General features: G+C 58.6%; 53 protein-coding genes (2 of these 53 only partly in view). 24 read left to right on the top strand and 29 right to left on the bottom strand.

All coding sequences use genetic code 11. The features are described 5' to 3' along the window. The 4 genes in view from yidC to rpmH are tightly spaced (at most 16 nt apart) and all read right to left on the bottom strand, a layout consistent with a single transcriptional unit that may run on beyond the window. Positions 1-1,262, bottom strand: partial view of a membrane protein insertase YidC gene (yidC, locus tag L9059_RS07160; protein ID WP_247289622.1) — the 5' portion only. It extends 424 nt beyond the left edge of the window; the window shows 1,262 of its 1,686 coding nt (coding positions 1-1,262); its start codon is at positions 1,260-1,262; its stop codon lies beyond the left edge, outside the window. A gap of 2 nt (positions 1,263-1,264) precedes the next feature. Beyond that, positions 1,265-1,510: a membrane protein insertion efficiency factor YidD gene (yidD, locus tag L9059_RS07155; RefSeq protein ID WP_052966011.1), complete on the bottom strand. Its 246-nt coding sequence runs from the start codon at positions 1,508-1,510 to the stop codon at positions 1,265-1,267. Continuing rightward, positions 1,503-1,904 carry a ribonuclease P protein component gene (gene rnpA / locus L9059_RS07150; protein ID WP_045061255.1) on the bottom strand — a complete coding sequence of 134 codons (402 nt, stop codon included), beginning with the start codon at positions 1,902-1,904 and terminating at the stop codon, positions 1,503-1,505. Before rnpA ends, yidD begins: the two co-directional genes overlap by 8 nt. Positions 1,905-1,920: 16 nt before the next feature. Continuing rightward, a complete protein-coding gene (rpmH, locus tag L9059_RS07145; RefSeq protein ID WP_003213577.1) occupies positions 1,921-2,055 on the bottom strand; it encodes a 50S ribosomal protein L34 in 135 nt (44 codons plus the stop codon). Between the two features lie 566 nt (positions 2,056-2,621). Here rpmH and dnaA point away from each other — a divergent pair. The 4 genes from dnaA to gyrB are packed head-to-tail and all read left to right on the top strand — an operon-like array spanning position 2,622 to position 8,834. Continuing rightward, a complete protein-coding gene (dnaA, locus tag L9059_RS07140; RefSeq protein ID WP_247289621.1) occupies positions 2,622-4,145 on the top strand; it encodes a chromosomal replication initiator protein DnaA in 1,524 nt (507 codons plus the stop codon). Between the two features lie 38 nt (positions 4,146-4,183). Next, a complete protein-coding gene (gene dnaN, locus L9059_RS07135) occupies positions 4,184-5,287 on the top strand; it encodes a DNA polymerase III subunit beta (RefSeq protein ID WP_247289620.1) in 1,104 nt (367 codons plus the stop codon). 20 nt (positions 5,288-5,307) lie between these two features. Further along, positions 5,308-6,411, top strand: coding sequence for a DNA replication/repair protein RecF (gene recF / locus L9059_RS07130; protein WP_247289619.1), 1,104 nt, complete (start codon positions 5,308-5,310; stop codon positions 6,409-6,411). A 5-nt stretch (positions 6,412-6,416) separates the two neighbouring features. Then, positions 6,417-8,834, top strand: a complete 2,418-nt coding sequence (gyrB, locus tag L9059_RS07125) for a DNA topoisomerase (ATP-hydrolyzing) subunit B (protein WP_247289617.1) — start codon at positions 6,417-6,419, stop codon at positions 8,832-8,834. A 287-nt stretch (positions 8,835-9,121) separates the two neighbouring features. On the opposite strand, the gene L9059_RS07120 is transcribed toward gyrB, so the two are convergent. The 4 genes from L9059_RS07120 to glyQ all read right to left on the bottom strand — a co-directional run bounded on the left by L9059_RS07120 (position 9,122) and on the right by glyQ (position 13,532). Next, positions 9,122-9,901, bottom strand: coding sequence for a lysophospholipid acyltransferase family protein (locus tag L9059_RS07120; RefSeq protein ID WP_247289615.1), 780 nt, complete (start codon positions 9,899-9,901; stop codon positions 9,122-9,124). 82 nt (positions 9,902-9,983) lie between these two features. Beyond that, positions 9,984-10,523 (bottom strand): D-glycero-beta-D-manno-heptose 1,7-bisphosphate 7-phosphatase, encoded by a 540-nt coding sequence (gene gmhB, locus L9059_RS07115; RefSeq protein ID WP_247289613.1) that lies wholly within the window; start codon positions 10,521-10,523, stop codon positions 9,984-9,986. Between the two features lie 4 nt (positions 10,524-10,527). After that, positions 10,528-12,582 carry a glycine--tRNA ligase subunit beta gene (glyS, locus tag L9059_RS07110; RefSeq protein WP_247289610.1) on the bottom strand — a complete coding sequence of 685 codons (2,055 nt, stop codon included), beginning with the start codon at positions 12,580-12,582 and terminating at the stop codon, positions 10,528-10,530. After that, positions 12,579-13,532, bottom strand: coding sequence for a glycine--tRNA ligase subunit alpha (gene glyQ, locus L9059_RS07105; protein ID WP_008155694.1), 954 nt, complete (start codon positions 13,530-13,532; stop codon positions 12,579-12,581). The genes glyS and glyQ overlap by 4 nt, the downstream gene beginning before the upstream one ends. A gap of 81 nt (positions 13,533-13,613) precedes the next feature. Here glyQ and tag point away from each other — a divergent pair, with 81 nt between their 5' ends. Together tag and L9059_RS07095 are read left to right on the top strand one after the other, a co-directional pair. Further along, positions 13,614-14,171, top strand: a complete 558-nt coding sequence (tag, locus tag L9059_RS07100) for a DNA-3-methyladenine glycosylase I (RefSeq protein WP_247289609.1) — start codon at positions 13,614-13,616, stop codon at positions 14,169-14,171. 40 nt (positions 14,172-14,211) lie between these two features. Next, positions 14,212-15,099 carry a lysophospholipid acyltransferase gene (locus L9059_RS07095; protein ID WP_247289607.1) on the top strand — a complete coding sequence of 296 codons (888 nt, stop codon included), beginning with the start codon at positions 14,212-14,214 and terminating at the stop codon, positions 15,097-15,099. Between the two features lie 81 nt (positions 15,100-15,180). Here L9059_RS07095 and L9059_RS07090 read toward each other — a convergent pair whose 3' ends face one another. Genes L9059_RS07090 through def form a run of 5 tightly spaced genes read right to left on the bottom strand, consistent with a single transcriptional unit; the run spans position 15,181 to position 19,742 of the window. After that, a complete protein-coding gene (locus L9059_RS07090) occupies positions 15,181-15,492 on the bottom strand; it encodes a tetratricopeptide repeat protein (protein ID WP_247289605.1) in 312 nt (103 codons plus the stop codon). 21 nt (positions 15,493-15,513) lie between these two features. Further along, entirely contained in the window at positions 15,514-16,887 is a 1,374-nt protein-coding gene (gene trkA / locus L9059_RS07085; RefSeq protein WP_247289603.1) for a Trk system potassium transporter TrkA, read from the bottom strand. A gap of 23 nt (positions 16,888-16,910) precedes the next feature. After that, on the bottom strand, positions 16,911-18,221 hold the full coding sequence (gene rsmB / locus L9059_RS07080) for a 16S rRNA (cytosine(967)-C(5))-methyltransferase RsmB (protein WP_247289601.1): 1,311 nt from the start codon (positions 18,219-18,221) through the stop codon (positions 16,911-16,913). Further along, on the bottom strand, positions 18,218-19,177 hold the full coding sequence (gene fmt, locus L9059_RS07075) for a methionyl-tRNA formyltransferase (protein ID WP_247289599.1): 960 nt from the start codon (positions 19,175-19,177) through the stop codon (positions 18,218-18,220). Before fmt ends, rsmB begins: the two co-directional genes overlap by 4 nt. Positions 19,178-19,235: 58 nt before the next feature. Beyond that, on the bottom strand, positions 19,236-19,742 hold the full coding sequence (gene def, locus L9059_RS07070) for a peptide deformylase (RefSeq protein WP_017341723.1): 507 nt from the start codon (positions 19,740-19,742) through the stop codon (positions 19,236-19,238). Between the two features lie 169 nt (positions 19,743-19,911). Between def and L9059_RS07065 the strand changes: the two genes are divergently transcribed. From L9059_RS07065 to tsaC, 3 genes are all read left to right on the top strand, one after another. After that, positions 19,912-20,937, top strand: a complete 1,026-nt coding sequence (locus tag L9059_RS07065; RefSeq protein ID WP_247289598.1) for a LysM peptidoglycan-binding domain-containing protein — start codon at positions 19,912-19,914, stop codon at positions 20,935-20,937. Between the two features lie 80 nt (positions 20,938-21,017). Further along, entirely contained in the window at positions 21,018-22,118 is a 1,101-nt protein-coding gene (dprA, locus tag L9059_RS07060; RefSeq protein ID WP_247289596.1) for a DNA-processing protein DprA, read from the top strand. Positions 22,119-22,172: 54 nt separating this feature from the next. After that, on the top strand, positions 22,173-22,730 hold the full coding sequence (gene tsaC, locus L9059_RS07055) for an L-threonylcarbamoyladenylate synthase type 1 TsaC (RefSeq protein WP_247289594.1): 558 nt from the start codon (positions 22,173-22,175) through the stop codon (positions 22,728-22,730). Between the two features lie 114 nt (positions 22,731-22,844). Here tsaC and L9059_RS07050 read toward each other — a convergent pair whose 3' ends face one another. Continuing rightward, a complete protein-coding gene (locus L9059_RS07050; protein WP_247289592.1) occupies positions 22,845-23,822 on the bottom strand; it encodes an NADPH:quinone reductase in 978 nt (325 codons plus the stop codon). Positions 23,823-23,980: 158 nt separating this feature from the next. Between L9059_RS07050 and hemF the strand changes: the two genes are divergently transcribed. Both hemF and aroE read left to right on the top strand, forming a co-directional pair. Further along, a complete protein-coding gene (gene hemF, locus L9059_RS07045) occupies positions 23,981-24,895 on the top strand; it encodes an oxygen-dependent coproporphyrinogen oxidase (RefSeq protein ID WP_247289590.1) in 915 nt (304 codons plus the stop codon). A gap of 13 nt (positions 24,896-24,908) precedes the next feature. Beyond that, positions 24,909-25,730: a shikimate dehydrogenase gene (aroE, locus tag L9059_RS07040; protein WP_247289589.1), complete on the top strand. Its 822-nt coding sequence runs from the start codon at positions 24,909-24,911 to the stop codon at positions 25,728-25,730. A 126-nt stretch (positions 25,731-25,856) separates the two neighbouring features. Here the strand turns inward: aroE and L9059_RS07035 are convergent, their stop codons facing one another. The 3 genes from L9059_RS07035 to betC all read right to left on the bottom strand — a co-directional run bounded on the left by L9059_RS07035 (position 25,857) and on the right by betC (position 29,966). After that, positions 25,857-27,425, bottom strand: coding sequence for a SulP family inorganic anion transporter (locus L9059_RS07035; RefSeq protein WP_247289587.1), 1,569 nt, complete (start codon positions 27,423-27,425; stop codon positions 25,857-25,859). A gap of 89 nt (positions 27,426-27,514) precedes the next feature. Next, positions 27,515-28,435, bottom strand: coding sequence for a choline ABC transporter substrate-binding protein (choX, locus tag L9059_RS07030; RefSeq protein WP_247289586.1), 921 nt, complete (start codon positions 28,433-28,435; stop codon positions 27,515-27,517). 16 nt (positions 28,436-28,451) lie between these two features. Next, positions 28,452-29,966, bottom strand: coding sequence for a choline-sulfatase (gene betC, locus L9059_RS07025; protein WP_247289585.1), 1,515 nt, complete (start codon positions 29,964-29,966; stop codon positions 28,452-28,454). 114 nt (positions 29,967-30,080) lie between these two features. Here betC and L9059_RS07020 point away from each other — a divergent pair, with 114 nt between their 5' ends. After that, entirely contained in the window at positions 30,081-31,031 is a 951-nt protein-coding gene (locus L9059_RS07020; protein WP_247289584.1) for a choline sulfate utilization transcriptional regulator, read from the top strand. A 7-nt stretch (positions 31,032-31,038) separates the two neighbouring features. Here L9059_RS07020 and L9059_RS07015 read toward each other — a convergent pair whose 3' ends face one another. After that, positions 31,039-31,704: an NAD(P)-dependent oxidoreductase gene (locus L9059_RS07015; protein ID WP_247289583.1), complete on the bottom strand. Its 666-nt coding sequence runs from the start codon at positions 31,702-31,704 to the stop codon at positions 31,039-31,041. 83 nt (positions 31,705-31,787) lie between these two features. Here L9059_RS07015 and L9059_RS07010 point away from each other — a divergent pair, with 83 nt between their 5' ends. The 10 genes from L9059_RS07010 (at position 31,788) to L9059_RS06965 (ending at position 42,678) form a co-directional block, all read left to right on the top strand. Further along, on the top strand, positions 31,788-32,114 hold the full coding sequence (locus L9059_RS07010; RefSeq protein ID WP_247289582.1) for a DOPA 4,5-dioxygenase family protein: 327 nt from the start codon (positions 31,788-31,790) through the stop codon (positions 32,112-32,114). 326 nt (positions 32,115-32,440) lie between these two features. Then, entirely contained in the window at positions 32,441-33,748 is a 1,308-nt protein-coding gene (locus L9059_RS07005) for a CitMHS family transporter (protein ID WP_247289581.1), read from the top strand. Between the two features lie 84 nt (positions 33,749-33,832). Then, positions 33,833-34,600, top strand: coding sequence for a TerC family protein (locus tag L9059_RS07000; protein ID WP_247289580.1), 768 nt, complete (start codon positions 33,833-33,835; stop codon positions 34,598-34,600). 214 nt (positions 34,601-34,814) lie between these two features. Next, positions 34,815-36,473 (top strand): Na/Pi cotransporter family protein, encoded by a 1,659-nt coding sequence (locus tag L9059_RS06995; RefSeq protein ID WP_247289579.1) that lies wholly within the window; start codon positions 34,815-34,817, stop codon positions 36,471-36,473. Between the two features lie 104 nt (positions 36,474-36,577). After that, entirely contained in the window at positions 36,578-37,957 is a 1,380-nt protein-coding gene (locus L9059_RS06990; RefSeq protein ID WP_247289576.1) for a M16 family metallopeptidase, read from the top strand. A 126-nt stretch (positions 37,958-38,083) separates the two neighbouring features. After that, the gene (locus tag L9059_RS06985; protein WP_247289574.1) at positions 38,084-39,112 is read left to right on the top strand and encodes a DUF5924 family protein; all 1,029 of its coding nucleotides are present in this window, start codon (positions 38,084-38,086) and stop codon (positions 39,110-39,112) included. Positions 39,113-39,166: 54 nt separating this feature from the next. Then, positions 39,167-40,315, top strand: coding sequence for an ABC transporter permease (locus L9059_RS06980; RefSeq protein ID WP_247289573.1), 1,149 nt, complete (start codon positions 39,167-39,169; stop codon positions 40,313-40,315). After that, positions 40,312-41,115 (top strand): ABC transporter ATP-binding protein, encoded by an 804-nt coding sequence (locus L9059_RS06975; protein ID WP_247289572.1) that lies wholly within the window; start codon positions 40,312-40,314, stop codon positions 41,113-41,115. The genes L9059_RS06980 and L9059_RS06975 overlap by 4 nt, the downstream gene beginning before the upstream one ends. Position 41,116: 1 nt before the next feature. Beyond that, positions 41,117-42,055, top strand: a complete 939-nt coding sequence (locus L9059_RS06970) for an MlaD family protein (RefSeq protein ID WP_247289571.1) — start codon at positions 41,117-41,119, stop codon at positions 42,053-42,055. Then, a complete protein-coding gene (locus L9059_RS06965) occupies positions 42,052-42,678 on the top strand; it encodes an ABC-type transport auxiliary lipoprotein family protein (protein WP_247289570.1) in 627 nt (208 codons plus the stop codon). Before L9059_RS06970 ends, L9059_RS06965 begins: the two co-directional genes overlap by 4 nt. A 128-nt stretch (positions 42,679-42,806) precedes the next feature. Here L9059_RS06965 and L9059_RS06955 read toward each other — a convergent pair whose 3' ends face one another. From L9059_RS06955 to L9059_RS06935, 5 genes are all read right to left on the bottom strand, one after another. After that, positions 42,807-44,036: a nucleoside recognition domain-containing protein gene (locus L9059_RS06955; RefSeq protein WP_247289569.1), complete on the bottom strand. Its 1,230-nt coding sequence runs from the start codon at positions 44,034-44,036 to the stop codon at positions 42,807-42,809. Between the two features lie 162 nt (positions 44,037-44,198). Then, positions 44,199-45,530 (bottom strand): glutamate/aspartate:proton symporter GltP, encoded by a 1,332-nt coding sequence (gene gltP / locus L9059_RS06950; protein WP_247289568.1) that lies wholly within the window; start codon positions 45,528-45,530, stop codon positions 44,199-44,201. A gap of 710 nt (positions 45,531-46,240) precedes the next feature. Continuing rightward, complete coding sequence (locus tag L9059_RS06945; protein ID WP_247289567.1) at positions 46,241-46,705, bottom strand: inhibitor of vertebrate lysozyme family protein; 465 nt, start codon at positions 46,703-46,705, stop codon at positions 46,241-46,243. A 2-nt stretch (positions 46,706-46,707) separates the two neighbouring features. Next, positions 46,708-46,872, bottom strand: coding sequence for a DUF1328 domain-containing protein (locus tag L9059_RS06940; RefSeq protein ID WP_003177151.1), 165 nt, complete (start codon positions 46,870-46,872; stop codon positions 46,708-46,710). 96 nt (positions 46,873-46,968) lie between these two features. Continuing rightward, positions 46,969-47,259 carry a hypothetical protein gene (locus L9059_RS06935; RefSeq protein ID WP_247289566.1) on the bottom strand — a complete coding sequence of 97 codons (291 nt, stop codon included), beginning with the start codon at positions 47,257-47,259 and terminating at the stop codon, positions 46,969-46,971. A gap of 433 nt (positions 47,260-47,692) precedes the next feature. Here L9059_RS06935 and algB point away from each other — a divergent pair, with 433 nt between their 5' ends. Together algB and L9059_RS06925 are read left to right on the top strand one after the other, a co-directional pair. After that, entirely contained in the window at positions 47,693-49,039 is a 1,347-nt protein-coding gene (gene algB / locus L9059_RS06930; RefSeq protein WP_247289565.1) for a sigma-54-dependent response regulator transcription factor AlgB, read from the top strand. A gap of 10 nt (positions 49,040-49,049) precedes the next feature. After that, a complete protein-coding gene (locus L9059_RS06925) occupies positions 49,050-50,840 on the top strand; it encodes a KinB sensor domain-containing domain (RefSeq protein ID WP_247289563.1) in 1,791 nt (596 codons plus the stop codon). Between the two features lie 7 nt (positions 50,841-50,847). On the opposite strand, the gene L9059_RS06920 is transcribed toward L9059_RS06925, so the two are convergent. The 6 genes from L9059_RS06920 to L9059_RS06895 all read right to left on the bottom strand — a co-directional run. Continuing rightward, positions 50,848-52,461, bottom strand: a complete 1,614-nt coding sequence (locus L9059_RS06920) for an EAL domain-containing protein (protein WP_247289562.1) — start codon at positions 52,459-52,461, stop codon at positions 50,848-50,850. A 76-nt stretch (positions 52,462-52,537) separates the two neighbouring features. Beyond that, positions 52,538-53,317, bottom strand: a complete 780-nt coding sequence (locus L9059_RS06915) for an N-acetylmuramoyl-L-alanine amidase (RefSeq protein WP_247289561.1) — start codon at positions 53,315-53,317, stop codon at positions 52,538-52,540. A 102-nt stretch (positions 53,318-53,419) separates the two neighbouring features. Further along, positions 53,420-55,372: a GGDEF domain-containing protein gene (locus L9059_RS06910; RefSeq protein ID WP_247289560.1), complete on the bottom strand. Its 1,953-nt coding sequence runs from the start codon at positions 55,370-55,372 to the stop codon at positions 53,420-53,422. 12 nt (positions 55,373-55,384) lie between these two features. After that, entirely contained in the window at positions 55,385-56,248 is an 864-nt protein-coding gene (locus tag L9059_RS06905; protein WP_247289559.1) for an endonuclease/exonuclease/phosphatase family protein, read from the bottom strand. A 14-nt stretch (positions 56,249-56,262) separates the two neighbouring features. After that, a complete protein-coding gene (locus L9059_RS06900) occupies positions 56,263-56,904 on the bottom strand; it encodes a thiol:disulfide interchange protein DsbA/DsbL (protein WP_247289558.1) in 642 nt (213 codons plus the stop codon). 203 nt (positions 56,905-57,107) lie between these two features. Beyond that, positions 57,108-57,671, bottom strand: the 3' portion of a protein-coding gene (locus tag L9059_RS06895) for a c-type cytochrome (RefSeq protein ID WP_247289557.1). Its footprint extends 48 nt past the window's final position; 564 of the gene's 612 nt are visible here — the last part of the coding sequence; its start codon lies off the right edge, out of view; the stop codon is at positions 57,108-57,110.

Here is a 57,671-nt window from a genome sequence, read left to right as displayed (position 1 = left end):
TGCCGGTCGTCGCCATGTTGCTCTTTCAGTGCGGCCAGTTTCGGTGCCACTGCACGCATACGAGCCATGGACTTGTAGCTGGCGGCCGACAGTGGGAAGAAGATCCCCTTGATCAGCATGGTCAGGAAGATAATCGACCAACCCCAGTTACCGACCAACGCGTGGATGTGTTGCAACAGCCAGAAAATCGGCTGGGCAATGAACCACAGAATGCCGTAGTCGACGGTCAGTTCCAGGCCTGGGGACAACTCTTTCAGCACAGCCTGGCTTTTCGGACCCGCGTAGAGAACCGCACTGGTTTCAGCTTTGGCACCTGGCGCGACAGTGATTGCCGGGCCGGTGTAGCCGATGATGTAGTTGCCTTTGCTGTCTTTACGGGTCTGGACGATGTTGTTTTCGCCCTTCGCCGGAATCCAGGCCGTTACGAAGTAATGCTGCAACCAGGCAACCCAACCACCGCTGACGGTTTCCTTCAGCTGGGCCTTGTCCATGTCCTTCATGGACACTTTCTTGTACGGCTCGTTACTTGTCCACAGGGCAGCGCCCAGATAGGTGGCAGTACCGGTCGCCGTAGTCGAGGATGGATCACCACTGGCGTCGCGCTTGAGTTGCGCGAACATCGCGCCAGACCAAGGCTGAGCGCTCTCGTTGTCGATCAGATAGGAAACGGTAACGTCGTACAGGCCACGTTTCACAGTGAAACGCTTGATGTAATTGACGCCGTCCTTGCTGAACTTCAGGTCCACAACCATTTGGTCCTGGCCATCAGCCAACTGATAAACCTTCTTCTCCGAGGAGTAAACCGGACGACCGGTCGGGCTTGCATCCGGACCGTTGGTGCCGATCAAACCGCTTTGAGCCAGATAAGTGCGCTCATTACCGTTGTCGAACAACTGGAACGGAATTTCCGGATGATCCTGGCGACGTGGATACAGTGGCAGTGTCAGTTGAGCAACGTCACCACCCTGTGGATCGACTGCCAAGTCGAGCACATCCGTTTTGATGCGGATGAGATCTTTGCTTGCCGCTACCGAAGTTTCGGCAGGAGCGGTAGCACTGGTATCGCTTGCGGCGCGCGGAATGTCGTCACTGACAGAAGCATTATTGCCAGTCGCCGTATCCGGTAGGCCCGGTGCGGTAGTACTGGAAGCAACATTCTGAGTCGGCAGGGCAGTTTGACCGTAGTCCTGGTTCCATTTAAGGACCATAACGTAGGCCACGATTGCCAGGGCGACGATCAGGATCGTGCGTTTGATATCCATGATTACTCGGCCATCGAAGAAGAACGGGAGGTAGGGATAGATGGAACCGGGTCATAACCACCGGGATTCCACGGATGACAGCGACCTAAACGACGAAAGGTCAGCCAGCCACCGCGCAGAAGGCCATGATTTTCTATGGCTTCATACGCGTAGCAGGAACAACTGGGGTAGAAGCGACAGTGACTGGCCATCAGAGGACTAATGGCATAGCGATAAAACTGGATCGGAACGAGTGCCAGTTTACGCATCGGGACTGTCTACCCCTACAGTTTCGGTTTTGACTGCTGGTACCGGCGTGCTGCGTGCCAGACGCTTCCAGAGTTTGCCGAAATGCTGAATCAATTCGGGGTTTTCTACGTCACCCAAACCTTTGCGCGCGACGATAACGATGTCCCAACCGACCAGTGATTCCTGGTGCAGACGGAACGATTCGCGCATCAGACGTTTGAGGCGATTGCGCTCGACGGAGAGCTTTACGCTCTTTTTCCCGATAACCAGCCCGAGACGGGGGTGATCAAGATCGTTGTTGCGCGCAAGGAGCAGGAGATTTTTCCCCGGAACCTTGCCGGTAGGGGAGTCAAAGACTGCCTTGAAATGCCGGGGGGTCAGCAAACGCTTTTCCCGACTGAAGTCCTGACTCACCTCCAGTGCCGGATTATCAAACTGCCAGACGCGCACGACCTTTGGCGCGACGACGCGACAGGACGGCACGACCGTTTTTGGTAGCCATGCGAGCACGGAAACCGTGGGTACGAGCGCGTTTGATAGTGCTTGGTTGGAAAGTACGTTTCATTGTCGTGTTACCTGGTTCGTCCACAACGGGCCGGAATGGCCCCCGTTTTAAGAGACCGGGGATTCTAGAGAAAGCAAGCCTCTAGGTCAATTTCCAACCAGCGTTTCCTGATAAATAGATCTCCTGGCAATTTCCGGCACCTGGCCAGCCTGTAGATATAGAAATAAAGAAGGAGAGTATTTAAAGCTTTTTTGTAAAGCTTATAAAAGCTATGCAGGCCCTTTGCTGTGGATAACTGCCTTGAGACCATGAAAAACGTGATGTACAGAGAATGACAACTACCGTGGTAAGCGGTGGTCAGCCTGTGCTGCGCTGTCGGATAAGCTGTGGGTGAAAGGTGTCTTTATCCACAGGCAGGTTATCCACCGAGTTTCCCCCCTACTTGTGCAACGACCTTAGGCCTGGTTATCCACAGAGCTTATGCACAGACCATTGGTCGCCTTTTTCCGCGATAAGGCGTTGATTCTTCTTGGTGGATGAACAACCTTCGTGTGGATAAGTCGGCGGCTGATCGTTACAATGGCCGCTTGTTTTTGCCTCACCGGCTTTCAACTTAGGGGATATCCGTGTCAGTGGAACTTTGGCAGCAGTGCGTGGAGCTTTTGCGCGATGAGCTGCCTGCCCAACAATTCAACACTTGGATCCGTCCACTACAGGTCGAAGCCGAAGGCGACGAGCTGCGTGTCTACGCACCGAATCGTTTTGTTCTCGACTGGGTTAACGAAAAGTATCTAAGTCGTGTTCTCGAGCTGCTGGATGAGCATGGCAATGGCTCGATGCCGGCGCTGTCCTTATTAATAGGCAGCAAACGCAGTTCGGCGCCGCGGGCGGCACCCAATGCTCCGCTGGCCGCCGCCGCTTCCCAGGCTCAGGCTGCACAGGCGCCGGTCAGTGCACCAGCGCCCGCGCCCGCTGCCCCGCAGCAGACCAAAAGGTCGACGCAAAAACTTGCCGAAGTCAGCGAAGAACCGTCCCGGGACAGTTTCGACCCGATGGCCGGTGCCAGTTCGCAACAGGCCCCGATTCGCGCCGAACAACGCACGGTGCAGGTCGAAGGTGCGCTCAAGCACACCAGCTACCTGAACCGCACCTTTACCTTCGAGAACTTCGTCGAAGGCAAGTCCAACCAACTGGCCCGTGCTGCAGCCTGGCAGGTTGCGGACAACCCCAAGCACGGCTACAACCCGCTCTTCCTTTATGGCGGTGTTGGCTTAGGTAAAACCCACTTGATGCACGCTGTGGGTAACCACCTATTAAAGAAGAATCCGAATGCCAAGGTCGTGTACCTGCATTCCGAGCGTTTCGTGGCCGATATGGTCAAGGCGTTGCAACTGAACGCGATCAACGAATTCAAGCGTTTCTACCGTTCGGTGGACGCGCTGTTGATCGATGACATTCAGTTCTTCGCCCGCAAGGAACGTTCCCAGGAAGAATTTTTCCACACCTTCAACGCTTTGCTCGAAGGTGGCCAGCAGGTCATTCTCACCAGTGACCGCTACCCGAAAGAAATCGAAGGCCTTGAAGAACGCCTGAAGTCCCGCTTCGGCTGGGGCCTGACGGTTGCAGTCGAACCGCCGGAACTGGAAACCCGTGTCGCGATCCTGATGAAAAAGGCCGACCAGGCCAAGGTTGATCTGCCACACGACGCTGCGTTCTTTATTGCCCAGCGCATTCGTTCCAACGTGCGAGAGCTGGAAGGCGCGCTTAAGCGCGTGATCGCTCACTCGCACTTCATGGGTCGCGACATCACCATCGAGTTGATCCGCGAATCCCTGAAGGACCTGTTGGCGCTACAAGATAAACTGGTCTCTGTGGATAACATTCAGCGCACTGTCGCCGAGTACTACAAGATCAAGATCTCCGATCTGCTGTCCAAGCGTCGTTCGCGCTCGGTGGCACGTCCTCGTCAGGTGGCCATGGCCTTGTCCAAGGAGCTGACCAACCACAGCCTGCCGGAAATCGGCGATGTGTTTGGCGGGCGTGACCATACGACGGTTTTGCACGCCTGCCGCAAGATCAACGAACTTAAGGAATCCGACGCGGACATCCGCGAGGACTACAAGAACCTGCTGCGTACACTGACCACTTGATGACACCAGCGCAGCTTATTAAGGCAAGGGACTAGACCATGCATTTCACCATTCAACGCGAAGCCCTGTTGAAACCCCTGCAACTGGTCGCAGGCGTCGTCGAACGCCGACAGACCTTGCCGGTGCTTTCCAACGTGCTGCTGGTTGTCGAAGGCCAGCAACTGTCGCTGACCGGTACCGACCTGGAAGTCGAGCTGGTTGGTCGTGTACAGCTTGAGGAGCCGGCAGACCCGGGGTCCATCACGGTGCCTGCGCGCAAGTTGATGGACATTTGCAAGAGCCTGCCGAATGACGCGCTGATTGATATCAAGCTCGACGAGCAAAAGCTCGTGGTGAAAGCCGGTCGCAGCCGCTTTACCCTGTCGACACTGCCGGCCAACGATTTCCCGACTGTAGAGGAAGGTCCAGGTTCGCTAACTTGTAACCTGGAACAAAGCAAGCTGCGTCGCCTTATCGAGCGCACCAGCTTCGCCATGGCCCAGCAAGACGTGCGCTATTACCTGAACGGTATGCTGCTGGAAGTGTCGGCCGGAATCATTCGCGCTGTGGCCACCGACGGCCACCGTTTGGCGATGTGCTCGATGCAGGCTGAGATTGGTCAGCCGGATCGTCACCAGGTGATCGTGCCACGCAAGGGCATCCTTGAACTGGCGCGTCTGCTGACTGAGCCGGACGGCATTGTCAGCATCGTTCTAGGCCAGCATCACATCCGCGCGACGACTGGCGAATTCACCTTCACCTCCAAACTGGTCGACGGCAAATTCCCTGACTACGAGCGTGTTCTGCCTAAAGGTGGTGACAAGCTGGTGCTCGGCGATCGTCAGGCGCTGCGTGAAGCTTTCAGCCGGACCGCGATTCTGTCCAACGAAAAGTACCGCGGCATCCGCCTGCAATTGGCCAATGGTCAGCTGAAAATCCAGGCCAACAACCCTGAACAGGAAGAGGCGGAGGAAGAAGTTGGCGTTGAGTACAACGGCGGCTCTCTGGAAATCGGCTTCAACGTCAGCTACTTGCTCGACGTGCTGGGCGTGATGACCACTGAGCAGGTTCGCCTCATTCTGTCCGACTCCAATAGCAGTGCGCTAGTCCAAGAGTCCGATAACGACGATTCGGCCTACGTTGTCATGCCGATGCGTCTGTAATCATGCTCAGCAGAAGCTAGATGTCATTAAGTCGCGTCTCGGTCACCGCGGTGCGCAATTTGCACCCGGTGACCCTCTCCCCCTCCCCTCGAATCAACATTCTTTACGGCGCCAACGGCAGCGGTAAAACCAGCGTGCTTGAAGCCATCCACCTGCTGGGGCTTGCCCGTTCGTTTCGTAGCACCCGGCTGCTGCCCGTTATTCAGCACGAGCAACTGGCCTGTACTGTGTTTGGTCAAGTCGAGCTTGCCGAGGGAGGCCATAGCGCCTTGGGGGTGTCTCGCGACCGCCAGGGTGAGTTCCAGATCCGCATTGATGGGCAGAACGCGCGCAGTGCTGCCCAGTTGGCCGAGATCCTGCCGTTGCAGCTGATCAACCCTGACAGCTTCCGCCTGCTTGAGGGGGCGCCGAAGATTCGTCGCCAGTTTCTCGATTGGGGTGTGTTCCACGTGGAACCACGATTCATGTCCACTTGGCAGCGGTTGCAGAAGGCCCTGCGCCAGAGAAACTCTTGGCTGCGGCATGGTACACTTGACTCCGTTTCGCAAGCGGTTTGGGACAGGGAACTGTGCCAGGCCAGCGCTGAAATAGATGAATACCGTCGCGCCTATATCAAAGCCTTGAAACCAGTCTTTGAACAAACCTTGAGCGAATTGGTTGAGCTTGAAGGTTTGACGCTCAGCTATTACCGAGGTTGGGACAAGGACCGTGAACTGAGCGCAGTGCTCGCGGGTTCCGTGCAAAGGGATCAGCAAATGGGTCATACCCAGGCTGGACCACAACGCGCTGATTTGCGCCTCAGATTGGGCGCACATAACGCCGCAGACATCTTGTCCCGTGGTCAGCAGAAGTTGGTGGTTTGTGCCTTGCGGATTGCTCAGGGGCACTTGGTCAGCCAAGCCCGTCGCGGTCAGTGTATTTATCTGGTGGATGACCTGCCGTCCGAATTGGATGAGCACCACCGTCGCGCGCTTTGCCGCTTGTTGGAAGACTTACGCTGCCAGGTATTTATCACCTGTGTAGATCACGAATTATTGAGGGAAGGCTGGCAGACGGAAACGCCAGTCGCTTTGTTCCACGTGGAACAGGGCCGTATCACCCAGACCCACGACCATCGGGAGTGAAGGCATTGAGCGAAGAAAATACGTACGACTCAACGAGCATTAAAGTGCTGAAAGGCCTGGATGCCGTACGCAAACGTCCCGGTATGTACATTGGTGACACCGACGATGGCAGCGGTCTGCACCACATGGTGTTCGAGGTGGTCGATAACTCGATCGACGAAGCTCTGGCCGGCCACTGCGACGACATCAGCATTATCATCCACCCGGATGAGTCCATCACCGTTCGCGATAACGGTCGTGGAATCCCGGTAGACGTACACAAAGAAGAAGGCGTTTCCGCAGCCGAGGTCATCATGACCGTCCTGCACGCCGGCGGTAAGTTCGACGACAACTCCTACAAAGTATCCGGCGGTCTGCACGGTGTAGGTGTATCGGTTGTAAACGCCCTGTCCGAAGAGTTGATCCTTACGGTACGTCGCAGTGGCAAGATCTGGGAACAGACCTATGTCCACGGTGTTCCGCAAGAGCCGATGAAAATTGTGGGCGAGAGTGAAACCACTGGTACCCAGATTCACTTCAAGCCTTCCGATCTGACCTTTAAGAATATCCACTTCAGCTGGGACATCCTGGCCAAGCGGATCCGTGAACTGTCCTTCCTGAACTCCGGTGTTGGCATCGTCCTCAAGGATGAGCGCAGCGGCAAGGAAGAGCTGTTCAAATACGAAGGCGGCCTGCGTGCGTTCGTTGAATACCTGAACACCAACAAGACGGCAGTCAACCAGGTGTTCCACTTCAACATTCAGCGTGACGATGGCATCGGCGTGGAGATCGCCCTGCAGTGGAACGACAGCTTCAACGAGAACCTGTTGTGCTTCACCAACAACATTCCACAGCGCGATGGCGGTACTCACCTGGTGGGTTTCCGTTCGGCGTTGACGCGTAACCTCAACACCTACATTGAAGCTGAAGGTCTGGCGAAGAAGCACAAGGTCGCGACCACCGGTGACGATGCGCGCGAAGGCCTGACCGCGATCATTTCGGTGAAAGTCCCGGATCCGAAGTTCAGCTCCCAGACCAAGGACAAGCTGGTTTCTTCCGAAGTGAAGACCGCTGTCGAACAGGAAATGGGCAAGTACTTCTCCGACTTCCTGCTGGAAAACCCGAACGAAGCCAAGCTGGTCGTGGGCAAGATGATCGACGCTGCGCGTGCTCGTGAAGCGGCCCGTAAGGCCCGTGAAATGACCCGTCGCAAGGGCGCGCTGGATATCGCCGGCCTGCCGGGCAAACTGGCTGATTGCCAGGAAAAAGACCCTGCCCTCTCCGAACTGTATCTCGTGGAAGGTGACTCTGCTGGCGGCTCCGCCAAGCAGGGACGTAATCGCCGGACCCAGGCCATCCTGCCGTTGAAGGGCAAGATCCTCAACGTGGAGAAAGCACGCTTCGACAAGATGATCTCTTCGCAGGAAGTAGGCACCTTGATCACGGCGCTCGGCTGCGGCATCGGTCGTGACGAGTACAACATCGAGAAGCTGCGCTACCACAACATCATCATCATGACCGATGCTGACGTCGACGGTTCGCACATCCGTACCCTGCTGCTGACCTTCTTCTTCCGTCAGTTGCCCGAGCTGATCGAGCGTGGCTACATCTACATCGCCCAGCCACCGCTGTACAAGGTCAAGAAAGGCAAGCAAGAGCAATACATCAAAGACGATGACGCCATGGAAGAATACATGACGCAGTCGGCCCTGGAAGACGCCAGCCTGCACCTGAACGAAGAAGCGCCAGGTATCTCTGGCGCAGCCCTTGAGCGCCTGGTGAACGATTTCCGCCTGGTGATGAAGACCCTCAAGCGTCTGTCGCGCCTGTACCCTCAGGAACTGACCGAGCACTTCATCTACCTGCCTGCGGTGAGCATGGAGCAACTGTCCGATCACGCAGCCATGCAGGAATGGTTGGCCAAGTACGAAGTTCGCCTGCGTACCGTCGAGAAGTCGGGTCTGGTCTACAAGGCTTGCCTGCGTGAAGACCGTGAACGTAACGTCTGGCTGCCAGAGGTCGAGTTGATCTCCCACGGCCTGTCGAACTACGTCACGTTCAACCGCGACTTCTTCGGCAGCAACGACTACAAGACTGTCGTCTCCCTGGGCGCTCAGTTGAGCACCTTGCTGGACGAAGGCGCGTACATCCAGCGTGGCGAACGCAAGAAGCCTGTCACCGAGTTCAAGGAAGCGCTTGAATGGCTGATGGCTGAAAGCACCAAGCGGCACACCATTCAGCGCTACAAAGGTCTGGGTGAAATGAACCCGGATCAGCTGTGGGAAACCACCATGGACCCCGCACAGCGCCGTATGCTGAAGGTGACCATCGAAGACGCCATTGGCGCGGACCAGATCTTCAACACCCTGATGGGTGACGCGGTCGAGCCTCGTCGTGACTTCATCGAGAGCAACGCTTTGGCGGTTTCCAACCTGGACTTCTGATCCAGGGCAGGTACCCCAGCCAAATAAAAAGGCCAACGCTAGCGTTGGCCTTTTTCATTCTGGACGTGCTGAAAAGCGCTCGGGCAGTGGACTCGGAGTGCTTCTCAAACGGACTCATTTCGCCCATAAAAAAACCGGCTATATCAGCCGGTTTTTTTACATCCAAAAAAAACTTATGCACTTTTTCCTGAATATTTAGTATTTAATAAATATTCATATAAATCAGATGATTACGATTAGATTTAGAGCGTTTTAAAGAAAACGATACACAGCTTATCCACAAAATTTCAGACAACCCGTTGATCGCTTGCCGCAGGTGCCTGTGGCGCCGGTGGCAGTGAACCCATTTCCCGCTGCATGCGCTCGTTCCAGGCCTGGACCCGGTCGTTCAATTCGGCAATAGCTCGAGGCCCGCTGCCTTCGACATACATTGGTTCGCCGATGATCACAGTGATGACGCCCTGCTTCTTGGCCCAGCCGGATTTCGGCCAGAATTTTCCGGCATTGTGTGCAATCGGCAGTACCGGCAGCGCGGCATTTACCGCCAAGGCGGTACCGCCCCGGGAAAATTTGCCGATGGTGCCGTAGGGCACGCGTGTACCTTCCGGGAAGATCAGCACCCAGACCCCATCCTTGAGTAATTCGTGGCCTTTCTTGGCCACATGCTTGAGGGCCGCTTTCGGGTTGTCACGATCAATTGCAATGGGCCGCAGCATGGCCATGGCCCAGCCGAAAAACGGCACGAACAGCAATGAGCGTTTGAGTACTTGGCTCAAGGGTTCGAAATACGCCGAGAGAAAAAACGTTTCCCAGGTGCTCTGGTGGTTCGACTGAATCACGCAGGGCTGGTCAGGCACGTTCTGCGCGCCTTTGACTTCATAGCTGATACCGAGGAACACTTTGCTCAGCCACAGCGCGCAGCGACACCAGTACACGTTAATGAAACGATAGCGCGCCTTGAACGGTAGAAAAGGCGCGATAAAAAAGCTCAGGCTGCACCAGAGCAAAGAGCTGGTGCCGAGCAACAGATAGAAAAGAAAGGTTCTGATGGCCTGCAATATCGACATGGCGACGTTTACCGTGCGGGCTGTGCCCGTCTATATAAAGCGCACTCCCGATCAATCCTTGTTCAGGAATATCGAAAACGCTCTAATTGTGGATAAGTTCTGCGGCAATCGCCGCCAGATCGTCAAAAATCAAGGTGCCCACCGGGAGGGTCTTGCCCAGCGTTTTTTCGCCCTTCCCGGTCTTTACCAACACGGGCTGAGAATCGACGGCTTTGGCGGCTTCCAGGTCACCAAGACTATCGCCGACGAACCATAGGTTTGTCAGCGATACGTTGTAATGAGCGGCGATGCTTTGCAACATCCCGGGTTTTGGCTTGCGGCAATCGCAGCCTTCGTCGGGCCCGTGCGGGCAATAGACGATCAGCCCGACCTCGCCGCCCTGCTCCGCCACGAGCGAGCGCAAACGCTCGTGCATGGCGTCCAGGGTGGCGAGGTCGTAATAGCCGCGAGCGATGCCCGACTGGTTGGTAGCGACTGCCACCGTCCAGCCGGCCTTGCTCAACTGCGCGATGGCCTCAATCGAACCGGGGAGCGGTATCCACTCCTCCACCGACTTGATGTAAGCGTCGGAGTCGTAGTTGATCACCCCGTCTCGATCAAGAATCAGCAGTTTCAACAGCAATCCCTCAGCCCAGCAATGAAATATCGGCAACGCCGAGGAACAATCCGCGCAGACGCGCCAGCAACGCATAACGGTTGGCGCGCACGTTGGCGTCATCCGCGTTGACCATCACGGCTTCGAAGAAAGCATCCACCGGCTCGCGCAAGGCGGCCAGACGAGCCAGGGATTCGCTGTACTGACGTGCGGCAGCCATCGGCTGGACAGCCTGGTCAGCCTGCTGGATCGCCGAATACAGGGAGAACTCGTTGGCGTTATCGAAGTACTTGGCTTCGACAACGGTCGGTACCGAGCCTTCGACCTTGCTCAGCAGGTTCGACACGCGCTTGTTCACCGCGGCCAGTGCGGCGGCTTCCGGCAATTGACGGAAAGCCTGGACGGCTTGCACGCGCTGATCGAAGTCCAGTGCGGAGCCTGGTTTCAGTGCGCGCACCGACAGGTAGGTCGCGACATCCACGCCTTCGTCTTCGTAGCGGGCACGCAGACGATCGAAGATGAATTCCAGCACCGAGTCATTCAGGCCGGCAGTCTTGATCTTGGAGCCGAACGCATTCACGGCGAAGGCCACGGCGTCGTTCAGGTCGAGGTCGAGCTTCTTGTCGATCAGGATGCGCAACACGCCGAGTGCAGCACGGCGCAGGGCGTACGGGTCTTTGCTGCCGGTTGGCAGCATGCCGATGCCGAAGATGCCGACCAGGGTGTCGAGCTTGTCAGCGATGGCCACGGCCGCACCGGTCAAGGTGGTCGGCAGTTCAGCGCCGGCACCGCGCGGCATGTACTGCTCGTTCAGGGCCAGGGCGACTTCTTCCGGCTCGCCGTCGTTGAGGGCGTAGTAGTAACCGGCGACACCTTGCATCTCCGGGAACTCACCGACCATCTCGGTCGACAGGTCGCACTTGGACAGCAGGCCTGCGCGGGCCGCCCATGCAGCGTTGCCGCCGATGCGTTGAGCGATGAAGGCAGCAAGCTTGGAAACGCGTTCGGCCTTGTCGTAGACGCTGCCGAGTTTTTCCTGGAACACCACATTCTGCAGGCGCAGGTTGAAGTCTTCGAGCTTCTGCTTCTTGTCTTGCTTGAAGAAGAACTCGGCGTCGGTCAGGCGTGGACGAACCACTTTCTCGTTACCGGCGATGATCTGCTGCGGGTCTTTGCTTTCGATGTTGGCCACGGTAATGAAACGGGGCAGCAACTTGCCATCGGCATCCAGCAGGCAGAAATATTTTTGGTTGTCCTGCATGGTGGTAATCAGGGCTTCCTGCGGCACGTCGAGGAAGCGTTCCTCGAAAGAGCACACCAGCGGCACCGGCCATTCAACCAGCGCAGTCACTTCGTCGAGCAGGGCTGGTGGAACGATTGCAGTACCTTCCTGCATCGTCGCCAGTTCTTCGGTGCGCTTGCTGATCAGTGCGCGACGCTCATTGGCATCGGCCAGGACATACGCGTTACGCAGGTCGGCCAAGTAATTGGCCGGCGCGGTGATACGCACGCTTTGCGGGTGATGGAAGCGGTGACCACGGGAATCGCGGCCGGACTTCTGGGCGAGGATGGTGCAGTCGATGACTTGGTCACCGAGCAGCATCACCAGCCATTGGGTCGGACGCACAAACTCTTCCTTGCGAGCTCCCCAACGCATGCGCTTGGGAATCGGCAGGTCGTTCAGCGAGTCTTCGACGATGGTTGGCAGCAGGCTTGCGGTCGGTTTACCGGCGATGCTCTGGCTGTAACGCAATTTCGGGCCGCTCTGATCGATTTCGCTCAGGTCAACGCCGCACTTCTTGGCAAAACCCAGGGCTGCCTGAGTCGGGTTGCCTTCGGCATCGAACGCGGCCTGGCGTGGCGGGCCATCGAGATTGATGCTGCGATCCGGCTGCTGGGTAGCCAGCGCAGTGATCAGTACAGCCAAACGACGTGGCGCGGCGTAGACGGTTTTGGTCTCGTAGTTCAGGCCGGCAGCTTGCAGGCCCTTGTCGATACCGGCGAGGAAGGCATCAGCCAAAGCGTTCAGGGCTTTGGGTGGCAGTTCTTCGGTGCCCAGTTCAACCAGAAAATCCAGAGCACTCATTGTGCAGCCTCCAGCTTGGCCAGTACTTCGTCACGCAAATCCGGGGTCGCCATCGGGAAGCCCAGCTTGGCGCGAGCCAGCAAGTAGGCTTGCGCAACGGAACGCGCCAGGGTGCGCACGCGCAGGATGTATTGCTGACGCGCAGTCACCGAGATAGCCCGGCGCGCATCCAGCAGGTTGAAAGTGTGGGACGCCTTCAACACCATTTCGTAGCTAGGCAACGGTAGCGGCTGGTCGAGTTCGATCAGGCGCTTGGCTTCGCTTTCATAGAAATCGAACAGTTCGAACAGCTTCTCGACGTTGGCGTGTTCGAAGTTGTAGGTCGATTGCTCGACTTCGTTCTGGTGGAACACGTCGCCGTAGGTCACTTTGCCCATCGGACCGTCAGCCCAGACCAGGTCGTAGACCGAGTCCACGCCTTGCAGGTACATGGCCAGGCGCTCGAGACCGTAAGTGATCTCGCCGGTCACTGGGTAGCACTCGATGCCGCCCGCTTGCTGGAAGTAAGTGAACTGCGTCACTTCCATGCCGTTGAGCCAGACTTCCCAGCCCAGACCCCAGGCGCCCAGTGTCGGCGACTCCCAGTTGTCTTCGACGAAACGGATGTCGTGGACCAACGGGTCCAGGCCGACGTGCTTGAGGGAGCCCAGGTACAGTTCCTGGAAGTTGTCCGGGTTCGGCTTCAGGACTACCTGGAACTGGTAGTAGTGCTGCAGACGGTTCGGGTTTTCGCCGTAGCGGCCGTCAGTCGGGCGACGACTGGGCTGCACATAAGCGGCGTTCCAGGTTTCCGGGCCAATGGCGCGCAGGAATGTGGCAGTGTGGAAAGTGCCGGCGCCTACTTCCATATCGTAGGGCTGAAGTACCACACAACCTTGCTCGGCCCAGTATTGCTGAAGGGCGAGGATCAAGTCTTGGAAGGTACGCACGGCTGGCGTAGGCTGGCTCACGAAATTCACCTGTTTCTTGGGCTGCGATTTAAAGAGCGGGAGTATACCCGATTCGGTCCTGCGCACGCCCCCTGGAGCCTTATGCCACGCTGCTTTTGGTGTTCCGAAGATCCGCTGTACATGGCTTATCACGATCAGGAGTGGGGCACGCCGCTTTGCGATGCGCAGGGACTGTTCGAGTTGCTTTTGCTCGAAGGGTTCCAGGCCGGCCTTTCCTGGATCACCGTGCTGCGCAAACGCGAGCGTTATCGCGAGGTGCTGTTCGGCTTCGATGTGCAGCGTGTGGCGCAGATGAGCGATGCGCAAATCGATGAGTTGATGCTCGATCCCGGCATCATCCGCAATCGCCTGAAACTCAACGCCGCTCGGCGGAACGCCCAGGCGTGGCTGGCGCTGGAGGACCCAGTGAGGTTTCTCTGGTCGTTCGTCGGCGGAATGCCGGTGATCAATCATTTCAAGGATCGCAGCGAAGTGCCGGCGGTGACACCCGTGGCGGTAGAAATGAGCAAGGCCCTGAAAAAGGCCGGGTTCACCTTCGTTGGGCCAACCATTTGTTATGCACTGATGCAGGCCTCGGGCATGGTCATGGACCACACCCGCGATTGCGATCGTTACGCGACCTTGGCGAACGGCGGTTAGAATGGCTGCCTCGCACACAGCACAAGATCAGGAGTGACCTGTGGATAAGTTTAAAGGCGCCTTGCTGGTAGGCGCTCTGCGGTTGTTTGCCCTGCTTCCCTGGCGAGCAGTGCAGGCAGTCGGCTCGGCCATTGGCTGGGTGATGTGGAAAACCCCCAACCGCTCCCGCGATGTGGTACGGATCAATCTGGCCAAGTGTTTCCCCGAGATGGCTCCGGCCGAGCGTGAACAGCTGGTGGGCCGCAGCCTGCGGGACATCGGCAAGTCGCTGACAGAGAGTGCCTGCGCTTGGATCTGGCCGGCGCAGCGCTCGATCGCTTTGGTGCGTGAAGTCGAAGGCCTTGACGTGCTGAAGGACGCCCTGGCTTCGGGAAAGGGGGTTGTGGGCATCACCAGCCACCTGGGCAATTGGGAAGTGCTGAACCATTTCTATTGCAGCCAGTGCAAGCCGATCATCTTCTACCGGCCACCGAAGTTGAAGGCGGTAGATGACTTGCTGCGCAAACAGCGGGTGCAACTGGGCAACCGTGTCGCGGCTTCCACCAAGGAAGGCATTCTCAGCGTGATCAAGGAAGTGCGCAAAGGCGGTGCGGTGGGTATTCCTGCAGATCCCGAGCCGGCGGAGTCTGCCGGCATTTTCGTGCCGTTCTTTGCCACCCAGGCCCTGACCAGCAAATTTGTACCCAACATGCTGGCCGGCGGCAAAGCCGTCGGCGTATTCCTGCATGCACTGCGGCTGCCGGACGGTTCAGGTTACAAAGTGATCCTCGAAGCCGCGCCCGATGCGATGTACAGCACCGATACCGAGACTTCCTGCGCGGCCATGAGCAAGGTGGTGGAGCGTTATGTTCGGGCCTATCCGAGCCAGTACATGTGGAGCATGAAACGCTTCAAGAAGCGTCCGCCGGGCGAGGAGCGTTGGTACTGAGGGTGTGGATAACCCCGTAGGAGCTGGTGCTGCCTGCGATCTTTTGATTTGAAAAGGTCAAAAGATCGCAGGCTTCGCCAGCTACAGGTGGCGATCGAGTTTCTTCAGGAATACGGTCATCTCTTTTTCCGCCTGCTTGTCGCCATGGGCGCGGGCGGCCTCCAGGCCCATTTCCCAGGCCTGGCGGGCAGCTGCGAAGTCAGCCTGCGCCAGATACGCCTTGCCCAGTAGCTTCCAGGCCGCCGAATATTTCGGATCGAATGCTACACAGCGCTGGAAATGCTCGGCCGCCTTGACGTTTTCTCCCAGATCCAAGTAACCCTTGCCCAGGCCGAAGCGCAGCAATGAGTTATCCACACCCTTGGCGAGCATTTTTTCCAGTGACTCAATCATCGTGGCCCCTCACATTCGGAATTAGAAGAAACTCAACCCCACATGAAAAAGCTTCTCCACGTCCCGGATATGCTTTTTATCCACAAGGAACAGGATCACATGATCCCCCGCCTCGATCACCGTGTCGTCATGGGCAATGATCACTTCTTCATCGCGAATGATCGCACCAATGGTCGTGCCCGGAGGCAGGCCAATGTTCTCGATGGCCTTGCCGATCACCTTGCTCGACTTTGCATCGCCGTGGGCAATCGCCTCGATCGCCTCCGCCGCACCCCGGCGCAATGAGTGCACGCTGACGATATCTCCACGGCGCACGTGGGCGAGCAAGGTGCCGATGGTCGCGAGTTGCGGGCTGATGGCGATATCGATGTCGCCGCCCTGGATCAAATCTACATAGGCCGGGTTGTTGATGATCGTCATCACCTTCTTCGCACCCAGGCGTTTGGCCAGCAGCGAAGACATGATGTTGGCTTCATCGTCGTTGGTCAGGGCCAGGAACAAGTCGGCGTCGGCAATGTTTTCTTCCAGCAGCAGATCGCGGTCCGAAGCGCTGCCCTGCAACACCACGGTCGTGTCCAGAGTGTCTGACAGGTGCCGGCAGCGTGTCGGGCTCATCTCGATGATCTTCACTTGATAGCGGCTTTCGATCGCCTCGGCCAAGCGTTCGCCGATCTGCCCGCCGCCGGCGATGACGATGCGTTTGTAGGTTTCATCCAGGCGACGCATTTCGCTCATCACCGCGCGAATATTTGCTTTGGCTGCGATGAAAAACACTTCGTCGTCGGCTTCGATTACCGTGTCGCCCTGGGGCAAGATCGGTCGGTCCCGGCGGAAAATCGCCGCGACCCGGGTTTCGACATTCGGCATGTGTTCGCGTAACTGACGAAGTTGCTGGCCCACCAGCGGTCCGCCGTAATAAGCCTTCACTGCCACCAGTTGCGCTTTGCCTTCGGCGAAGTCGATGACCTGCAGCGCACCTGGATGCTGAATCAGGCGCTTGATGTAGTTGGTCACCACTTGTTCCGGGCTGATCAGCACGTCGACCGGGATCGCTTCGTTGTCGAACAATTCGGAGCGGGTGAGGTACGCCGCTTCACGTACCCGGGCGATCTTGGTCGGTGTGTGGAACAGGGTGTGGGCAACCTGGCACGCGACCATGTTGGTTTCGTCGCTGTTGGTCACCGCCACCAGCATGTCGGCGTCGTCGGCGCCAGCTTGACGCAGTACCGTGGGCAATGAGCCGCGACCTTGTACGGTGCGAATGTCCAGTCGGTCGCCGAGGTCCCGCAGGCGTTCACTGTCGGTGTCGACCACGGTAATGTCATTGGCTTCACTGGCCAGGTGTTCCGCCAGCGAACCGCCTACCTGCCCCGCACCGAGGATGATGATTTTCATCCAGTCTCTCCCTTGAAATCCGGTTAACCGCGCGCGGCGGCGATCTTGATCAGCTTGGCGTAGTAGAACCCGTCATGTCCGCCTTCCTGGGCCAGCAACTGGCGGCCGTGGAGCTGCTTTATGCCAGCTGCCGTGGCGAGATCGAGCTCACGGGCGCCTGGTGTGCGGGCGAGGAAGGCTTGGATGACTTCGGTGTTCTCGGTCGGCAATGTGGAGCAGGTGGCGTAAAGCACAATGCCGCCGACTTCCAGGGTTGTCCACATGGCGTCCAGCAGTTCGCCCTGAAGGGCTGCCAGTGCGGCGATGTCGTCGGGTTGGCGGGTCAGCTTGATGTCCGGATGACGCCGGATGACGCCGGTCGCCGAGCAGGGGGCATCAAGCAGGATACGCTGGAACGGTTTGCCGTCCCACCACGTGGCGATGTCGCGGCCATCGGCAGCGATAAGTTCGGCGCTCAGGCCCAGGCGTGCGAGGTTTTCCCGCACGCGCACCAGGCGCTTGGCCTCCAGGTCTACTGCCACGACGCCAGCCAGCTTAGGTTCGGCCTCGAGGATATGGCAGGTCTTGCCGCCCGGCGCGCAGCAAGCGTCCAGAACCCGTTGGCCCGGTGCCAGGTCAAGGAGATCGGCCGCCAGTTGCGCCGCTTCGTCCTGCACGCTGATCCAGCCCTCGGCGAATCCCGGCAGGCTGCGCACATCGGCGGCCGCATCGAGAATGATGCCATCCTGGCTGTAGACACAGGGGCCGGCGGCGATGCCCGCTTCACTTAGCAGCCCGAGGTAGGCGTCGCGGCTGTGATGACGGCGGTTTACCCGCAGAATCATCGGTGGGTGCGCGTTATTTGCGGCACAGATGGCTTCCCACTGCTCGGGCCAGAAAGCCTTGAGCGATTTTTGCAGCCAGCGCGGATGGGCAGTTCGCACCACCGGATCGTGCTCCAGTTCTGCCAGCAGCGTTTCGCTTTCTCGCTGGGCGCGGCGCAGCACGGCGTTGAGCAGCGCCTTGGCCCATGGCTTTTTCAGCTTGTCCGCGCAACCGACGGTTTCACCGATGGCGGCGTGGGCGGGAACCCGGGTGTAGAGCAATTGGTACAGGCCGACCAGCAACAGCGCCTCGACATCGACGTCTGCCGCCTTGAAGGGTTTCTGCAGTAGTTTTGCCGCGAGCTCCGATAAGCGTGGCTGCCAGCGCGCAGTGCCAAACGCCAGGTCCTGGGTGAAGCCGCGATCGCGGTCTTCAACCTTGTCCATTTGAGTCGGCAGTGAACTGTTCAGAGACGCTTTGCCGCTAAGAACAGCTGCGAGCGCCTTGGCGGCGGCGAGACGCGGGTTCATTGAGCGTCCACCGCTTGGCCGAGGACGGTGCCGATGGCAAATTTCTCGCGACGGCTGTTAAACAGGTCACTGAAGTTCAACGCCTTGCCGCCGGGCAATTGCAGGCACGTGAGGCACAACGCTTGCTCGCCGCAAGCTACGGACAGGCCGTCCTTGCTGGCGCTCAGCACTTCACCTGGAACACCCTGTCCTTCCGCGAGGTTCGCGGCCAGGACTTTCAACGCTTCGCCATTGAGGGTGCTGTGGGTGATTGGCCAGGGGTTGAAGGCGCGGACCAGGCGTTCCAGCTCAACCGCCGGGCGACTCCAGTCGATGCGCGCTTCGTCCTTGTTCAATTTGTGCGCGTAAGTGGCGAGGCTATCGTCCTGCACCTCGCCTTCCAGCGTTCCGGTAGCTAGCCCGGCGATAGCCTGAATCACCGCCGGCGGACCCATTTCAGCCAGTCGGTCGTGGAGGCTGCCTCCCGTATCTGCGCCGGTGATCGGGGTGGTGACTTTAAGCAGCATGGGTCCGGTATCGAGACCCAGCTCCATACGCATTACGGTGACGCCACTTTCGCGGTCACCGGCTTCGATGGCACGCTGGATTGGCGCCGCTCCGCGCCAGCGCGGGAGCAGAGAGGCGTGACTGTTGATGCAGCCCAGACGTGGAATATCCAGCACCGCTTGCGGCAGGATCAGGCCGTAGGCGACCACCACCAGCAAGTCCGGGTTCAGCGCGGCCAATTCGGCTTGGGCGTCTTCATTGCGCAGGGTCGGCGGCTGCAGCACCGGAATATGGTTTTCCAGAGCGAGCTGCTTGACCGGGCTTGGCATCAGCTTTTGCCCACGGCCTGCCGGACGGTCCGGCTGGGTGTAGACCGCGACAATCTCGTACGGGCTGGCGAGCAGTGCCTTGAGGTGTTCGGCTGCGAATTCCGGGGTGCCGGCAAAGACGATGCGCAGTGGCTCATTCATGGGAGCGTTCTCTGAAAAAGAAAAAGGCTTGCCGCAGCAAGCCTTTGAAAGGAGGGCATCAAGCGTTCTGGCGATGGAGCTTTTCCAGTTTCTTCTTGATTCGGTCACGTTTCAGGTTGGACAGGTAGTCGACGAACAATTTACCGTTGAGGTGGTCGCACTCATGCTGGATGCACACGGCGAGCAGCCCTTCGGCGATCAGTTCGTAAGGCTGGCCGTCGCGGTCCAGGGCCTTTACCTTGACCTTTTGCGGGCGATCGACGTTTTCGTAGAAGCCCGGCACCGAGAGGCAGCCTTCCTGATACTGTTCCATCTCGTCGGTCAGTGATTCGAACTCGGGGTTGATGAATACCCGCGGTTCGCTGCGGTCTTCGGAGAGGTCCATCACGACGATACGTTTGTGCACGTTGACCTGGGTCGCGGCGAGGCCGATGCCTGGCGCTTCATACATTGTTTCAAACATGTCGTCGACCAACTGACGCACTTCGTCGTCCACTACAGCCACAGGTTTGGCGATAGTGCGCAGGCGCGAGTCGGGAAATTCGAGGATGTCTAAAATGGCCATAAGCTTATTTGCTGCACGTGTGAGGTAAAGTCGGGTCGATGGCCTGGCGGCTCCGAAGATGCAGGCTACCGTTGTGAAGCGTAGCTCCCTTTTCTCTGGAAAGAGTCGGGAGCGAGCCACGAGGGCTCTGGCGTTTCACGCGAACGCACATAATAAAGGGATTCACCGCATGAGGAAATCACTACTCGCCCTGCTCCTTCTGGCTTCAGCCGGTTTAGCGCATGGGCAAGTGCAACTCAGGGAAGGTTTTCCACAGCAATACACGGTGGTTGCCGGAGACACACTCTGGGACATCTCTGGAAAATTCTTGCGCGAGCCATGGAAATGGCCGGAGTTGTGGCAAGCCAATCCCCAGATTGAAAACCCCAATCTCATCTATCCAGGCGACTCGCTGTCACTGGTCTACGTCAACGGCCAGCCGCGCCTGACCCTCAATCGCGGGGCTTCCCGGGGCACCATCAAGCTCTCGCCGCGGATTCGCAGTTCACCGGTGGCGGACGCCATTGCCAGCATTCCGCTGCAGTCGATCAACAGCTTCCTGCTGAGCAACCGTATCGTCGACAAGGTCGAGGAGTTCAACCAGGCACCCTACATCGTTGCCGGGGATGCAGAGCGTGTGCTCAGCGGCACTGGAGACCGCATCTTCGCCCGCGGGCAGTTCGATTCGAACCAGCCGGTTTACGGAATCTACCGCCAGGGCAAGGTATACACCGACCCCGAGAGCAAGGAGTTTCTGGGGATCAACGCGGACGACATCGGCGGCGGCGAGATCGTGGCCACCGAGGGCGACGTCGCCACCCTGGTGCTGCAGCGCACCACACAGGAGGTGCGCCTGGGGGATCGCCTGTTCAGTAGCGAGGAGCGTCCGATCAATTCTACCTTCATGCCCAGTGCACCAAAGACCGACATCAAGGGTTTGATCATCGATGTGCCGCGTGGGGTGACCCAAATAGGTGCCATGGATGTCGTTACATTGAATAAGGGGCAGCGCGACGGATTGGTCGAAGGCAATGTTCTGGTGGTGATGAAAACCGGTGAAACAGTGCGAGACCGGATCACCGGTCAGCCGTTGAAGATTCCAGATGAACGCGCCGGACTGCTGATGGTTTTCCGCACGTACGAAAAACTCAGTTATGGCTTGGTACTCAATGCTTCGCGGTCGTTGGCGGTGATGGACAAAGTACGAAATCCGTAAGCCTGCTTCACAAGTTACCAACAGACTTATCCACAGCTTATGCCCGATTGAACGGGCCTCATAACGATCAAGGATGATCCATGAATGTGCCTGCTGCTACATCGGTATCTCCCGCAGAACTGGAGGCGCGCCTGCGTCTGCATCGTTTGCCAGAATTGGGTCCGGCGCGGTTCAAAAAGCTGCTGGACGCCTTCGGCTCGGCCTCGAAAGCCCTTGGCGCACCCGCCAATGCCTGGAAGTCATTGGGCCTGCCCTTCGCATGCGCCGAGGCTCGTCGTGAAGCTGATGTGCGCGATGGCGCCAGTCACGCATTGTCCTGGCTAGAGCGTCCGGGCCAGCATTTACTGATGTGGGACCAACCTGACTACCCGGCGCTGCTGGCGGAAATCAGCGACCCGCCGCCCTTTTTATTCGTGGCGGGTGATCCTGGTATTCTGGAAAAACCGCAGTTAGCGATGGTCGGCAGTCGTCGCGCCTCTCGTCCGGGGATGGACACGGCCGCCGCTTTCTCCCGCAGCTTGGCCAGTGCCGGTTTTGTGATTACCAGTGGCCTCGCCCTTGGCATTGACGCCGCTGCACATCAGGCGGCTCTGGACGTGGGCGGGCGAACGGTCGGGGTACTTGGCACGGGGCTTGAAAAGTTTTATCCACAGCGCAATCGTCGGCTGGCAGACGCCATGATTGCCTCCGGTAGCGCGGTGGTTTCGGAGTTTCCGCTGGACGCCGCCCCCACCGCCAGCAACTTTCCGCGGCGCAACAGAATCATCAGCGGTTTGTCCCTCGGCGTATTGGTGGTCGAGGCGAGTGTCGCCAGTGGTTCGTTGATTACCGCCAGACTGGCGACGGAGCAAGGGCGTGAGGTGTACGCGATTCCGGGATCGATTCATCATCCCGGTGCCAAGGGCTGTCACCAGCTGATTCGTGAGGGCGCGATGCTGGTGGAAACCATAGAGCACATTCTCGAAGCGTTACGCGGCTGGCAACAGTTGTCGTTTTCCCCAACCGTGGCGACGGTGACCCATCCCCTGCTCGTGCTGCTTCACGCGGCGCCGCATACCAGCGAATCGTTGGCCATCAGCAGCGGTTGGGCACTGCCCAAAGTGCTGGCCGCGCTGACAGAACTGGAAATGGACGGTCGGGCAGTTTGTGAAAGTGGGCGCTGGTTTGCGCGGGTGAGCTAGGTTTTATGAGGAACATCGGTAAACTGCGCATAGCCTTATTCCGGAGAGTTTTTCATGGTTAACAGTTGGCGTGTGCAACAAGCCGCGCAAGCCGTTCGCGCAGGTGCGGTCATTGCCTATCCAACCGAAGCGGTCTGGGGTTTGGGGTGCGACCCATGGGATGAGAGAGCAGTGGAGCGTTTGCTGATGATCAAGGGACGGTCCATGGAGAAGGGCCTGATTCTGGTCGCCGACAACATTCGCCAGTTCGACTTCCTGTTCGAGGATTTTCCCGAGTTGTGGATGGACCGTATGGCCAGCACCTGGCCGGGGCCGAATACCTGGCTGGTGCCGCACCAGAATCAGTTGCCCCTGTGGATCACCGGCATGCATGAAACGGTGGCGTTACGCGTCAGCGATCATCCCCTGGTGCGGGATTTGTGTGCATTGGTTGGGCCGTTGGTTTCAACGTCGGCCAACCCGCAAGGTCGGCCAGCAGCGCGCACGCGTATTCGCGTGGAACAGTATTTCCGCGGACAGGTTGATTACGTCTTGGGCGGTAATTTGGGTGGGCGCAGGAATCCGAGTGTGATTCGGGACCTGGCGACGGGTCAGGTCATTCGCCCGGATTGAGACTGCGGTGCTGCCAATCGCGAGCAGGTTCACTCCCACAGGATTTGTATCGGTCACATAATTATTTTCGACACTTCATCTCTGTGGGAGTGAGCCTTGCTCGCGATGAGGTCCTCAAGGCAACAAAATAGTCGAGCCGGTCGTCCGCCGCGCCGACAACTCGGTCTGCGCCTTCGCCGCTTCAGCCAGTGGATATTTCTGGCTGATATCTACCTTCAACTTCCCGCTGCTGATCATCTCGAACAACTCATCCGCCATGTGCTGCAGGTTTTCGGCGTTGTTGGCGTAGGTCGCAAGCGTTGGCCGGGTCACATACAGCGAACCCTTTGCCGATAGAATTCCAAGGTTCACCCCATCCACCGCGCCCGACGCATTGCCGAAGCTAACCACCAGGCCTCGCGGAGCAACGCTGTCGAGGGAAGTCAGCCAGGTGTCCTTGCCGACCCCGTCGTAAACCACGGGCACTTTCTTGCCGTCAGTCAACTCCAGGACGCGCTGCGCTACGTTTTCATGGCTGTAGTCGATCGTCGCCCAGGCACCGTTGGCCTCGGCCAGTGCGGCTTTTTCCGCAGAGCTGACAGTGCCGATCAACTTCACACCGAGGGCCTTGGCCCATTGGCACGCCAGCGAACCGACCCCTCCCGCGGCCGCATGGAAGAGAATGGTTTCGCCGCCCTTGAGTTCATAGGTTTGGCGCAACAGGTACTGCACGGTCAGGCCCTTGAGCATCACACCGGCGGCCTGCTCGAAGCTGATCGCATTCGGCAGGTGCACCAGGTTGGCTTCGGGCAAAACGTGAGTGTCACTGTAGGCGCCCAATGGACCACTGCCATAGGCCACCCGATCACCCACTTTGAATCGGGTGACTGCGCTGCCTACCGCGTCGACGACCCCGGCGCCTTCCGAGCCCAGGCCCGACGGCAAGGCCGGTGGCGCATACAATCCGCTGCGGTAGTAGGTATCGATGAAGTTCAGGCCGATGGCCTTGTTGGTCACACGCACCTGCTGCGGACCGGGCTCGGCAAGTTGGTAGTCGACATACTCGAGCACTTCAGGGCCGCCATGGGCACTGAACTGGATACGCTTTGCCATCAGAACTCTCCTTGTGATCGGTTTGGTAAGCCCCCTATCGGACTCCTAAGCTTGATCTTCGTCAACTGCGGGGGAGCAGGGTGCGGTGTTATCCTGTGCAGCAATTTGCCGCCGGCCATTGATGCGCCGCGCAGCTTGTCCCGATTCAAGGTGATGCCATGACGACCCGTACCGAGGCCGTAAAAGCCTATCTGCTCGACCTGCAAGACCGCATTTGTGCTGCCCTTGAAGCCGAAGACGGCGGTACGCGCTTCGTCGAGGATGCCTGGACCAGAGCCGCTGGTGGCGGCGGTCGCACTCGCGTGATCGAGAACGGTAGTGTCATCGAGAAAGGTGGCGTCAACTTTTCCCACGTGTTTGGCAGTGGCCTCCCACCCTCCGCCAGTGCCCATCGGCCGGAGCTTGCTGGACGTGGCTTCGAAGCGCTCGGCGTGTCCCTGGTCATTCACCCGCACAACCCAAAGGTGCCGACTTCACACGCCAATGTGCGGTTTTTCATCGCGGAGAAAGAAGGCGAAGAACCTGTCTGGTGGTTTGGTGGTGGCTTCGACCTGACGCCCTACTACGGCAATGAAGAAGACTGCGTGCATTGGCACCGGGTTGCCGAGCAGGCTTGCGCGCCGTTTGGCCCGGATGTCTATTCCCGTTACAAGGCATGGTGCGACAGCTACTTTCATATCAAGCATCGCCATGAGCCTCGTGGGATCGGCGGCCTATTCTTCGATGATCTGAATGAATGGGATTTCGACACCAGCTTTGCTTTCATGCGGGCCATCGGCGATGCGTTCATCGAGGCCTATCTGCCGATCGTCCAGCGCCGCAAGAACGATGCGTTCACTGCCAAACAACGTGAATTCCAGGAGTTCCGTCGCGGCCGGTATGTCGAGTTCAACCTGGTCTACGACCGGGGCACGCTGTTCGGCTTGCAGTCGGGCGGTCGTACCGAATCGATCCTCATGTCGCTGCCGCCGCAAGTGCGCTGGGGTTATGACTGGAAAGCCGAGCCGGGAAGCGAAGAGGCTCGGTTGACCGAGTATTTCCTGCAAGACCGCGATTGGTTGGCCAAGGCCTGAACGAGGAAGACTGATGGATCGTTACGTCGTATTCGGCAACCCGATTGGCCATAGCAAGTCGCCGCTGATCCATCGACTGTTTGCCGAGCAGACGGGTCAGCAACTGGACTACAGCACTTCGCTGGCGCCGCTCGATGATTTTTCCCACTTTGCCCGGGCGTTTTTCCTGGAGGGTCGCGGTGCCAATGTCACGGTGCCCTTCAAGGAAGAGGCCTATCGCCTGGCCGACAGCCTGACCGAACGCGCGCAGCGGGCTGGCGCGGTGAATACCTTGAGCAAACTGGCTGACGGCTCGCTGCTGGGGGATAACACCGACGGCGCCGGACTGGTGCGGGACCTGACGGTTAATGCGGCATTCAGCCTCAAGGGTAAGCGCATCCTGCTGCTGGGCGCTGGCGGCGCGGTGCGTGGTGCGCTGGAGCCATTGCTGGCCGAGCAACCGGCGTCGGTGATCATCGCCAACCGCACGGTGGAAAAAGCCGAATTGCTGGCAGAGTTGTTCGCCGACCTGGGCCCGGTGTCGGCCAGTGGCTTTGACTGGTTGGAGGAATCCGTGGACCTGATTATCAACGCCACTTCCGCGAGCCTGTCCGGCGACGTTCCACCGATTTCCAGCAGTCTGATTGAGCCGGGCAACACGGTTTGCTACGACATGATGTACGGCAAGGAACCGACATCGTTCTGCCGCTGGGCCTGCGAGCACGGCGCGGCTGTGGCGATGGATGGCCTGGGAATGTTGGCAGAACAGGCGGCGGAAGCGTTTTATCTGTGGCGGGGTGTGCGACCGGATACCGCGCCGATATTGGCTGAACTCCGCTGCCAATTGGCGTTATAGGCTTTCGTGGCGAGGGAGCTTGCTCGCGCTTGGGTGCGAAGCTCCCGCAGATTTCAGGGCTGCTTCGCAACCCAGCGCGAGCAAGCTCCCTCGCCACAGGTTTGGCGTCGGTCATAACGAGTTGTTTCAGTCTTCAAACCGAATCGGGCATTTCTCCGCTCCTTCCAGCTTTCTTAACTCCTCCACCACCTGCGGCCGCGCTTGCCGCAGGGTCAGGCTGCGATCCTGCTTCAGCAGGCGCCGCGCCTCCTGATGCAACATCTCCACCCCTGAGTAATCGATGAAATTGATCTGCTGGGCCTCGATCACCACCCGGGCAGCGTGCATTCGCTGCAGGCGTACCTGGAGGTAATGGCTGGCGCCGAAAAAGATCGAGCCGCCAACCCGCAACACATCGTCTTCGCCCTCGCGCCAATGCTGCACCCGCGGTTGCGAGGTGCGCTTGAGGTAGAAGAACAGCGAAGCGAGTACCCCGGCGTAGATTGCGGTCTGTAACTCCAGCAGTAGCGTGGCGACACAGGTCAGTGCCATGACCAGGAATTCGGCGCGACTGACCCTCAGCAATGCGCGAATGCCGCGATGATCCACCAGGCCCCAGGCGATCAGCAGAATACTGCCAGCCATCGCCGGAATCGGAATGTGGGCGATCAATGCCGCGCCAAATACTGCAAACAGCGCGACCCACAATGCCGAGAACACGCCGGCCAGCGGTGAACAGGCCCCGGCTTCGTAACTCAGGCCCGAGCGCGTGAAGGAGCCGGCGGACAACGAACCGGAAAAAAAAGCACCGACCATGTTGGATAAACCCTGGGCGCGCACTTCCTGATTGGCGTCGAGCAGTTGCTGCGAGCGTGCCGATATGGAACGAGCAATCGACAGGCTGGTCACCAACCCCAACATGCCCACTGCGACCGCGCTGGGCAACAATCGCAGGATCAGGTCCAGGTCTAGCGGCACGGCGCTGAATGGCGGCAATCGACCAACAAAGGCACTGACTAGGTTCACGTGGCCAAACATCGCAGGCCAGAGCCATACCAGCAGCCCCGCCGCTACCAGTGTGATCAACAGCGTCGGCCAGCGCGGTAGCAGCCATTTCAGACTGACCCCAAGTACCACTGTCGCCAGCCCGAGAATAAGCGACGGCTTGTCCACCTGGTGGAGGTGTTGAAACACTGATATGAAACTGTCGAGTGCAGTGGCCTGGCTGGGCAGGTCCAGCCCCAGCAAGTTGGGCAACTGGCCGACGGCAATCACCACCGCAGCACCTAGGGTGAACCCCAACACCACCGAGTGGGAGACGAAATTCACCAACGCGCCGAATCGCAGTAAGCCCAACAGCCATTGGAAGATCCCGGCCAGCAGCGTCAGCAACAGGATAAGCGCCACGTAGTCCTGTGATGCGGGAACTGCCAGTGGACTGATACTGGCGAACAAGACAATGGAAATTGCCGCCGTAGGACCACAGATGAGGTGCCAGGATGAACCCCACAGGCAGGCGATCAGGACGGGAACAATAGCGGCGTACAGCCCGTATTCAGGTGGGAGCCCGGCGATCAGGGCGTAGGCAATCGACTGTGGTAACGCGAGAATTGCACCGCTGAGGCCGACGATAAGGTCGCGCCCCACAGTGGCGCGGGTTTGCCGAGGCAACCAGCTCAAGAAGGGGAAGAGCGAATGGCGGCTGGGGAAGGCCATGGGTCCTCTCGGTCAAGGTTTTGTACAAGGGTAACAGGCTGACACGCTGACTGTGGCGAGGGAGCTTGCTCCCTCGCCACAGTGATGAATTACAACTTGGCTTTCACCGCAGGCAAGGCATCCTTGCCATCGGCAGTTTTCACGCCCTCCAGCCATTTATCCAGGGATGCAGGATTGGCCTTGATCCACGCCTTGGCAGCCTCGGCATTACTGATCTTCTTGTTCACTACTTCGGCCATGATGCTGTTTTCCATTTCCTGGGTAAAACTCAGGTTGGTAAGTAACTTGCCGACATTCGGACAGGCCTGTGCATAACCCTTGCGAGTCAGTGTATAAACCGCACCGGTATCGCCGAAGTACTTCTCGCCACCCTTTAGGTAGTGCATTTTAAGCTGCACGTTCATCGGGTGCGGAGTCCAGCCGAGGAAGGTCACGAACTTCTGTTTCTTAACCGCACGGGACACTTCAGCCAGCATCGCCTGCTCGCTGGACTCGACCAATTTCCACTGGCCCAAGTCGAAATCGTTTTTCTTGATGATGTCCTGCAGCGAGATGTTCGCCGGAGCTCCGGAGCCAATGCCGTAGATCTTTTTCTCGAACTTGTCTGCAAACTTGTTCAGGTCGGCAAAGTTATGCACACCCGCGTCCCACACGTAATCCGGGACTGCCAGGGTGAACTCGGTGCCATCGAGGTTCTTCGCCAGTTGGGTGACCTCTCCGGTGGCCACAAACTTGTCGTAGAAACCCTGTTGCGCCGGCATCCAGTTACCCAGAAAGACATCGACCTGAGCGTCCTTCAGACCGCCAAAAATGATAGGCACCGCCAGGGTGTCGACCTTGGCCTTGTAGCCCATGCCGTCCAGCAACAATCCGGTAATGGCGTTGGTGGCCGCAATGTCGCTCCAACCCGGATCGGCCATTTTCACCGTGTCGCAGCTCTGTTCGGCATACGCCGATGCGCTGCCCAGAGCCAGAAGCCCGACCGTCAGTACTGTGGATAACCTTTGCATGGACTTCCCCTTAACATTATTGGTTTTGGCAGGGTTGTGGGTAACGTGCTTTGCGCTCCAGATCATCCAGGTCGATGTGGTTGCGCATGTACTGCTGACTGGCGTCCACCAGTGGCTGGTGATCCCAGCTCTTCAGCTTGCCGATGGTCAGGGCATCAGCCACGAATCGCCGACGGCGCTGGCTTGCGAGCACCTGTTGGTGAATCGCAGGGATGTTCCATTTGGCCCGCGCTTCGGCGAGGAACTCTGCAAGCAGTGCGCTGTGTTGCAGCGACTGACTGAGTTCTTCCTGTTCAAGCGGGTCGTTGTGTACATCGAAGAGTAGGCAAGGGTCGTCTTCGCTGTAGATGAATTTGTAGGCTCCGCGGCGGATCATCATCAGCGGGCTGATGGTGCCTTCGGCCATGTACTCGCCAAAAACTTCGTCGTGACCGCCCTGCCCCTTAAGGTGCGACACCAGCGAGCGGCCATCCAGCGGCAATCCTGGCTCCAGCGAGCCACCGGCCAATTCGACAAAGGTCGGCAGGAGATCGGCGGTCGAGACAGCGGCGCTGACCCGCCCTGCACCAAATTGTCCCGGTGCGCTGACCAGCAAGGGGACCCGGGCGGCCATCTCAAACCAGTGCATTTTGTACCAGAGTCCGCGCTCGCCCAACATGTCCCCATGATCACCGGAGAAAACAATGATGGTATCGTCTATCAGCCCAGTATCCTCCAGTGTTTGCAGAAGTTTGCCGACGTTGTCGTCAATGTAGCTGCATGCTCCGAAATAGGCGCGTCGCGCATCACGGATTTTATCCACAGGCAGCGGCTTGTCCCACAGGTCGTAAACCTTGAGCAATCGCTGCGAATGCGGATCCAGCTCGGATTGCGGTGGTGTCTGCGGAAGCGGGATATCACTGTCCTGGTACATGTCCCAGTATTTCTTCGGGATGGTGTACGGGTCGTGGGGATGAGTCATCGAAACAGTCAGGCAAAACGGCCGGTCGCCGTCCTCGCGAATGTGGTCAAACAGGTACTGCTGCGCCTTGAATACCACCTCTTCGTCAAAATCCAGCTGGTTGGTGCGCACGCAAGGTCCGGCTTGTAGCACAGATGACATGTTGTGGAACCAGGTGGGCCGCACATCGGGTTCGTCCCAGTTCACCGACCAGCCGTAGTCGGCAGGGTAAATGTCACTGGTCAGGCGTTCTTCATAGCCATGGAGTTGATCGGGACCACAGAAATGCATCTTGCCGGACAGGGCTGTGCGGTAACCCAGGCGGCGCAGGTAGTGGGCATAGGTGGGAACGTCGGCGGGGAAATCTGCCGCATTGTCATAGGCGCCGATCTTGCTCGGCAACTGCCCGCTGACCAGGGTAAAACGCGACGGTGCGCACAGTGGACTGTTGCAATAAGCAGAGTCGAACACCACGCCTTCGGCGGCAAGTCGGCTGAGATTGGGTAATTTGATTGGCGAAGGGCCGTAAAACGGCAACATTGGCGCGGCCATCTGATCGGCCATGATGAAGAGGATATTCTTGCGCTTCATGTGATCGCGGCATTCCATAGTGAATATTTATGCGAGAGTGCTGCGATTGAGCATGGAGTCCATGTACCTTGTGGTAAAGCCCATACCAGGCAATGACTAGGATAAGCAAAGCTTATGTATGACGCCCTCGGTGGCCTGTCGCTGGATCTGCTTCGAGCATTCGAAGCGGCGGCCCGTCATCGCAGCTTTACCGCCGCTGCCGTAGAGCTGGGCACAACACAGCCCGCGGTCAGCCAGCAAATCAAACGGCTGGAAGAACAACTGGGAATTCGCTTATTTGATCGTATTTATCGCGGGATCGAGCTGACAGAGGCTGGGGCGATACTTTTTCAACAAGTTCAGCTCGGTTTGCAGAATATAGACGCTGGACTGAGTGCGATCAGCTCACAACATCAGCATGAAGTGCTGCAAGTGGCTACGGATTTCGCCTTTGCCGCGTACTGGCTGATGCCAAGGCTGCATCGCTTCCACGCGGCCAATCCCAGCGTTGATGTGAGCCTGGTCACCAGTGAGCGCAGTCATAACATGCTGCGCAGCGATATCGATGTGGCTGTATTGTTTGGTGAGGGGCGCTTCAAGCAGGGTGAGAGCCATTGGCTGTTCAGCGAAGAAGTGTTTCCGGTGTGCAGTCCGTTGTTATTGCAGGACCGTGCCCTGCCCTTGTCCGCCCATTCATTGCTAGAGTTTCCGTTACTGCACCTGCGAGGCGAGAACGGTAGTAACTGGTTTGATTGGAGTGGTGTTTTTCGCGAGCTGGGAATCAATTCAGTACCTGCCCCGGGGCCGCTGCGTTTTGATAATTACACGTTGCTGATTCAGGCGGCGATTGGTGGCCAGGGCGTGGCAATCGGCTGGCGCCACCTTGTGGATAACTTGCTTGCGCAGGGGCTGTTGTGTCGCCCGATTGCCGAGACGGTGATTTCTCGTCTCGGTTATTACGTGGTGTTGCCCCAGCGCAAGCGGCGTGGAGTGCTGATTCAGCAATTCGTCGATTGGCTGATGGTGGAGCAGGCGAGTAGTGCGCAGTCCTTGAATGGGCTACCGTTGCCATCGACTGCGGTGTGACGCAGTTCTAGGGTGGCGAAACCGCAACAAAACTCACATGCTCCCCCACATGCAAATTCAGCTGGAGCTCGTCGCAGATCCCTACGGCTACCCGGTGCAGTCGCTCAAGCGGCTCCGACAATCCAGGTTCGAGGCTGCTGCTGACCTGGCTGAAATGTTCGATGGTGAGCCCGGGAACACCTCGCGGCGCGTTCACCATCGTCCACTGCAAAGAGCTACTTTGCAGGGCTTCACGAATTTCTTCAGCCGCATGGCGTTGCAAGCGATCCTCTATCTCCGGATCGTCCAATACCTCGAAATCGCCAACCAGAAACAGTCGGGGAATACTCGAAGCCTGCATGCCTTCGGTCAGCGCATCCACGGCCAACACCTGTTCCACGGGCCCCGGGATGATGGTCCTTTCAACATACTCGCTGTTGAACGGCAGCCCTGGCGCGTCTAACAGGCAGACTACGGCCGTGCTGCCGGCCACGCTTTGCTTCACCCGTTGCGCGTCGAACAGATCGCCGGTTTTGGTGCGCAGTCCTGGACGGGGAGGGAGTGCTGTGAGGTTGTCGAGAATCGCGATCACTTCGTGCTGGCGCCTTAGCATCTCAGCCATAAGCGCACTGCCCAGGCTACTCATGGCACCATAAAGCACCACTTTCAAAACGGGGGTTTCGGCATTTTTCATGGCTGGGATCCCTTTATGGCAACGTATATGAGGTGTGACCCCCGGCAATCGTCCAGGGTTCGACCGGGTGTGAAGGGTTTCAGATGCAAGGGATAAAGGGTTATCACGCCCACGTGTACTTCGACGCAGGCAGCATCGATCAGGCGCGGGCATTGTGCGAGCGGGCAGCGCAATTGTTTCCATTAAAGGTAGGGCGGGTACACGAACGTCCGGTAGGACCGCACCCGGACTGGAGCTGCCAGTTGGCATTCGAACCGCCATACCTGGGCGAGGTGTTGCCGTGGCTGGCGCTCAACCGCAAGGGGCTGGTGGTGTTCCTGCACCCCGATACCGGTAACGATCTGCTGGATCACACCGAGCATGCGATCTGGTTGGGCGCGGTTCGACCACTGGACCTGAGCGTTTTTTGATCAACGGAATATCACCTTCAACCCTGTTTGCGGACACCGATGCTGTCCGACGGCCGGTTAAACATCCGGTCATTGCTTTCATTGGCGAAAGCTGGCTGAAAGCTTCCCCGATTAGGATCGCCTCACTCCCGGCAACAGACCGGTTGGCCCACACGAGTGTTTTGCTACTCGCACGGCCCATTTAACAACAACAATGGTGATCCTGATGTCTTTCTCAATCCGCCCCTGCGCTGTCACTCCGTCCGCTCGTCTCGTGCTTCCCGTTCTGCGCTGACCTCATCCGGTTTGCCCATTTCCACTAGCCGCGCCACGCCTGGAGTATTCCCATGCTGACTTTCCTTGGCTTCGCCATGGTCATCACGTTCATGTTCCTGATCATGACCAAGCGCCTTTCCGCGCTAATTGCCCTGATCATCATCCCGATCGTATTCGCCCTGTTCGGTGGTTTTGCGCCGAAGATCGGTCCGATGATGCTCGAAGGCATCACCAAGCTTGCACCGACCGGTGTGATGCTGATGTTCGCGATCCTGTACTTCGCCCTGATGATCGACTCCGGCCTGTTCGACCCCGCCGTGCGCAAGATCCTCAAACTGGTCAAGGGCGACCCGCTGAAAGTTTCGGTCGGCACCGCCGTACTGGCGCTCGTCGTCTCCCTTGATGGTGACGGCGCGACCACTTATATGATCTGCGTGGCGGCGATGCTGCCGCTCTACAGCCGCATCGGCATGAGCCCGAGAATCATGGCGGGCCTGATCATCCTTGCCGGCGGCGTGATGAACATGACCCCTTGGGGTGGCCCGACGGCGCGTGCGGCCAGTGCGCTGCATGTGGACCCTTCCGCGATCTTCGTGCCGATGATTCCGGCGATGCTGGCGGGTGTGGTGGCGATCCTGGCGATTGCCTACTTCTACGGCAAACGCGAGCGCGCTCGTCTGGGTGAACTGCACCTGGTTGGCGATGAAATCGACCATAGTGAGATCAGCGTTTCGCAGTTTCCGGATGCCCGTCGTCCGAAGTTGATCTGGTTTAACGGCGCGTTGACGCTGGTGCTGATGTGCACCCTGATCGGCGGCCTTTTGCCACTGCCTGTGTTGTTCATGGTGGCGTTCAGTATCGCGATGATCGTCAACTACCCTTGCCTGCAAATGCAGAAAGATCGCGTCGCGGCCCATGCAGGCAACGTGCTGGCGGTGGTCGGTTTGATCTTCGCTGCCGGTATTTTCACCGGTATCCTGTCGGGCACCGGCATGGTTGACGCGATGTCGAAAAGCCTGCTGGCGGTGATTCCGGATTTCCTCGGCCCGTACCTGGCAGTCATTACCGCGCTGGTGAGCATGCCGTTCACATTTTTCATGTCGAACGATGCATTTTATTATGGCGTGTTACCTGTGCTTGCCGAAGCAGCGAGTCATTACGGTATAACCGCGGTTGAAATGGCACGAGCCTCGATCGTCGGTCAGCCCGTCCACTTGCTGAGCCCGCTGGTACCATCGACCTATTTGTTGGTGGCCCTGGCCGGTATCGACTTCGGTGACCACCAGCGCTTTACCCTGAAGTGGGCAGTATTGGTGTGCATGTGCATACTTGTAGCAGCATTGCTGATGGGGATTTTTCCGCTCTTCAGCACTCTATAAGCCAAAGACTCACCGTAACGGGTCCAGGCTTGTTGATTGAAGCCCGGACCCTTTGCGGTTTAACACATCCTCAAAGGAATACACATGGAATGGCTGACCAACCCTGAAATCTGGGTTGCCTTCTTTACCCTGACCGCCCTGGAAATCGTCCTGGGTATCGATAACATCATCATGATTTCGATCATGGTCAGCCGCATGCCCAAGCACATGCAGGCGCGGACCCGGATTTTCGGTCTGGCGCTAGCCATGGTCACCCGAATCCTGTTGTTGCTGTCCATTACCTGGGTCATGCAGCTCACCGCAGATCTGTTCGAGGTCTTCGGCCAGGGCATTTCCGGACGTGACCTGATTCTGTTCTTCGGTGGCCTGTTCCTGTTGTGGAAAAGCTCGCAAGAGATGTACCACGCGCTGGAAGGCGAAGATGAGAGCGGTGATGAGCCTACCGGCAAGGGCGGCAACTTCCTGTACACCATCATCCAGATCGCGATCATCGACATCGTGTTCTCCCTGGATTCGGTGATCACGGCAGTCGGCATGGTCTCCCATGTACCGGTCATGGTCGCGGCCATCGTTGTCGCCGTACTGGTGATGATGTTGGCGGCCGGCACCATCAGCTCGTTCATCGACAAGCACCCGTCGTTGAAGATGCTGGCGTTGTCGTTCTTGCTGGTGGTCGGCACCGTGTTGATCGCCGAGTCGTTCGACGTCCACGTACCCAAAGGCTACGTCTACTTCGCCATGGCGTTCTCGCTGGCGGTGGAAGCGTTCAATATCAAGATGCGCACCGCAATGGCGAGAAAGCGCAAGCAGCAGGACCCGGTGAAACTGCGCAAGGATATTCCAGGTCAGTAAGATCGCTCCCACAGGGAATGAATGGGGACCTCAGGGTCCCCATTTTGTTTTTCCATCCAGCTGTTTCTATGACACTTTTGTTTCAATCACATCTTTAGCTATGCGATGCTGGCGCGCAGACCGTTAGCCAACTACAGCTTAAGTACATAACGTAGAAAAACGCGCGGCACCGTCAACTTGCTCCTTTGGGGCGCTACCACCACAGGGGGCCCTTATGCTCACCCTGCTCAATTTGTTATCTGCCGTGGCCTTGCTGATTTGGGGCACGCATATCGTCCGAACCGGCATTCTGCGGGTCTACGGGTCCAATCTGCGCCATGTCATTGGCCAGAATATGTCCAGGCGCTGGCTGGCGTTTATTTCCGGCATCGTTGTGACTGCCATGGTCCAGAGCAGTAACGCCACTGCCATGCTCGTCACTTCATTTGTCGGTCAGGGCCTGATGGCGCTGACGCCGGCACTGGCGACTATGCTCGGCGCGGACGTCGGCACCGCGTTAATGGCCCGGGTGCTGACTTTCGACCTGTCCTGGTTGTCGCCACTGCTGATTTTCCTTGGGGTGATCTTCTTTCTGTCCCGCAAGCAGACGCGACTTGGCCAGATGGGACGGGTCAGCATTGGCCTGGGCCTGATAATTCTGGCACTGCAATTGATTGTCGAATCCGCCGCACCGATCACCCAGGCCCAGGGCGTGAAGGTGATTTTCGCTTCGCTGACTGGCGATATTCTGCTCGACGCCCTGGTCGGCGCTCTGTTTGCGATGGTTTCCTACTCCAGCCTCGCCGCCGTCCTGTTGACCGCTACCCTCGCAGGTGCGGGAGTGATCAGTCTGCCGGTAGCCATCGGTTTGGTGATTGGCGCGAACATCGGCAGCGGTGTGTTGGCCTTCCTCAGCACTAGCATGCAAAACGCCGCAGGCCGCCAGGTGGCGCTCGGCAGCCTGTTATACAAACTGATAGGGCTGTTGTTGATCATTCCGGTGCTGGACCCTTTGGTGCACTGGATCGACGGCCTCGATTTCAGCCCACAGGAAATGGTCATCGGCTTCCATTTGCTCTACAACACCGTGCGTTGCCTGATTCTGCTGCCAAGCGTGGGGCCAATGGCCAGGTTGTGCGCCTGGCTGCTGCCGGAACGCCCGGAGATCAATGGCACGGCCAAGCCACGCCATCTCGACCCGACTGCGTTGGTCACTCCCAGTCTGGCGCTGGCCAATGCCGCGCGGGAAAGCCTGCGCATCGGCGACCTGATCGATAACATGCTCGAAGCGATGCTTGATGTGCTGCACGGCAAGCAGACCGCCGTGACTCAGGAAATGCGCCGCCTGACGGATGATGTTGAATCGCTCTACAGCGCAATCAAGCTTTACTTGGCGCAAATGCCCCGTGAAGACTTGAGCGAACAGGACAGCCGACGCTGGGCGGAGACCATCGAGCTGGCGATCAATCTCAAACTTGCCAGCGACCTGATCGAACGCATGCTGCGCAAGGTCCAGCAGCAGAAGACTTCGCAGCGTCGGTCGTTTTCCGAAGTGGGCCTCGAGGAGTTGGCGGGCCTGCACAGCCAGCTGATTTCCAATTTGCGCCTGGGATTATCGGTATTCCTCAGTTCCGACAAGGAAAGCGCCCGCCAGTTATTGCGGGAAAAACGTCGCTTTCGCGCTCAGGAACGGCGCCTGGCCCATGCCCATGTCAGCCGATTGCAACGCAAGATAGTCCAGAGTATCGAAACCAGTTCATTGCACCTGGAACTGATCGCCGACATGAAACGCCTGAACTCACTGTTTTGCAGCAGTGCCTATGCGGTGCTGGAAACGTCCGACACCGGGGCGCTGGCGGTAGACGATTTGGCCGACATCACGCATTCGCCTTGAACATCTGACACGGTGGTGAGTCAGTAACATTGGGTCAGCCTTGCTCGCGAAGGCGGCCTGACTGACGACATGGATCCTCCGATTAGGTTGCCTGGAAGCTCGTTATGCGTTGCCTGCTGTTCGCCTGTCTACTGCTTGGCTCATTACCCTCATTCGCCCTGGATCGCTTCCAGGTCGAGGGCTATACGCTGCCCAATGGCCTGCAATTGCTGCTCAAACCCGGGATGGACCGTGGTCATGTAGCGATTCGCCTGGTGGTGGGCGTCGGGCTGGATGATTTCAGTTGCGCCGACAAGGAGCTACCGCACCTGCTCGAACATCTGTTGTTCAGCGGCATCGACGCCACTGGCGAGGGTGGCCTGGAAGAGCGCATGCAGGCTCTGGGTGGGGAATGGAATGCCTATACCAGCAACGCCGACACTACTTTCGTCATCGAAGCACCGGCGAAAAACCAGCGAAAGGTGCTCGACCTGCTGCTGGCCCTGCTGACCCAAACCCGTTTCGACGACACCGCGATCAATGCCGCCAAGCAGGTGGTGGAGCGTGAGGATGGTGGTCACTACTCTCACCTGCAACGCTGGCTCGATCGCCAAGACCTTGGCCACACGGCGAGCAACCAGTTGGCGGTAGAACTGGGCCTCAAATGCCCTGAACGCGCGCAAGTCGATCACCTGACCCGCGAACAGCTCGAGGACGTGCGCAACATTTGGTACGCCCCCAACAACATGACGCTGATCGTGGTCGGCGACCTTGATCGCCTGCTGCCAGCCTACCTGGAGCGGGCTTACGGCGAGCTCGAAGCGGTAGACCCGACCGACCACCCGCCCCTGCCGGAAATCAAAGCAACGGCTGCCCACGAGCGCACGTTGAGCCGCGGCCTGGTCGGCAACGGCGCCAAGCTGCACTGGCTGGTGCCGGAGCCGGTACTGGAGGACCAGCACGACGAAACCTTCGATTTGCTCAAGGACTATCTGGACTGGGCGCTCTACCGCCAGATGCGCCTGGCACACAGCTTGTCCTACGGGCCCTCGGCCGGGCGCGAGGTGTTCGGCGGGGTCGGTTTTATGAGCCTGAACGCCGACGTGGAGCGCGATGATCTGCCGGAAGCCAAGCAGGTGCTGGAAGAGCTGAAGGCAGGCATGCTCAAAGATGGTCTTAACGTCGAAACCTTCAACCGCCTCAAACAGGCCGCCATTGCCCGCCAGGCCTGGGCCGTGCAGGGCAATAGTGCGTTGGCCGATTACTACTGGGGCGCGCTGGGCGATTTCCAGAATGGGCGCTTTGCTGACCCGGCCAGGGATCTGCAGGGTGTCACCCTGGAAGAAGCCAACCGGGCAATGCGCTCGTTATTGTTGCAGCCGGGGTATCTGCGGATCGAAAAACCGTTGATTAGTGATGATCAGTTGATCTGGCTGGTTGCCTCGGTGTTGGGTCTGCTAGTGCTGGGTTTGCTGGCGTGGCGCCTGCGCCGGCAGGCTCGGTGATCCAAGGCTACGTTCACATTGTAGGCGCCTGCCTGAATCTGTGATCCAAATGTAGCCCCTCGCCACACCGCCCTCCCGGGCGGTAACCTGTTGAGGATTTTTCTGACGACTAGTGTGAACCGCCGAATGCCAACTCTGACCCTATACGTACAGCGCATACTGGAATTGATGAAGCGCTACCCCGGGGTCATCGCGCTCGGTGGATTTATCTCCGGGGTCGGCAGCTTCATTTTGGTCGATCGTCAGCAAGGGCTGGCGACCTGGATCACCATCATCATGATGCTCAGCTGGATCTGGCTGATGCTGGAAAACAGCCTGACCAAGCTGTTCGCTAAAATTTTCAAGCGCGAGATCCCCCAGCCTTTGCTGCGCTACGCCACGCAGATGATCCACCAGGAAAGCCTGTTCTTTGTCCTGCCGTTCTTTTTCATCACCACCACCTGGAACAGCGGGCAGTTGTTTTTTACCGGGCTGCTGTGTGTCGCGGCGCTGATATCAATTATCGACCCGCTCTACTACAAGTGGCTGGCACCTCGCCGCTGGGCGTTTCTCGCCCTGCATACCCTGACCCTGTTCGCCGCGCTGCTGACCGCCCTGCCCGTCATCCTGCACCTGACCACGGCCCAGAGCTACAAGCTGGCGCTTGGCACTGCGGTAGTTCTGTCTTTCCCAAGCCTGGCATCGATCTTTCCCATTCGCACTGTACGCAACGCGGTGGCGATCCTGAGTCTCACCGTGGGGATCGGTGGCGTCGGCTGGGTGCTACGCTCTTGGGTGCCGCCGGCGACACTGTGGATGACCGATGTCGCCATCAGCACGCAACTGCAGGACCGCACCCCTGGCGAGAGCCTGGATGAAGTGACGGCCGAGCAGATTCGCGGTGGCGGGCTGTATGCCTACACTGCGATCAACGCGCCGCGCGGGCTGGACGAGCGGATCTACCACGTGTGGCAGTTCAACGGCAAAGAGGTGGATCGAATCCCGCTGGATATCCATGGCGGGCGCAAGGAAGGCTATCGCGCCTGGACCCACAAACAGAACTTCCCGGGCAATCCAGCCGGTAAATGGCAGGTGCGGGTGCTTACCGAGGACGGCCAGGTTATTGGCGTGTTGCGTTTCAAGATCACAGACAGCACACCGATCAAAGAAAAGTAATACGCTTCGTGATATTACGTACCACAGTCATTCAGTCGAACAAGCATGGAGCTCATGAGCAGCAGTACAACGGCCGGCAACGCCCAACTGGACGCCTCTCGCTCTCCCGTGCATCTGCGCGTCACGGGTGACTGGACGCTTGCCCATTACGCCGACCTCAAGGGCCTGAGCGAAACCATTCGCGGCCAATACGATGACACCACCCACATCGACCTCAATGGCTTGGGCGCCCTCGATACGGCCGGCGCATCGTTGCTGGTGGAGTTGCTGGGGCCCGAGCGGCTTGGCAGGTCCGCCGAACACCCGGACTGCACTTTGTCCGGGGCCGATCGCGCACTGCTGCAAACCGTCTATTGCTCAATGACCGATTTCTGCGTGCCAATCAAGGAGCCGGAAGTCGGGGTCGGCATCCAGCTGCTGACGCGCATCGGGCTCGCGGTGGACGCAGTCTGGCAAGACACCCTGCAGTTACTCGGATTTGTCGGCCTTATCCTGGAAACCATCGCCCGCAACCTGTTTCGTCCCAAACGCTGGCGCATCACCCCAATGGTGGCGCACATCGAGCAGACCGGTCTCGACGCTGCGCCGATTGTCGCCCTGCTGACCTTCCTGGTCGGTGCCGTGGTGGCCTTCCTGGGGGCGACGGTGTTGGCGAGTTTTGGTGCAAGTATCTTTACCGTGGACCTGGTGGCGTTCTCTTTCCTGCGCGAGTTCGGTGTACTGCTCACCGCTATCCTGATGGCCGGCCGCACCGCCAGTGCCTTCACCGCCCAGATAGGTTCGATGAAGGCCAACGAAGAAATCGATGCCATCCGCACATTGGGCCTGGACCCCATGGAGTTGCTGGTAGTACCGCGAGTCCTTGCGCTTTTGGTCGCGTTGCCGATGCTGACGTTTCTGGCGATGCTCTCCGGGATCATCGGCGGCGGTATGGTGTGCGCGGTTTCGCTGGATATTTCACCGGCGATGTTCCTCTCGCTGTTGCAATCGGACATTGGCGTCCAGCACTTCCTGGTGGGGATCGTCAAAGCGCCGATCTTCGCCTTCCTGATTGCCGCGATCGGTTGTCTTGAGGGCTTCAAAGTCAGCGGCAGCGCCGAGTCCGTTGGCGCGCACACCACTTCGAGCGTGGTCCAGTCGATTTTTGTGGTGATTGTGCTCGACGCTGTGGCCGCGCTGTTTTTCATGGAGATGGGCTGGTGAGTCGTCAATCCCGAGCGCCCGCCGAGGCGGTCATCGAAGTCCGCGGACTGTGCAATCGCTTTGGCAGCCAGAGCGTGCACGAGAATCTCGACCTGGACTTGTACAAAGGTGAAATCCTCGCCGTGGTCGGTGGTTCCGGCAGCGGTAAATCGGTGCTGTTGCGCAGCATCGTCGGCTTGCGCCAGCCTAGCGAGGGCATGGTGAAGGTCCTCGGAAAAAACCTTCCGGCCCTGCCCGAGCACGAGCGTTCGCTGGTTGAGCGACGGTTTGGCGTGTTGTTCCAGAAAGGCGCCCTGTTCTCCTCGCTGACCGTGACCGAGAACGTCGCCCTGCCCCTCATCGAGCACGCGGGATTGAGCCGCAATGATGCCGAGCATCTGGCGGCGGTAAAACTGGCCTTGGCGGGCCTGCCACTGTCTGCCGCGGACAAGTACCCCGCTTCGCTTTCCGGCGGCATGATCAAGCGCGCCGCACTGGCCCGGGCATTGGCGCTCGACCCGGACATCCTTTTTCTCGACGAGCCCACTGCCGGCCTTGATCCTATTGGCGCCGCCGCTTTCGACCAGTTGATCCTGACCCTGCGTGATGCGCTGGGCTTGAGTGTATTTCTGGTCACCCACGACCTGGACACGCTCTACACCATCACTGATCGAGTGGCGGTGCTGGCGCAGAAAAAAGTCCTGGTGGCGGATGCCATCGATAAGGTTTCGGAAACCGACGATGCGTGGATTCACGAATATTTCCACGGCCCTCGCGGCCGTGCGGCACTGACTGCCGCCCAACAGCTCAACGAGGTCTGACATGGAAACCCGAGCCCATCACGTATTGATCGGCCTGTTCACCGTAATCGTAGTGGCAGCCGCCCTGCTCTTCGGGCTCTGGCTGGCCAAGTCCAGTGTCGATACCGAGTTCAAGGACTACGAGATCGTTTTCAACGAGGCGGTCAGCGGCCTGTCCAAAGGCAGCGCCGTGCAATACAGCGGGATAAAGGTCGGCGACGTGGTGACCCTGCGCCTCGACCCGAACGATCCGCGTCGGGTGCTGGCGCGGATTCGCTTGGGTGGCGAGACGCCGATCAAGGAAGACACCCAGGCCAAACTGGCGCTGACCGGGATCACTGGCACTTCGATCATCCAGCTGAGCGGCGGCACCCCCCAGAGCCCGACGCTCAAGGGCAAGAACGGTAAATTGCCAGTGATCGTGGCGTCGCCCTCGCCCATCGCTCGCCTGCTCAACGACAGCAACGACCTCATGGCGGGCGTCAACACGCTGATGTACAACGCCAACCTGATGTTCTCTGCGGAGAATGTCGAGCGCATCAGCAAGACGCTGGAGCATCTGGAACAAACCACCGGCACTATCGCCGACCAGCGCGGCGATATTCGCCAGGCCATGCAGCAGCTGGCATCGGTTGGAAAACAGGCTGGCACCATGCTGGAGCAGACTTCTGCGCTGATGCGCAACGCCAACGGCCTGCTCAATGATCAGGGCAAGCAGATGTTCGGCAGCGCCGAGCAGGCCATGAAGTCCCTGGAACAGAGCAGCGCCACCATCAACCAGCTGCTCTCAAGCAATCAGGAGTCCCTCAACAATGGCATGCAGGGCCTCAACGGGCTGGCCCCCGCCGTGCGTGAGCTGCGCGATACGCTGACCTCCTTGCGCGCCATTTCCCAGCGCCTGGAAGCCAACCCCAGCGGTTATCTACTGGGCAACGACAAGAACAAGGAATTCACCCCATGAAGCTGACCCGTGCCCTGCTCTTCACCAGTTTTGCGCTGGTCGGTGCCTGCTCGATCCTGCCCAGGTCGGCCCCGTCGGATGTGTACCGACTGCCTTCGGCCCAAGGCAGCGCGCCGGCCAGTCAAGACGCCGTGCAGCGATGGTCTTTGCGCCTGGCCAAGCCTCAGGCCAGTCAGGCACTGAACAGCCCGAACATCGCTGTTATCCCCCAGGGCGACCTGATCAGCAGTTACAAGGCCTCGCGCTGGAGCGACCCTGCCCCTGTGCTGCTGCGCAACCGCCTGCTGGATGGCTTTCAGCGTGATGGTCGGGTGCCGCTGCTAAGCACTGACGACAGCAATTTCCAGGCGGACCTCGAACTCGGTGGCAATTTGCAAGCGTTCCAGACCGAATATCAAGGTACGGCGGCCACTGTGGTGGTGCGTCTGGACGCGCTGCTGGTGCGAGGTTATGACCAGCGGATTCTTGCCAGTCGCCGCTTTGAAGTGCGCCAGCCGTTGGCCGACGTACAGGTGCCGGCGGTGGTGGCCGGGTTTGGCCAGGCGACTGACCAGCTAACGGTGCAGGTGGTCAATTGGGCGGTGGCGCAAGGCCAAAAAGCAGCCCCGCCGCCGCGCCCATAACCCCGGCACATTCCCCCTGTAGGAGCGAGCTTGCTCGCGAAGAGCGTGAGGGCGACGCTGGGTGTCAGGTAGCCAGCGTTATCGTTCACGACCATCGCGAGCGAGCTTGCTCCTACAAGGGACCCTTGTTAGCCGAAGAACCAGTAGCAAACGCCGATTGCGCCAACTACTCCGGCGAACTCCGCCAATAACGCGCAGCCAATTGCGTGCCGCGCACGTTGAATCCCCACTGCGCCAAAATACACCGCCAAGACATAAAACGTGGTTTCGGTACTGCCTTGAACCGTTGCTGCCACCAACGCGGGGAAGCTGTCGACCCCAGACGTTTGCATGGTCTCGATCAACATGGCTCGCGCAGCGCTGCCGGAAAAAGGCTTGACCATTGCTGTTGGCAAGGCGTCGACAAAGCGTGTGTCCCAGCCGGCCCATTCCACCAAGTGCCGAACGCCATCCAGACCAAAATCCAGTGCACCCGATGCCCGCAACACGCCGACCGCGCAGAGCATTGCCACCAGATACGGCAGAAGACTCTTCGCCACATCGAAGCCTTCTTTCGCACCTTCGACAAACGCTTCGTAGACTTTCACTTTGCGCAGTGCGCCGATCACCAGGAACAGCATGATCAGGCCAAACAGCGTCAGGTTGCCGAGAATGGAAGACAGGCCGGCCAGTGCGGTGGCTGACAGCGTCGCCAGCAGTGCCATGAAGCCGCCCAGTGCCAAGGCACCGGGGATCATGTAGGCAAGCACTACCGGGTCCCACAGGCGCAGGCGTTGCATGAACGCCACGGACAGCAGCCCGACCAGAGACGAACAGCAGGTTGCCAGCAGGATCGGCAGGAAGACCAGGGTCGGATCGGGCGCACCTTGCTGCGCGCGGTACATGAAGATCGTCACCGGCAGCAGCGTCAGCGAAGAGGCATTGAGCACCAGGAAGAGGATTTGTGCATTGCTGGCAATGGTCGGGCTGGGGTTGAGCTCCTGTAGTGCCTTCATGGCTTTCAAGCCGATCGGTGTGGCAGCGTTATCCAGGCCCAGGCCGTTGGCGGCGAAGTTGAGGGTGATCAGGCCGATCGCCGGGTGGCCGGCCGGGACTTCCGGCATCAGTCGCAGGAACAGTGGCCCTAGTGCCTTTGCCAGCCAGTCGACGATGCCGGCTTTCTCGGCGATTCGCAGAAAGCCCAGCCAGAGAGTGAGGGTGCCAAACAACAGGACCATGACCTCGACTGACAATTTGGCCATGGCGAAAATGCTTTCGACCATCGCTGCGAAGATCCCGGCGTTTCCACCGATCAACCACTGCGCCAGCGCCGCCACGCTGGCCACGATGAAGAAGCCAAGCCACAGGCCATTAAGCATCAGTCAAATCCCCCAGAGAATGCGGCGAATGATAGCGGGGTAGCCAGAAACGACAAACCCCGGATTTCTCCGGGGTTTGTCTAGCGTCGTGCATGGGGTTTTCGGACCCCCTGCAGGAGCGAGCGTGCTCCTGCATTTCAAGCAGTCGCACCGGATGTCGTATCAGCTTTTCGACACTTCACCAGCTGGCAGCTTTTCCTTGCTGCGCCAGTGCGGCAGGGAGTTCCAGTAGCGCTGGCCCTTCTCGTCGTCGTACATGCCTTCCCAGCGGGAGATGACCAGTACCGCCAGGGCGTTGCCGATCACGTTCAGTGCGGTACGCGCCATGTCCATGATGCGGTCGACACCGGCGATGAACGCCAGGCCTTCCAGTGGAATACCCACGCTGCCCAGGGTCGCCAGCAGCACCACGAAGGAAACGCCCGGTACACCGGCGATGCCCTTGGAGGTGACCATGAGGGTCAGCACCAGCAGCAATTGCTGGCTGATGGACAGATCGATGCCGTATAGCTGGGCAATGAAGATGGCCGCGATGCTTTGATACAGCGTCGAGCCGTCGAGGTTGAAAGAGTACCCGGTCGGTACCACGAAGCTGCAGATGGCTTTCGGCGCGCCGTAGGCCTCCATTTTCTCGATGACCCGTGGCAGCACGGTTTCGGAGCTGGCGGTGGAGTAGGCCAGTACCAGCTCATCCTTGAAGATGCGCATCAGCTTGATGACCGAGAAGCCGAACAGGCGAGCAATCAGGCCCAGCACCATGAAGGCGAAGAAGGCGATGGCGAAGTAAACCAGCAGGACCAGTTTTGCCAGGGGCAGCAGGGAAGCGAAGCCGAAGTTGGCCACGGTCACCGCGATCAGCGCGAACACGCCGATCGGGGCGTAGTTCATGATCATGTGGGTGACCTTGAACATGCTTTCCGACACGCCCTGGAACAGGGTGACCAGCGGATCGCGCAATTCGGGTTTCAGGCTCGACAGACCGAGACCGAACAATACCGAGAAGAAGATGATCGGCAGCATCTCGCCGCGAGCTATTGCCGCGAAGATATTCGACGGGATCAGGTTGAGGATAGTCTCGATGAACGCATGTTCATGCTGGACCTCGGCGGCAGTCGCCTGATACTTGGAAATATCCACAGTGCCCAGGGTGCTCATGTCGATGCCGGCGCCCGGGTGGAACACGTTGGCCAGCACCAGGCCGACGACGATGGCGATCGTGGTGACGATCTCGAAGTAGATGATGGTCTTGAGGCCGATGCTGCCGAGTTTTTTTGCGTCGCCAACGCCTGCAATACCGACGATCAGTGAAGAGATCACGATCGGGATCACAATCATCTTGATCAGACGGATAAAGATATCGCCTGCTGGTTGCAGAACGTTACTGATCCACCAGGCTTTTTCGGCACCGAAATGGTTGAGCAGCGCACCGATTGCAATCCCCAATACCAGACCGATGAGGATCTGCCAGGCGAGGCTAAGCTTTGCCTTCTTCATATCTTTACCCTTAATTGCGTTTGACTCAGGCAGATGCTCGGAACAGGAACGCTCGTGGCGAAAAAGTCTTGTGCATCGGCCTCCGTATAAGGTGCCCCGGAGCGCTTGTTTGTAGCTCTCTGGCAGGCGAAAAAAGGCGCAACTATTCCGATGCAGGGAAGCGACGTCTAATGCCGTAAACGCCTACCCTATGCCGAATCGGCATGAGTTCTTCTAAATGAAACTGGCGTCCCAACCGGTTCGAATACGACATTTCGGCGGGCATAAGTGCCGTGAACCGGTCATTACAGCGTGCATTGAGTGTTTTTTGAGCAGGCGCGAGAAAGAACTTTTGACGCAAAATCCGATGAGCTGATAGAAAAATACCATTGAAAAATCAGGCTATTTTTCTCGATGTACGGTCGCAAGGAAACACTGAGAAATGTATTTTTCGGCGAAATTGATTCGAGTTATTGAGAGGAGGGTGCCTGTGAGGATTTAGTACCAACTGAATGCCTAGATTGCATAAGCTCTCCGCAGGTTCGTCGAAATCGAATGTCGCGAACCTGCGTCGCAGCTTTTTCCTGACCCGGCCCTTTCGCAGGTACTCCCTGTACCCGTAGGTCACTGCGCCCCTGAAACAGGCAGAGCGTCCCGGCCCCTTGGTCATGCAACTGCCGTCATCGGGCAGTGCATGGAAAGACGCCTTGCGGCCTCTTTCTATTTCAAACTCAGTACCACTTCGGATCTTTTTTCAGTTGTTCCATCAACAGGGTCTGCATGCCCTCATCTGGCTTGCCGAGGAACCGGTACGTCGCATGTCGCGTCGGCGACTTGTCCGCCGGTAGCCCCGTAGGCACTTCAACCAGCATCCCGTAGGCTTCATCCTTGTCGAAACTGACAGCAACGATCAGACGCTTGTTCAGACAGGTCGCTTGCGACTCGCAAAGTGGTCCTACAAGGTACTTGTCTCCGTCTTCTTCTACCGCGTTCATTTGCTCAGCGTCGCCGGACAGGTTCATCACCCATTCCGGCAGGCGTTCTTCCTTCTTCACCACGCCTTGCCAGGTGTCGCGATATTGCGGATCGGAATTCAACAACTCATTGACCCGCGTCTGGCCATCATTGGCCGCCATCGCCATGGCGCTACCGCCCAGTAGCAGGGCGGCTGCCAATGTTTTCAACGAGACGTTCATATTCAGCCTCGACCGCGACGGCCGAAGAAGAACGACGCAATGAACATCACCAGGAACACGACAAAGAGAATCTTGGCGATACCCGTGGCGGTGCCCGCGATACCACCGAAGCCCAGTACGGCGGCAATGATGGCAATGATCAAGAATGTGATTGCCCAGCTCAACATGGTGATTCTCCTTACGCTTCTATTTAGAGATGCTGCTTTTTAGAGGTGATGTTTTGTGGTGCTTTTCCCGGCGTAAGCAGCGCGCCAAGTTGGTAATCAGAACACCCAGCGTTCCTGACGAGGCATCTCATTCGCAGGCTGGGCCTGGTCGACGTCCATCATCCGCAGCGATGTGCTATCCCTCGCTTGGCTGCTGGCGGCACTGAAGTGGGTTTGAGTTGGATATTTGAATGACAACAACTGCGGCGCTTCCTGCTGCTGGTTCTGCTCCCAGCGCTGGAATTGCTGGCCGCCGATCAATGTGATCAAAAGCGCAAGAACAGCGAACAGACCTTGCTGAATGTGCAGGGGGGAAATGCGCAATTGGGCGGCACGTTGGCGATTCATCCGGAAACTCCTCCCACTTCGGTGGTGATCTTGTAGTGGGCGATCTTTTGCCCTGATTACCCAGACTATTGCAGCCTGCATGCCAGCTTTTTAAGAAGAAAAAATCCTTTAAAAACAACATGTTAAAAGATTATCAAAAATTCTATTGAACGCATCCTGCACGATGGGCTCTCTACGGTCGTGCGTAATGCACGATAATGCCGTAGGAACTTTCATTCTTTTTGAATTGAGAGGAGGGCGAAGATGTCAGAGATGGACGTGGGAAATCGCCCACAGCCCTTTGCTTTGCATAAAAACCAGCTAAATCAAGCGTTTGCCTGACGGAACGGTAGATATCTACCCCGCTGCGGTTGAAAAGGCACAGAATTGACCATGCAACTTGCCCGATTTTTACGGGACTAACCTAAAATCATTCTCAACGGAGCGTAGGAAAATGGAGTCAGCCAGTGAGCATCAAGGCCGCATTCTGCTGGTGGACGACGAGTCCGCCATCCTGCGAACTTTCCGTTATTGCCTTGAAGACGAAGGCTACAGTGTGGCCACTGCCAACAGCGCTGCCCAGGCAGATGCCTTGCTGCAACGCCAGGTCTTCGACCTGTGCTTCCTCGATTTGCGCCTGGGAGAAGACAACGGTCTCGACGTACTCGCACAGATGCGCATTCAGGCGCCATGGATGCGAGTAGTCATAGTTACCGCTCACTCGGCGGTGGATACGGCAGTGGACGCCATCCAGGCCGGCGCTGCCGACTATCTCGTCAAGCCATGCAGCCCCGACCAGTTGCGCCTGGCCACCGCCAAGCAATTGGAGGTGCGGCAATTGTCAGCGCGCCTGGAAGCGCTGGAAGGTGAAGTGCGAAAACCCAAAGATGGTCTGGATTCCCACAGTCCGGCCATGAAGGTGGTGCTCGAAACTGCCCGCCAAGTAGCGAGTACCGACGCCAACATCCTCATTCTTGGTGAGTCCGGGACTGGTAAGGGTGAGTTGTCCCAAGCGATCCATGGCTGGAGCAAGCGCGCGAAAAAATCCTGCGTCACTATTAACTGTCCATCCTTGACCGCCGAGTTGATGGAAAGCGAATTGTTCGGACACAGTCGGGGCGCGTTCACCGGCGCCAGCGAAAGTACCTTGGGTCGAGTCAATCAAGCGGACGGCGGAACCTTATTTCTCGACGAGATCGGCGACTTTCCTCTGACGTTGCAACCAAAGTTGCTCCGCTTTATTCAGGACAAGGAATATGAGCGAGTGGGCGACCCAGTCACCCGCCGTGCTGATGTACGGATCCTGGCGGCGACCAACCTCAATCTCGAAGACATGGTGCGGGACGGGCGCTTCCGCGAAGACCTGCTCTATCGGCTGAATGTCATCACCTTGCATCTTCCGCCATTACGCGAGCGCCGTGAGGACATCCTTAATCTGGCGGATCGCTTCCTGGCACGATTCGTCAAGGAGTATGCGCGTCCGGCGCGGGGGTTCAGCGAGGAGGCCAGAGAGGCATTGCTCGGTTATCGCTGGCCGGGCAACATTCGCGAACTGCGAAACGTGGTGGAGCGTGCGAGCATTATCTGTCCCCAGGAGCGAGTCGAAATCAGCCACCTGGGCATGACTGAAACGCCGGTCAACAACGCGCCGCGCATCGGTGCCGCACTGAGCCTGGACGAGCTGGAAAAGGCTCACATCGGCGCGGTCCTGGCCACTGCCGACACGCTGGACCAGGCTGCAAAGACCTTGGGAATTGACGCTTCAACGCTGTATCGCAAACGTAAGCAGTACAACCTGTGAGTCATCCCCAATGAAACTGGCGATGAAGTTGCGCACCCGGCTCTTCTTGAGCATTTCCGCGCTGATCACCGTCGCGTTGCTCGGGTTGTTGCTCGGGCTGGTCAGCGTGATGCAGATGGCGAGTTCCCAGCAATCGCTGGTGAGCAACAATTTCGCCACCTTGGATCTGGGGCTCAAGCTGCGCCAGACCCTGGGTGATCAACTGATCGTCATGCTGAGCGAGAAGCCGGACCTTGCTGCTTTCGATAAATCCAGAAACCACTACTTCCAGTTGCTCGACGAGGGTATTGCCCACGAACAGGCCGATGACGGCTTCAAGTACGGTTTTCAGCAGGCCAAGGCTGATTACCAGGAGTTTTTGCAGGCGTACGCTGATACACGTAACCCTCCCCATGTGCTGCGCGGAAACGAAGAGCTCACGGACAAATTCAACAAGGTGCGCAACGGCCTGCTTTCCGAAAACAAGCGCGCCCTGGATACCATCTATGCGACCGAACGTGCAGCGCGAGACCGGGCGCTGTTGATGGTCGGACTGATCGGGCTGGTAGGCCTGGCGGTGCTTGTTATCGGTTTTGTCACTGCCCATGCCATCGCGCGGCGTTTCGGTGCTCCGATCGAGGCGCTGGCTCAGGCGGCGGACAACATTGGCCAAGGCAATTTCGAGGTTACCCTGCCGATATCGTCAGCTGCGGAAATGAATCTGCTGACCAAGCGGTTCGGCATCATGGCAGAAGCTCTGCGAGAGCATCAGGCGACCAACGTTGACGAGTTACTCGCCGGCAAACAGCGCCTTCAGGCGGTGCTCGACAGCATCGATGACGGCTTGTTGATGATTGACCGCGAAGGACACCTGGAGCATTTGAATCCGGTGGCCCAGCGGCAGCTGGGTTGGGACTCCGACCGTCTGGGGCAGGGGTTGGGTTCGGCCCTCGAACGTCCGGAGCTTGATGGGCTGCTGCAATTGGTATTACGCGGTGGCACGCTGGAGCGAGCCCCGGAAGACCTGAGTATCGAGGTCGACGGTGAGTCGCGGTTGCTCACCTATAGCTTGACGCCTGTCAGCCACACCCAGGGGCATATTCTCGGCGCGGTCATGGTGCTGCATGACGTGACCGAGCAGCGTGCATTCGAGCGGGTGCGTAGCGAGTTCGTGCTGCGGGCTTCTCATGAGTTGCGCACACCGGTCACCGGCATGCACATGGCGTTCGGCTTATTCAGGGAGAGGGCCAAGTTCCCGGAGGACTCTCGTGAAGCCGATCTGCTGGATACGGTAAACGAAGAGATGCAGCGGCTGATGCAGTTGATCAACGACCTGCTGAATTTCTCCCGATACCAGAACGGCCTGCAGAAGCTCACGTTGGCGCCGTGCTCTATCGAAGATTTGCTGGAACAGGCCCGGGTTCGGTTCTCCAGTACCGCACTGGCCAGCAATATCGAGCTGGTGGTGGAAGTACAGGAGCCATTGCCCCGGCTGCAAGCCGATCAGCCGCAGTTGGACCGTGTACTGGATAACCTGATCGATAATGCGCTGCGCCACACTTCACCGGGCGGGCAGATTCGCCTGCACGCAAGACGTCATGGGGAGCGCGTGATTATCAGCGTAGAGGACAACGGCGAAGGAATTGCCTACGGCCAGCAAGGGCGGATTTTCGAACCTTTTGTGCAGGTTGGTCGCAAGAAGGGCGGCGCGGGCCTGGGCCTGGCGTTGTGCAAGGAGATCGTGCAGCTGCACGGTGGGCGTATGGGGGTTTATTCGCGGCCGGGGCAGGGCACGCAGTTCTACATGGCCCTGGCAGTCTGAAGCGGGATCAGGCCTCGTCGTCCAGGCGTCGCCCCCCCAGGCGTCGGCCACGGGTAATCAGTTCGATGAACTGTACCGCGCTCAACGCGTGAGCGAACAACCAGCCCTGACCGAACTTCACTCCTTCGCTGCTCAGGAACGCGGCCTGGGATTCATGTTCGATCCCTTCGGCAATCACCTTAAGTTGCAGGGCCTGGGCCATATGGATGATGTGCGGCGCCACGCCGCTGCTGGCAGCGTCATGTCCCAGGGCGTCGATAAACGCCTTGTCGATCTTCAGGCAGTCCACCGGTAGCGTTTGCAGGTAGGCGAGGCTGCAATATCCAGTGCCGAAGTCGTCAATCAGCACCTGGTGCCCGACGTCCCGCAACGCTTGCAGGTTTTCCCGTGCGACCACCACATCGATCAACCCGCGCTCGGTCACCTCAAAGGCAATCTGCTTGGCCGCCACCCGGTGCAGGGTCAGCAAACGGGCCATCACTTGGCCAACTCGCGGCACCATGACATCGCACGCCGCGAGATTGACCGAGATGTACAGCTGGGGGTTGGCTCGCAGCAGTTGCCCCAGCTGTTCCAGCAAGCGCTGCAGGACAAAGTCGGTCATCTGACGGATCTGGCCAGTGTTTTCAGCCATGGGGATGAACAGGTCGGGGCTGGTCAGCGTACCGTCCGGTCGACGCCATCGAAGCAAGGCTTCCGCGCCGACACAGTTGCGGCTGTCGAGGTCGAAGATCGGTTGATACAAGACCTGTAACTCGCCCCGCCGGATGGCGCCGCTGAGCTCCGCATCCATCGACTGGCGTTGACGCACCAGCAGGAATACCAGGAACCCGACAAACCCACCCAGCACCAGGCTGGCCGGAACCAGCCACCACCATACCGGCGGCACGTGGATGCCCGTGCGCGGCGATATCAGCACCAACTGATAGGTGGGGTTGTTGGTGGGCATGCGGTAGATCAGATGTGTTTGAGTAATCTGCAATGCATCGCGGCTCTTTGGTGACCAGGCTTCCAGCGGCGGCCAGGCCTGCTCGGCACCGAGAACTGGTATCGCGCGTTTGCCACGGTCGAGGACCACGAGCAGGCTGCTACCTGGGGGCAGGTCGACCATGTCGGTCAAATGGCCGCGCGAAGTCGCCACCCGAAAATTGCCGCGGCCCAGCATCAGCGCCGCGCGGTTCTCGTCCGGTTCGGTGGTGGTGTTCAGCCAATAGCTGTAGGTGGGGCCCTTGATGTCAGGTGCGCGGCTCATCGACAGGCCTTCCTGGCGAGGACGGTTGGAACAGATTCGGGAAGAGTCCATGTAGGCCGCTTCATAAACGAAGCGATAGTTGAATGTCACCTGCTGCAAGGTGGCGATCATTTCATCGTCGCAGGTGCGCAGGGGCTGAGCCTCAAGGTCGTCGAGGCTTTCTCGCAATTGCCCGAACAACTGCTCCAGGCGCGCGAGGAAGCGCTCGCCCTGGGCATTCATCTCTTCGCTTTCGTTCTTATCAATCTGGTGGACTGCGACAAATAAACTGCCAGTGAGCAATAACGTTGCACTGAAGACAGCCGCTAGCATCGCCAAAAACCATGGGCGATAGAACCAGCTACGTAATGTCTCTCGAGCAGCAGTCATCCGGTAACATCCGAAGAATTACCAATGAGTTATAGCTGCTGGTTGAGTAAAACGCCCGACCGTCGGGCGGGCGTCATTATTTTGTCTGATTCAAGACTTGTAGCAGTGCCGCGGTTTGCGCATCTGGGGTGCCGTCGAACCGGGTGGGCCGGAAATGCATCTGAAAAGCCGACAGAACATGACGAGTCGACACGTCGAGTTCACCGGTTTGGGGCGTGGCGTAACCCAGCCGGGCCAGTTGTCCCTGGAACCAGCTGATACTCGGCAGTTGCACGTTGAACTGCGCTTGCTGGCGTGCAACGACTTGCTCGTTCGGCCATACGCCCAATCCTTGTTCCGCCAGGCGCTTCCACGGAAACAGGGGGCCGGGATCCAGTTTGCGTCCCGGTGCAATGTCACTGTGCCCGATGATGTTGTGAGGGCTGATGCCGTAGCGCTTGCTGATGTCCTTGAGCAGGAATACCAGGGACTGGATCTGCGCGTCACTGTAGGGATACCAGAGACGGCCGGTTGGTGTGTCCTTGAAGCCCGGATTGACGATTTCAATACCGATGGAACTGGAGTTCAGCCAGGTCCGGGTTTGCCATTCGCTCTCGCCGGCGTGCCAGGCACGCAGGCTCTCATCCACCAACTTGTAGATGGTCGCCTTGTTGTCGTCGCCGATCAGGTAATGACTGCTGACTTCGCCTTGGGTCAGCAGTTGCAGTGAGCGTTCAAGTGACGCCGAGGTGTAGTGCACGACCACGAACTGGATGCGGCTGTCGTGGTTGGCTGACGGATGACTGGTGTCGATGCGCGGGCCACTGGCGCAACCTGCCAACAAGATGAGCGACACAATGAGGGCAAAATATTTCATGGCGAGTGGCAGTACACGTAAGATAATAATGCAACAGTGTAACGTAATGCTGTGAGGGTCGAAGACCAAAGCGCCGATTTAAACAAAATGGCACAATTGTCATCAGCTCAATTCGATGCGGTTGCGCCCCGCGTGTTTTGCCCGATAGAGCGCCTGATCGGCTCTTTTCAGGACTGCGTCACTGTGTTCGCCAGGCCTGAAAGCTGTGATGCCCATGGAAAGGGTCACCGTCACTGGTTCACCCTTGAAGTGAAAAGGGCAGGCTTCGATGGCTGCGCGTAATTTTTCCATAAGACTTGCACCGGTCGCCGGTAAGGTCGCGGGCATCAGCAGGATAAATTCCTCGCCACCGAATCGGGCAATGAAGTCCGAGCCGCGCAAGCGCTTGCGCAGGACGGTTGCAATGATCTTCAGAACCTTGTCGCCAGCAAGATGGCCATAGTTGTCATTGATCCGCTTGAAATGATCGAGATCGAGCATGGCCAACAACAGGCTGTCGCCTTGTTGGTGCCATTGGCTGACTTCGTGATCCAGGCGCTCGTTCCAGGCGGCGCGGTTGGGCAGGTTGGTCAGCGGATCGATCAAGGCTTTCTGGCGTTGTTCTTCAAGGTGTTCGCGAAAGCCCAGGGCTTCGTGTTCCATATGGGCAACCCGATCAGCCAGGCTTTGCAGACGAGTCGCCACTTCCTGTTCACGCTCGTCGCGCTGCTTCTGGAAATGGTCCAGGGTGCCCAGCAGGCCCTCCAGATGGTTCTCCAGGGCATGCTTGAGTCCATTCAGGTCTGCGGCGTCCTGCATGCTGCTCTGCAAGCCATCGACCTGCTCACGGATTTGCGAATCCATCTCGCGCGCTGCAGAGCTGTTGTCGGCATGGCCATCGCTGGCAGCCCTCAGGTTGCTCTGGAAGGCTTCCAGACGTTCGTTGAGCTGCTGCAGATAGGTTTCGAATTCATGCTGGCCGCTACCGGTGATTGCCAGCATCAAGGTGGCCAGGTCATCCAGGATCGGGATCAGCTCATACCAGTTCAAACCATTTTGCAGGCGCAGGCGCATGGCTTCGGCTTGCGGACGATGGCGCTCGGGCAGTGTCAGGTCGTCAAGCAGGCCCAGTAGCGTGTCTTCGATGTGCCTGGCTACCGAACTGTAGGTGGGCTCGGGCGAGTCAGGGAGCGCGTAGAGCGTGTCCTGCTCGGGATTTTCCGGCTCGGTGGCAGGTGCCTCAAGCGTTACTGGAGAAAGCGGCAACTCTTCGACGGCCGGTGGTTCGGCGCTGGCCTGCGCAGAGGCTTCGGGCTGCACCGTGGATTGCTCAGGTTGCTCAGCTTGCCCAAACGCCTCAGGTTTCGCGGGCTCCTCCGGTGGGTGCGCCCGTGCAACATTCGCCACCGACTGTTGCTCCGTAGCCGCTGGGGGATGTTGCTCGGTGGCAACAGAGGGTCCGGTAGCTTTCGCCGCAGGGGCTGGCTCCACCTGCGGTGCAGGAGCTTTCTCCACCGGTGCCGGCACCGCAGCGGGCGCACTTTCATCGGCTTCACGGTTGCCAAACAGGCGCTGCAGCAAGCTTGGCCGACCCGGTTCTTCGGGGCTCTCCAGGCGACTTAGCGCTTTGCCCTGCAGCCCGCTCAATTCGCTAAGCAACAGCGGCATCTCGCGGACCTGGCCAACCCGGGCATCCAGTTGCTTGGCAAATTGCTTGAGAGGGCGGCTGACTTCGCGCGGCAGCGGCAGCGTTTGCAACTGGGCCACCAGGGCCGTCAGTGCGGCGCTGGTCTGGTTGATCCGGGTTTCGCGACGTTGCTCGGAATCGAGCACCGCTTTTTCCAGGCGCGGCAACAGCGCAGCCAGCCCGGCGTCCATGTCATCGGTGCGCACAACATCGCGCATTTCCTTCATGCATTCGTCGACAGTGCGGTCGGTACCCTCGGCAGCCAGTGTGCTGCGTACCAGCCCGCGGCGCAGCAGGTCGAGCCGGGCGTCCCAGCGACGTTCGAGTTTTTCCTGATGTTCGATGCTTTGAAGGTATTTCTCTTTCCAACGCTGTGCTTCGTCGCTCATTCAAGGGATCCGCTAGGGGGCAGGACTCAACGCGGGGAATGCATCGGCCGTGAGCGAACCCGGCAGACGAATCTCTACCGCGACCGGCAGGTGATCGGAAATGGGTTGTGCCAGCACCTCGACCTTTTCAAGGGTCAGGCTCGGGCTCAGTAGAATATGGTCCAGGCACCGTTGTGGGCGCCAACTGGGGAAGGTCGCCTCTAGCTGTGGTGCCAGCAGGCCGAGATCACGCAGCGGCGAATTCTGCAGCAGATCGCTGGCGTGGGTGTTCATGTCGCCCATCAACACCTGGTGCTTGTAGCCGCCGATCAGTTCGCGGATGTAGGCCAGTTGCAGGCTGCGCACACGTGCCCCAAGCGCCAGGTGCATCATCACCACGACGAGGGCTTCCGGGCCTTCGCCGAAACGCACCAGGATGGCCCCGCGACCTTTGGGCCCCGGCAGCGGATGATCTTCAATCGCCCAGGGGCGCAGGCGACTGAGCACACCATTACTGTGCTGGCCGAGGCGACCGAGATTGCGATTGAGTTGTTGGTACCAGTAGGGGAAGGCCCCTAGCTGGGCCAGGTGCTCGACTTGGTTCACGTAGCCCGACCTGATGCTGCCACCATCGGCTTCCTGCAAAGCGACCAGATCGAAGTCACCCAGCAGATCGCCGATCTTTTGCAGATTGGTGGCGCGACCGGTGTGGGGCAGCAGATGTTGCCAGCCCCGGGTCAGGTAGTGCCGATACCGCTCGGTACTAATGCCCACCTGGATATTAAAACTCAGTAGCCGCAGACGGCTGTCAGCGGGCAACCCGGTCGATTCCAGATGATGTTCGTTGACCCGCGGATCATGCAGGCCAACAACTCTTTCAGTTCCCCAGCGGCGCATGGCAGGCCCCGCGCTTAGTTGGCAGCAGCCTTGTTAGCCGCTCGCTCTTGTTCGACCAGTTTATCGGCCAGTTGCAGTGCTTGCTCGGCGCCGCCGGCAGAACCGATGTCAAAACGGTACTTGCCATTGACGACCATGGTTGGCACGCCGGTAATTTCATACTTCTTCGCGAGTTCGCGCGCTTGAGCGACCTGGCCCTTGATGGCGAAGGAATTGAAGGTAGCGAGGAATTTATCCTTGTCGACACCCTGGGTCGCCAGGAACTCAGCCATTTCATCCGGAGTTACCAGCTTCTTGTGTTCTTCCTGGATGGCCTTGAACACGGCGGCATGAACCTTGTGCTCGACACCCATGGATTCAAGCGTCAGGAACATTTGGCCGTGGGCGTCCCAAGGACCGCCGAACATTGCAGGGATGCGCTTGAAGTTCACATCGGATGGCAATTTTTCAACCCACGGGTTGATCACTGGCTCGAATTTGTAGCAATGCGGGCAGCCATACCAGAACAGCTCCACCACCTCGATCTTGCCGGGCACGGCGACCTGAACCGGGTTGCTCAGTTCGACATAGGGTGCGGCGGGTGCTTCGGCTGCCTGGGCAGTCATGCCGAACAGGCTGGCAGCGGCGAGAGCGGCGCTGAGGATCAGATTACGCATGCTTTACTCCTGGACAATTTTGGTCGCCTCGCGCGACCTGAATTCAGACAGGTCGTGGCGGGCTTTAGTTCTGTAGTGTAACGGCAGCGGCCACAAAAAAGGGTGGCCAGAGCCACCCTTTTTATACTCGCTGCGACGGATTAATGGAGCGTTAACATTGCAGGAGATGTCCGTCCTGCTTGAGGCTCCATTTATTGCCGGTCTTAGTGCAGGCCCTGGATGTAGCTGGACACCGCTGCGATATCTTCGTCGCTCAGGCGCTTGGCAATGGTCTGCATGGTCTTGGTGTCGCCGTCGTTGGTGCGGCCGCCTTCTTCCTTGCGGAAGTCGGTCAGTTGCTTGGCAACGTATTGAGCGTGCTGGCCACCCAGGTGCGGGAAGCCGGCAGCAGCGTTGCCGGCGCCGTTAGGCGAGTGGCAGCCGGTGCAGGCTGGCAGGCCCTTGGCCAGGTCACCACCACGGAACAAAGCTTCACCGCGAGACACGATTTTCGGGTCGGCGGCGCCAACGCTGCCTTTCTGGCTGGCAAAGTAGGCGGAGATATCAGCCAGGTCCTGATCGCTCAGGTTGGTCAGCAGCCCGGTCATTTCCAGTACGACACGCTTGCCGGACTTGATGTCGTGCAACTGCTTGTTCAGATAACGTTCGCCCTGGCCTGCCAGTTTCGGAAAGTTAGGCGCCATGCTGTTGCCATCCGGGCCATGACAGGCGCCACATACTGCGGCTTTCGCCTGACCAGCAGTCGCATCACCTGCAGCATGGGCAAT

The organism is Pseudomonas violetae, from assembly GCF_023072615.1.
Classification (GTDB): domain Bacteria; phylum Pseudomonadota; class Gammaproteobacteria; order Pseudomonadales; family Pseudomonadaceae; genus Aquipseudomonas; species Aquipseudomonas violetae.
Note: the sequence above shows the minus strand (reverse complement) of the source record. Positions and strands in the feature narration are given on the sequence as shown.

Coding starts and splice junctions, on each gene's coding strand:
- yidD (WP_052966011.1), bottom strand. CDS start 1,510: ATGCGTAAACTGGCACTCGTTCCGATCCAGTTTTATCGCTATGCCATT.
- rpmH (WP_003213577.1), bottom strand. CDS start 2,055: ATGAAACGTACTTTCCAACCAAGCACTATCAAACGCGCTCGTACCCAC.
- dnaN (WP_247289620.1), top strand. CDS start 4,184: ATGCATTTCACCATTCAACGCGAAGCCCTGTTGAAACCCCTGCAACTG.
- recF (WP_247289619.1), top strand. CDS start 5,308: ATGTCATTAAGTCGCGTCTCGGTCACCGCGGTGCGCAATTTGCACCCG.
- L9059_RS07120 (WP_247289615.1), bottom strand. CDS start 9,901: ATGTCGATATTGCAGGCCATCAGAACCTTTCTTTTCTATCTGTTGCTC.
- glyS (WP_247289610.1), bottom strand. CDS start 12,582: ATGAGTGCTCTGGATTTTCTGGTTGAACTGGGCACCGAAGAACTGCCA.
- tag (WP_247289609.1), top strand. CDS start 13,614: ATGCCACGCTGCTTTTGGTGTTCCGAAGATCCGCTGTACATGGCTTAT.
- L9059_RS07090 (WP_247289605.1), bottom strand. CDS start 15,492: ATGATTGAGTCACTGGAAAAAATGCTCGCCAAGGGTGTGGATAACTCA.
- trkA (WP_247289603.1), bottom strand. CDS start 16,887: ATGAAAATCATCATCCTCGGTGCGGGGCAGGTAGGCGGTTCGCTGGCG.
- rsmB (WP_247289601.1), bottom strand. CDS start 18,221: ATGAACCCGCGTCTCGCCGCCGCCAAGGCGCTCGCAGCTGTTCTTAGC.
- fmt (WP_247289599.1), bottom strand. CDS start 19,177: ATGAATGAGCCACTGCGCATCGTCTTTGCCGGCACCCCGGAATTCGCA.
- def (WP_017341723.1), bottom strand. CDS start 19,742: ATGGCCATTTTAGACATCCTCGAATTTCCCGACTCGCGCCTGCGCACT.
- L9059_RS07065 (WP_247289598.1), top strand. CDS start 19,912: ATGAGGAAATCACTACTCGCCCTGCTCCTTCTGGCTTCAGCCGGTTTA.
- dprA (WP_247289596.1), top strand. CDS start 21,018: ATGAATGTGCCTGCTGCTACATCGGTATCTCCCGCAGAACTGGAGGCG.
- tsaC (WP_247289594.1), top strand. CDS start 22,173: ATGGTTAACAGTTGGCGTGTGCAACAAGCCGCGCAAGCCGTTCGCGCA.
- L9059_RS07050 (WP_247289592.1), bottom strand. CDS start 23,822: ATGGCAAAGCGTATCCAGTTCAGTGCCCATGGCGGCCCTGAAGTGCTC.
- hemF (WP_247289590.1), top strand. CDS start 23,981: ATGACGACCCGTACCGAGGCCGTAAAAGCCTATCTGCTCGACCTGCAA.
- aroE (WP_247289589.1), top strand. CDS start 24,909: ATGGATCGTTACGTCGTATTCGGCAACCCGATTGGCCATAGCAAGTCG.
- L9059_RS07035 (WP_247289587.1), bottom strand. CDS start 27,425: ATGGCCTTCCCCAGCCGCCATTCGCTCTTCCCCTTCTTGAGCTGGTTG.
- choX (WP_247289586.1), bottom strand. CDS start 28,435: ATGCAAAGGTTATCCACAGTACTGACGGTCGGGCTTCTGGCTCTGGGC.
- betC (WP_247289585.1), bottom strand. CDS start 29,966: ATGAAGCGCAAGAATATCCTCTTCATCATGGCCGATCAGATGGCCGCG.
- L9059_RS07020 (WP_247289584.1), top strand. CDS start 30,081: ATGTATGACGCCCTCGGTGGCCTGTCGCTGGATCTGCTTCGAGCATTC.
- L9059_RS07015 (WP_247289583.1), bottom strand. CDS start 31,704: ATGAAAAATGCCGAAACCCCCGTTTTGAAAGTGGTGCTTTATGGTGCC.
- L9059_RS07010 (WP_247289582.1), top strand. CDS start 31,788: ATGCAAGGGATAAAGGGTTATCACGCCCACGTGTACTTCGACGCAGGC.
- L9059_RS07005 (WP_247289581.1), top strand. CDS start 32,441: ATGCTGACTTTCCTTGGCTTCGCCATGGTCATCACGTTCATGTTCCTG.
- L9059_RS07000 (WP_247289580.1), top strand. CDS start 33,833: ATGGAATGGCTGACCAACCCTGAAATCTGGGTTGCCTTCTTTACCCTG.
- L9059_RS06995 (WP_247289579.1), top strand. CDS start 34,815: ATGCTCACCCTGCTCAATTTGTTATCTGCCGTGGCCTTGCTGATTTGG.
- L9059_RS06990 (WP_247289576.1), top strand. CDS start 36,578: ATGCGTTGCCTGCTGTTCGCCTGTCTACTGCTTGGCTCATTACCCTCA.
- L9059_RS06985 (WP_247289574.1), top strand. CDS start 38,084: ATGCCAACTCTGACCCTATACGTACAGCGCATACTGGAATTGATGAAG.
- L9059_RS06980 (WP_247289573.1), top strand. CDS start 39,167: ATGAGCAGCAGTACAACGGCCGGCAACGCCCAACTGGACGCCTCTCGC.
- L9059_RS06970 (WP_247289571.1), top strand. CDS start 41,117: ATGGAAACCCGAGCCCATCACGTATTGATCGGCCTGTTCACCGTAATC.
- L9059_RS06965 (WP_247289570.1), top strand. CDS start 42,052: ATGAAGCTGACCCGTGCCCTGCTCTTCACCAGTTTTGCGCTGGTCGGT.
- L9059_RS06955 (WP_247289569.1), bottom strand. CDS start 44,036: ATGCTTAATGGCCTGTGGCTTGGCTTCTTCATCGTGGCCAGCGTGGCG.
- gltP (WP_247289568.1), bottom strand. CDS start 45,530: ATGAAGAAGGCAAAGCTTAGCCTCGCCTGGCAGATCCTCATCGGTCTG.
- L9059_RS06945 (WP_247289567.1), bottom strand. CDS start 46,705: ATGAACGTCTCGTTGAAAACATTGGCAGCCGCCCTGCTACTGGGCGGT.
- L9059_RS06940 (WP_003177151.1), bottom strand. CDS start 46,872: ATGTTGAGCTGGGCAATCACATTCTTGATCATTGCCATCATTGCCGCC.
- L9059_RS06935 (WP_247289566.1), bottom strand. CDS start 47,259: ATGAATCGCCAACGTGCCGCCCAATTGCGCATTTCCCCCCTGCACATT.
- algB (WP_247289565.1), top strand. CDS start 47,693: ATGGAGTCAGCCAGTGAGCATCAAGGCCGCATTCTGCTGGTGGACGAC.
- L9059_RS06925 (WP_247289563.1), top strand. CDS start 49,050: ATGAAACTGGCGATGAAGTTGCGCACCCGGCTCTTCTTGAGCATTTCC.
- L9059_RS06920 (WP_247289562.1), bottom strand. CDS start 52,461: ATGACTGCTGCTCGAGAGACATTACGTAGCTGGTTCTATCGCCCATGG.
- L9059_RS06915 (WP_247289561.1), bottom strand. CDS start 53,317: ATGAAATATTTTGCCCTCATTGTGTCGCTCATCTTGTTGGCAGGTTGC.
- L9059_RS06910 (WP_247289560.1), bottom strand. CDS start 55,372: ATGAGCGACGAAGCACAGCGTTGGAAAGAGAAATACCTTCAAAGCATC.
- L9059_RS06905 (WP_247289559.1), bottom strand. CDS start 56,248: ATGCGCCGCTGGGGAACTGAAAGAGTTGTTGGCCTGCATGATCCGCGG.
- L9059_RS06900 (WP_247289558.1), bottom strand. CDS start 56,904: ATGCGTAATCTGATCCTCAGCGCCGCTCTCGCCGCTGCCAGCCTGTTC.